The sequence below is a fragment of the Aeromonas sp. QDB11 genome (assembly GCF_027705265.1).
GTDB lineage: Bacteria > Pseudomonadota > Gammaproteobacteria > Enterobacterales > Aeromonadaceae > Aeromonas > Aeromonas allosaccharophila.
Window position 1 is genome coordinate 1 of sequence record NZ_JAPDBM010000028.1, and the last position, 56,054, is coordinate 56,054.

A 56,054-nucleotide genomic window follows, 5' to 3' on the forward strand; every position below is an offset into this window, starting at 1 on the left:
AATATCTGGAAACGGTACTCAATGCGGGTCTCAAAAAACTGGGTGAAATTTAACAAAATGTTCACGCTCTCACCCTGCGTCACCAGGGGACTGCTTGATGGGCGGGGTGACGGGGCTCACATCTCGGGTAATAAAGCGGTATTCAAGCCAGGGGAAATAAACAGCCATGTTTATTGGGTATTTTTGCCAGAGCGACACTTTAATTTAAATTAACTGACACTTAAGCAAAGCGGGGTGGTGGTTTATTAAGCTCGCCCGCGTTTTTAAATATGAGTCAGTTAGCCATCGAACAGGCTGCATGGCACGTTCATTATTTAACTGAAAAAGAATGGACAGATTGAGAATGCGGTTTATCGCAAGCCGTGCGCTTCAGTGTGAGTGCGAGGTTGTGAGTGTTGGGGCTGATATCCGCCGAAAAGGGTGAGGCAAAGGCGCGTGCCATTGACTAAATTGATAGACAGTAAGGAGCAAAACGACTCCAACCTTCAACTATCACATCCCATGGGATACGGATCATGGACAGAGTACAACGCGCAGCCCCCTTTTCGTTGCAAGTGGACCTCAGACAGGTGGTTTATGCCCTGTCAGCCTCACTGGATCTGGTGGGCATTGGCGATGTGGCCCACGGTAAACGCGTCGGGATCATGGCCGCCGAGTGCGGTCGGTTTCTGGGGATGAGTGACGCCGAGCGCTGTCTGCTGTTCGAGCTCGGGGTGTTGCATGATATCGGTGTCTCCTCGACCACTACCCATCACCATCTGGTCAGCGAGTTCGATTGGGAGTCCTCCCAGCACCACTGTGAGGTGGGGTATCAGCTGCTCAAGGATTTCCGTTTGCTGGCCCCGCTGGCGCTCCCTATCCGTTATCACCATACCCACTGGTACCTGTTGCGCGAGATGGCCGATGTGGACTCCAGGGTTGCCCGTCAGGCCAACCTGATCTTTCTGGTGGATCGCTGTGATGCGCTGGCAGCACCTCATTACGCGGACGGCTCGCTGTTGATGCACACCGACGAGATCCGCGCACGGCTGCAGGATTGTCGTGACGAGTTCTTTGCCCCCGAGTTGGTGGAGGCCTTTCTCAAGGCATCCTGCTCGGAGGCATTCTGGTTGCAGCTGGAGGCTCGATCCATCAATGACTACATGCTGGAGATGTTGCAGGTGCGGGAGCCCTGTCTGACCTCGAACGGGGAGCTGAAAGCGCTGGCGCGGATCTTCTCCGGCATCGTCGATGCCAAGAGCCCCTTTACCATGACCCACTCTCTCGGGGTGAGTCGCTTGTCTCGTGCGTTGGCGGAACAGATGGGGGTGGGGGCCATCCACTGCGACATGCTGGAGATCGCCGGGTTATTGCACGATCTGGGCAAGCTCAGGGTCCCGGACGAGATCCTCGACAAGCCTGCCAGCCTGACGAAAGAGGAGCGTGCCGTCATCAAGGCCCACAGCTTCGAGACCTACCAGATCCTGCGCCACATCGAGGGATTTGAAGAGATTGCCTGCTGGGCGGCCTATCACCATGAGGAGCCGGACGGGGAGGGCTATCCGTTCCATCTGCCAGCATCCGCCATGGCGCTGGAGGCGCGTATTTTACGGGTGGCCGATATCTTTCAGGCGATGGTGCAGGACCGACCTTATCGGCGCGGGTTGCCAGCTCGTGATGCGCTGGCCTTTTTGCAACAACTGGCGGATCAGGGACGGGTCGATCCCGCCGTGGTGGCAGTGCTGACTGACCACCTGCCGCAGATGATGATGGCGGCGATCCCGACTCGCGAGGAGGTGCATGCAATATGTTGAGGGAGGCTTGGTCACTGAACCATCTTGCAGTGAGCCAGCTATGCTTGGAACAAGCCGTGCAGAATGCCGTATCGGTATGCAGAAGAGAGCTGGAATGACCATTAGGGGACAGATATGGAATCGCTAAAAGCCAAGGATTATATGCAGAGCAGACCCATCACCTTCACAGCCGACATGATGGTGCAATCTGCGGTCGAAAAATTTCTGAACAGCCATCAGCTGGGGGGCCCGGTGGTGGATGAGAAGGGCCATCTGATCGGCTGGATCTCCGAGCAGGACTGCATCGCCGTGATGCTCAAGGAGGCCTACCACTGCGAGCAGGTGGCACAGGTCAAGGATGTGATGCGCAAAGAGGTGCTGACGGTGAGGCCCGATACCAGCATTTTGACCCTGGCAGAGATGATGATGGGGCAAAAGCCGAAGATCTATCCGGTGGTAGAGGAGGGACGCCTGCTTGGGGTCATCAATCGCCACAACGTGATGCAGGCCATTCACGCCCAGCTCACCACCTGTTTTGTCCACAACACTCACGGTTGATCCTCTTTCCCTCTCTTCCAAGGCAAGCTGCGGCTTGCCTTGATTATTTGGAAAACCGCACACTTTTCATGTTATGCCATCTTACTAGGAACGTTTTTCCAGGTATGAGGATCGGCCAATCACGCTGCATTCCCATGACTTGCACTACGTTAAGGCTTGCACCGTCCCCACTCGCTCTTTAGGATCGCTCCCAGCTTATCGATATGGCCCCTCTGGGCACCTATTTAAGGAATTCGTACCTTGTCTCTCTCTATCGAGGCGCTGCGCCGCCGTCTCTCTGCCTGCATGAATCTCGACGCCCGCCGCCTCTCCAGCCGTCTGCACGGGGTCAAGAAGCTGCCTGAAGGCAAACAGGCCGCCGTGCTGGAGACCATCGCCGCCGATCTGGATGCCGCGCAAGCGCGCTATCAAGCCCGTCTGGCCGGTGTACCCAGGGTCACCTATCCGGATAACCTGCCGGTCAGTCAGAAGCAGGCGGAGATCACCAAGGCGATCAGTGAGCATCAGGTGGTGATCATCGCCGGCGAAACCGGCTCGGGCAAAACCACCCAGATCCCCAAGATCTGTCTGGCGCTCGGGCGCGGGGTGAAGGGCTTTATTGGCCACACCCAGCCACGCCGTCTGGCGGCTCGCACCGTGGCGGCCCGTATTGCCGAGGAGATGGCGTCCGAACTCGGCCACTACGTGGGTTACAAGGTGCGCTTTACCGATCAGGTGAGCGAGCAGACCCACATCAAGCTGATGACTGACGGTATCCTGCTGGCCGAGATCCAGAATGACCGGATGCTCACCCAGTACGACACTATTATCATCGACGAGGCCCACGAACGCAGCCTCAACATCGACTTCATTCTGGGCTATCTCAAGCAACTGCTGCCACGGCGCCCCGATCTCAAGGTGATCATCACCTCGGCTACCATAGACCCGCAGCGTTTCTCCCGTCATTTCAACAAGGCGCCGGTGATCGAGGTCTCCGGCCGCACCTATCCGGTAGAGGTGCGCTATCGCCCGCTGTTTGCTGATAAAAAGAGCGGCGACAAGAGTGAGGCGCTGGAGGAGCGCGACGAGCTGCAGGGGATCTTCGATGCGGTGGAGGAGCTGGCCCGCGAGGGGCTCGGGGACATCCTCATCTTCATGAATGGCGAGCGGGAGATCCGCGATACTGCCGATGCCCTGCGCAAGCTCAACCTGCGCGATACCGAGGTGCTGCCGCTCTACGCCCGCCTCTCCAACGCCGAGCAGAACAAGGTGTTCCAGCAACACGCAGGTCGGCGCATCGTGCTGGCCACCAACGTGGCGGAGACCTCGCTGACGGTACCGGGCATTCGCTACGTCATCGATCCGGGTACCGCCCGTATCAGCCGCTACTCCTGGCGCACCAAGGTGCAGCGCCTGCCTATCGAGCCGGTCTCCCAGGCCAGTGCCAACCAGCGTAAAGGGCGTTGCGGCCGGGTGGCGGACGGTATCTGTATCCGCCTCTACTCCGAGGAGGATTTCAACAACCGCCCGGCCTTTACCGACCCCGAGATCCTGCGCACCAACCTGGCATCGGTCATCCTGCAGATGCTGGCGCTTGGCCTTGGCAATATGGAGGCCTTCCCGTTCGTCGAGCCGCCGGAGTCACGCCATATCAAGGATGGCCTGACCCTGTTGAAAGAGCTGGAGGCGGTCAAAGAGCTGCCCGGCACCCGGGATCAGGAGCCGAAACTGCAGTTGACCGAAACCGGTCGCCAGCTCTCGCGCATCCCCCTTGATCCACGGCTTGCCAAGATGGTGATCACGGCGGCGCAAACCGGCTGCCTGAGCGAGGTGATGGTGATCACTGCGGGGCTCAGTATCCAGGATCCCCGCGAGCGGCCCATGGAGAAAAAGCAGGCCGCCGACGAGCAACACAGACGCTTTGAAGACAAGGATTCCGACTTCCTCGCCTTCGTCAATCTGTGGAACTACTTGAAAGAGCAGCAGGATCTCCTTGGCAGCAACCCGTTCCGCCGCATGTGCCAGAAGGAGTTCCTCTCCTACCTGCGGGTGCGCGAATGGCAGGACATTCATTTCCAGCTGCGCCAGACGGTCAAAGAGCTGGGTTTTAAAGCCAACCATGAACCGGCGGATTTCAAGACGGTACATTGCGCGCTGCTGACCGGCCTCTTGAGCCACATCGGCAACAAGGATCTGGAAAAGCCGGAGTTCCTTGGCGCCCGCAACGGCCGCTTCCACCTGTTCCCTGCGTCGGGTCTGTTCAAGAAGCCGCCCAAGTGGGTGATGGCCGCAGAATTGGTGGAGACCTCGCGCCTCTACGCCCGTATCAACGCCCGGATTGAACCCGAGTGGGTTGAGCCGCTGGCGGGCCATCTCATCAAGCTGCACCATAGCGACCCCCACTGGTCGAAGAAAAATGGCGCCGTGATGGCCAAGGAGAAGGTGACGCTTTATGGCCTGACGCTGGTCAATGAGCGCACCATCAACTTCAGCCGCCTCGATCCGGCGCTATGCCGCGAGCTGTTTATTCGCCGCGCGCTGGTGGAGGGGGATTTCGAGACCCGCCACCGTTTCTTTAGCGATAACCGCAAGCTGTTGGCCGAGGTGGAAGCGCTGGAGCACAAATCCCGTCGTCGCGACATTCTGGTGGATGACGAGGATCTCTTCCGCTTCTACGATGCCCGCTTGCCGGAGGAGGTGATCTCCGCCCGCCACTTTGACAAGTGGTGGAAAGAGGCGCAAAAGCAGGATCCAGAGCTGCTCAACTTCGAAAAAGAGATGCTGATGAAGGGGGATGCCGCCCATATCAGCGAACTCGACTACCCCAACTTCTGGCAGCAGGGGCGACTCAAGCTCAAGCTGAGCTACCAGTTTGAACCGGGGGAGGCGGCGGACGGCGTCACGCTGCATATTCCGCTGCCACTCTTGAATCAGGTGGAGGTGAAGGGGTTCGAATGGCTGATCCCCGGGCTGCGTCATGAGCTGCTGGTGGCCCTCATCAAGTCGATGCCAAAGCCGATGCGCAAGAACTTCGTGCCGGCGCCGAACTACGCCGACGCGCTGCTCGCCACCCTCAACCCGGAACAGGGGCCGCTGTTGGACGAGATGGAGCGCCAACTGCGCCGCATGACCGGCGTGACCGTCCCCCGCGAATCCTGGGACTGGGCTGCGGTGCCCGATCACCTGAAACTCACCTTCCGGGTGGTGGATGACAAGCACAAGAAGGTGGCGGAAGGCAAAGATCTGGAGGCGCTGAAAGAATCCCTGCGTGGCAAGGTGCAGGAGACCCTGTCACAAGTGGCGGACGACGATATCGAGCAGTCCGGCCTCACCCTCTGGAGCTTTGGCGAGCTGCCTCAAGAGTACAGCCAGAAGCGCGGTGGTTTTGAAGTGAAAGCCTATCCGGCGCTGGTGGATGAGAAAGATTCGGTCTCCATCCAGTTGGTAGAGAGCCCGGTGGCTCAGCAACAGCTGATGTGGGCCGGCCAGCGCCGACTGGTGCTGCTCAACGTGCCGTCGCCCATCAAGTATCTGCAGGAGAAGCTGCCCAACAAGGCCAAGCTGGGGCTCTATTTCAACCCGTTTGGCAAGGTGGCGGAGTTGATTGACGACTGCATCGCCTGTGGTTGTGACAAGCTCATTGAGCAGCATGGCGGGCTGGCTTGGGACGAAGCCGGTTTCGAGGCGCTCAAGGAGTATGTCCGCGCCGAGCTCAACGATGCGGTGGTGGAGGTGGCCAAGCAAGTGGAAGCCATACTGACCCTCTCCCATGAAATCAAGAAGCGGCTCAAGGGCAAGATGCAGCTCGACACCGCCTTTGCCATGTCGGATATCCAGCTGCAGCTGAGCAATTTGATCCACAAGGGCTTCGTCACCGAGACCGGTTGGCAGCGGCTGCCTGACTTGCTGCGCTACCTGCGTGCCATCGAGCGGCGTCTGGAGAAGCTGGCCATCGATCCCAACCGGGATCGGGTCTACATGCTCAAGGTGCAGAGTGTGGAGTCAGAGTACAAGGCGCTGCTCGCCAAAATCCCCAAATCCCAGCTGATCCCGGCCGAAGTAGCCAACATCCGCTGGATGATTGAGGAGCTGCGGGTGTCGTTCTTTGCCCAGAATCTGGGGACTCCGTATCCGGTCTCCGATAAACGGGTGCTTAACGCCATCGCTCAGTGCTAAGCTGCTATCTAACTGTTTTAACAGCACGATAGCGCGTGATGAGAAGGGGTTGCCAGTCAGTTGGCTCCCTTCAAACCGCAAGTCAGGGAGGCAAGGATGCTGGGGATCTGGTTGAGTGTGGCGCAGGTGGTGATCAGCGGTTACCAACCCATCGCGGAACAAACCTGGGTGCAGTTGAACCCGGAATATTACCCGCTGGCGCGTACCCCGCCTGCGATGTTTGTGGCCTGGCGTGGCAATCAGTTCCCGCCGCTGGCCCAGAAGCAGAAGCATGGTCGCTGGCAGATCCTCTTTCCCGCCCGGCTGGTGCCTCCTTTCGATCTGTTCGAGGGGGAGGCGCAGCTCTCCAAAACTTATCTGGCAAGGCTGCGGCGCATCGACGAGATGGCTTACGGGGTAGCCCCGGGCCAGGCTGCGGCTGGTGCAATCGTGCAGCAGGGGAGTGGTTTCCCTGGTTATAGCGCGCAATCCATCGCGCCTTTTATTGCCGAGTTCCGTACTCCCCAAGACGCGTTCGGTGGTGTCGATATTCCCACCGACACCGACGAGAGCGAACCTCTGCTGGCTCAGCTAGGCGTGACATTTCGCACCGCGGGGATGACTGGCGCAGATGCGTTGATTGGGGGGGGAATGGCGCTCGCCAGCAGCACGGCCAGCTTATCCGCAGGCAGTGACGCCATGCTCACCCTCTCGGATCCGGCAGCCGGCGGCCCACAAACCGTGTGTCATCAGGTCGCGGCAGGGGAGACCTTGTGGCGCATTGCCAATCAGCTCTCCAGTACCCAGGGGGTCGATACTTACAGTTATTTGCTGGCGCTGGTGGCGGAGAATCAACCGCGGCTTGGCAAGAGCATTCGGGTCAGAACGGGGGAGGGTCTTTACTGCCCGCGCGCCGAGACCCTGGCGCAGTTTGATGCCCTGAGCCCGGCCCAGCGTCAGCAGCAATTTGCCCGACTGGAGCAGGGGCGCTAAATGCAGAGTCGGTACCTTGTATCCGAATTTGGCCCGTGGTAGTATTCGCGCTCGTTTTGCGAGGTGCTGACCGGTCGCAGTTAGCACCATAAATTCATCCAAAAGAGATACACACTATGTCTTTCGTATTCCAAGCTGAAGTCCGTTCTGACCTGGGGAAAGGTGCGAGCCGCCGCCTGCGTCAAGCTGACCAAGTTCCTGCCATCGTTTACGGTGCAGGCAAAGAAGCCCTGTCCATCACTGTTGACCACAAGAAAATGGTTCTGGCTCAAGAGAAGCCGGAATTCTATGAGTCTGTACTGACTCTGGTTATCAACGGTGAAGAAGTTAACGTAAAAGTGAAAGCTATCCAGCGTCACCCGGTACGTTACAAGCTGATCCACCTGGACTTCGTTCGCGTTTAATAGCGAACCGTCAGGTTGAAGAAAAGCCACTCTCAGGAGTGGCTTTTTGCTATCTGGCATCTGGTGAGAGGGCTACCTGATCAGTGACAGCAATCCGGTTATCCCAGCTGACTCAGCGCCTGTTGGCAGCGCTGCTCGGCGGCATCCAGCTCCAGCAGTACCATCCTGATATCTTCCATCTGCTGTTGCAGTGTTTCCCGTTTCTCCTCGACCAGTCCCAGCATGGTCTGCAGCTGGGTGCGGCTGCTCTTGTCGGCATCATAGAGATCGAACAGCTCGCGGATCTCGGCAAGGCTGAACCCGAGCCGCTTGCCGCGCAGGGTGAGCTTGAGGCGAACCCGATCCTGCTTGCTGTAAATGCGGGTCTGTCCCTCTCTGGCGGGATTGAGCAACCCCTGATCCTCGTAGAAACGGATACTGCGCGTTGTAATATCAAATTCCCGGGCCAGCTCACTGATGCTGAAGCGCCGTCCTTCATCCTTGTTGTTCATACAGACTTCTTGGCGAACTAAATCCTGTCTGCACCTTACCTAAACGTAAACTGCACTGCAACTCTTGTTCCATCGCGTCAGAACCCCTATGTTATGGCCATGTAACAAACAGAGGTTGGCAAATGGATATTGCAATTGTGGCGGCAAAACGGACGCCGATGGGGGCATTTCAGGGGGCATTGGCTGAGGTAACGGCGCCTGAGTTGGGTGCCTGCGCCATCGAGGCTGCACTGCTGCAAAGCGGGCTGCGTCCGGAGCAGGTCGATGAAGTGTTTATGGGCAATGTGCTGGCGGCGGGTGTGGGGCAAGCGCCAGCTAGGCAGGCGCTGTTGAAAGCGGGGCTGCCTGATAGTGTGCCCGCTACCACGATCAACAAGGTGTGTGGCTCCGGCATGAAGGCGGTGATGCTGGCGGCGGATACCATTCGTCTGGGGGATAACAGGGTGGTGGTGGCGGGGGGGATGGAAAGCATGAGTCGTGCCCCCTATCTGCTGGATAATGCCCGCAGCGGCTTTCGGATGGGGCATCAAAAGGTGCTGGATCACCTCTTCCTCGATGGTTTGCAAGATGCCTATGATGGCCAGCTGATGGGGATACATGCCCAGCGCAGCGCCGATCAGGCCGGTTTGACCCGCACTGCCATGGATGAGTTTGCCCTTGCGTCGTTGCAGCGTGCCCGCGATGCACAGCAAGCAGGCGCGTTTGCATCCGAGCTGGCAAGTATCTATCGCGGTGATCGCTTGTTGCTGGCCGAGGACGAACAACCGGGCAAGGGCAGACCGGAGAAGATCCCGACCCTTAAGCCTGCATTTGGCAAGGAGGGCACCATTACGGCGGCCAATTCGAGCTCCATCTCGGACGGTGCGGCGGCGCTGATATTGATGGATGGCGCCACGGCGCAAGCCTGGCAGGTACCTGTGCTGGCACGGATAGTCGGTTATCAGAGCCACGCGGCATTGCCCGCCGAATTTACCTCCGCGCCCATTGGCGCCATTTCACGGCTGCTGGCGCGTCTGGCATGGTCGGTGGAGGAGGTGGATCTGTTCGAGATCAACGAGGCCTTTGCCATGGTCACCATGCTCGCCATGAGCGGGATCGGCATCCCTCATCACAAGGTCAATGTGCATGGGGGGGCCTGTGCGCTCGGTCACCCGCTGGGGGCGAGTGGCGCGCGCATTCTGGTGACGCTGATCGCCGCGCTGCGGCAACGGGGTTTGCGGCGGGGAGTGGCTGCGCTCTGTATCGGAGGTGGGGAGGCGACCGCCATCGCGGTCGAGGTGAATGACGCGACGAATTAGTCGGTGGCTTCCATCGCCAGCAGCTGTTCGTTGACCCAGGTGGTGGCGGCCAGATAGAGGTGACTCACCTTATCCTCGTTGAGCCCTAACTTTGCGGTTCTGGCCGTGACTCTTGACCAGTTGGCATTTTCGTAATCTTCACAAAACGCGAGGTAGAAACCGAGATTGCCTTTGCGTTCCAGCAGCGCCAGCCGAATATCTTCAATAAGGGGGATAGTGCCCAGCAGCTTATCCATCGGTTGTTCCATCAGCACATCTAGCAGGGAGAAGAGACCGGTGATAAAGGCCTGTTGTGCCTGTTGGGTCGGGGCGTGAGCATGGGCCAGCAGCTCACAGAATCGGGCGCGGATCATTGACATCTGGTAGAGCTCGGCGCTCTTGCCCTTGCCTGCACTGGTTGCCGCCACCAGCGAGACAAAACGCTTTAGCTGGGTGTTGCCCAGATAAATGGCTGCCTGACGAAATGACGAGATGGGATTGGTATGGCCTTTGAGGTGGTTGACGTAACGCAGCAGCTTGAGGGAGAGGGAGATATCCTGACCGAGTAGCTGCTCAATCTTGTTGATATCAGGCTCTGTCTCGTTGACCACATTGAGCAGTTGCATCACCACGACCTGCGCCGGCTCCATGGTCGCTTGCTTGACCATCTCGGGGCGACTGAAGAAAAAGCCCTGGAACAGCTGGATCCCCAGCTGTTTGACCCGCTCGAACTCTGCCTTGTCCTCCACTTTTTCCGCCAGATAGGTAAGCCCCAGCGTCTGATGCCGCTGGATAAACACCTTGATCTGCAGCAGGGAGGTGGCGCGCAGATCAAACTTGATGATGTGGATAAAGGGGAGGAATCGTTCCCAATCCGGTGACATGGTGAAGTCATCGAGCGCCAGCTGATAACCCAGCGTGTGCAGCTGTTTCACTTTTTCCAGCAGGGCATCATCCGGTGGGGAATCTTCCAGAATCTCAATCACCACTTTTTCGGGCGGCAGGCACTCTGCCAATCCCTCCAGCAGCAGTGAGTGGGGAAAATTGATAAAGCAGGGGCGGCCCCCCAACAGCTGATCGATATTCTGTTGCAGGAACTGTTCGACCACCAGGCGTGATGTCGCCTGCTGGGATGAGATACTCGGGAAGACATTATTCAGACTATCGCGAAAGAGCAGCTCATAGGCATGGGTATTGAGGTCTCTGTCGAGGATCGGCTGTCTTGCTACGTAGGAATACATGCCTTGCTCCAGTATGGGTACTGGGTTGATTTTATGGTGTTGCAGAACACTATGCCAGTATTCACCTTATTGAGTAAGGCAATAATTGGCATAGCGTTTTTCTGCAGGGCTGGAAGTTAGAAGAAATAGCTCAATTGTGCACCAGCCAGCCAGGCATCCCCTTCGGAAGTGCCCTGGAAGGTGGAGGTCGTCAGCGGATTGCCCGGTTGCAGCTCCATTTTTTCGGTGACATCCACCTTTTTGCCATCGATCAGGGTCAGCCCCAGATCCACGGTCAGGTTGGGCGTGAACTGATACCCCATCCCCAGGCTGTACCAGAGTCGATCGGCATCCGGGATGGAGATGGTTCGACGATCGGCGGGCACCGGGCTGGCGTCATAGGCCACTCCGGAGCGCAGTTGCCACTGGGGAGTGACCTGATAGGTCATACCGACGGCATAGCGCCAGCTATCTTCCCAGTGCTCATCCTTGATGTGCATGCTCTGCAAATTGTTGAGATCAGCTTCCAGCTGAACGAATTTGCTCCAGTTGGTCCAGTTCAGGCTGCCGTGGAGAGCCAGTTTGTCAGTCAGTTGATGGAATGCTGCCAATTCTGCCGTCGCGGGTAGTGGCAGATCCAGACTGCCGGTATCTCTGAGCTCGGTAACGGAGCCGTCTGCATTGGATCGGCCCACAATAGCGTCACCCGAGAGCGTCAAATTGACATCGTGACGATAGGAGAGGCCGAGCCGGGTTTGCTCCGACAGTTCCAGCAAGGTGCCGACATTCCAGCCCCATGCCCAGCCATCCCCTTGCAGATGTTTTGCGATCAGGTTGCGAGAGGGGAAGGTGCCGCCGACCTCGCCTTCGCCCTGAATAGCGGAGATCCCGGCACCGATTGACCACATCTCATTGATCCGATAGGCGAGTGAGGTACCCAGATCCATGGTCTTGATATCGGAGACATTGCCAAAGTGTCCGGCGCTGTAGTTATCCGGCATCTTGACGCCAAGACCGTAGTAAGAGGTTGCCGAGAAGCCGAGGCGCCACTGTTCGTTGAGTGGAATGATGAGATAGGCGTTAGGAACCCAGGCCGCGGCTGCAATATCGTGTGCACTGGCATCGGAAGTGACGATGCCGGGTTTGGTCGGCAAGCGGGTGTTGCCTTCAATATTGACATCAGGACTGACATAGATGGCGCCGCCAGAGAGCGCCATCTGATTGAAGCGGGTCATGGCAGCCGCATTGCGGGAGAGCACGCTGGCGTTATCCGCGATGGCGGCCTCACCGGCAAAGGCGCGTCCCAGGCCTGTAGCGGACTGTTCAGCCAGCTGGAACCCGGCGGCATGGGTCTGACCCGCGATCACCAGCAGGGCGATGGCGGACGGTTTGATGATGGGATGCATGACAAAATCCTTGCTGTTACCCGAAGGTTAAATAGGTCATATGAATGGAGGCAGGATTTTATATGGTATGACCAGCAAGGCAACGGACATGGTGGGTCTCAGGACAAAACAAGATTTAATGCTGGGGAGAAGCACTCTAATAGTTTGATTAAAAAAGAAAAATAAACACGTGTGTGCTACATCTGTGCGCTGAAATGGATTTTATGGACAAAAAAAGAGCGCCTGATGGCGCTCTTTCCATTTTATCAATAATCAGAACTTCATGTTGAACTGAGCAGAGGCCAGGAAGGCGTTGCCGTGGGAAGTACCCTGCCAGCGAGTAGTGCTGTCATGTTTTGGCAGACCTTCGTTGACGTCAACTTCTTTGCCGTCCAGATATGCCATACCAAAGTCAACGCTCATATCGGTGTTGATGTGGTAGGTGGCACCTGCGCTATACCAGATACGGTCTGAGTCGGGGATACTCAGGCTACGGTATTCGGCTTCGATCGGGCTATTGTCATAGGCAAAGCCCAGACGAGCTTCCCAGGCCGGATTGATATACCAGGTACCACCGATGGAATAACGGAGGGAATCTTTAAAATTCTCGGGTTTTTGCAAGCATTGGCCAACAATTGCGCCATCTTTACAGCCACTGCTGGTTGCTTTCAGTTCTTCAAACGCACTCCAGTCTGTCCAGTTGACGGAGTAATGAACTGCAAATTGCGGATTAAGACGGTGATAACCCGCAAATTCTGCCTGAGCTGGCAAATCCAGCTTCAGGTTACCATCTACGGTTTTAAATACAGGCTTGCCATTCTGGAGACCTGCTACGCCGGCAGTCGAGCCCTGAAAATCACCATCAAAGCTCATATCCACTTGTGAGCGATAAGTCAGAGCAAAACGGTGGTTTTCGTTGACTTCATAGAGAGTTCCAACGTTCCACCCGAAGCCCCATGTGTCACCTTTGAGATGTGCGACATTTGTATCTTTCGGGAGCCCGCTTAGATTAAAACCGGCAAAACGGTTGAGCTCCGCAGCACCGTAAACAGCGTTAATACCTGCACCAATGCTGAATTGTTCGTTGATACGATAGGCAATATTAGGGTTGATATTGAAGGTGACCAGCTCTGTATTGCCTGCCGCTGAACCCGCATTGAATGCCTCAGAATATTCGGTAGACAGGCCGTAATTTGAAAATAGGCCGATACCCCAAGCCCATTGGTCATTCAGCGGCTGAATAAAATAAGAGGCGGGGACGAAAGCGGCAGGCGCAATACCACTTTCACTGGCTGGGAGAACCCCACCTATTTTGCCCTCAACATCCACATCCGGTTTGATGTAGGTGCCGGAGACAGAGACCGCCATCTTGTCGAAGGTGGTCATGGCTGCAGGGTTACGGGCCAGTACGGAGGCGTTGTCGGCGATAGCCGCTTCACCGGCATAGGCGCGACCCAGACCGGAGGCCGAGTGCTCGTTCAACTGGAATGCCGCGGCATGGACTTGACCGGTGGCCAGCGCGATGGTGGCGGCAATCAGGCTCTTCTTGAAAATAGTTGTCGTCATGGTGTTCTCTCTTGTAGGCAGATTTTTTTGCCGATATTGGCTGCACGTTCAATGCAAACCCCGACAAAATCCGTTTTTATTTCAGCTTCTTCCCAATCAATTCTGGCGTGATTCTATGGATCTGGTAGGAGGTAAGAAATCAGACCAGTGACAGCAGAATACATAAAAGTGATCGATGTGTTAATCATTTGTTTTAACTTGCTGTTTAATTCATCAGTTTCATAGGGTAACGGCGGATTATTGACCTGGATTGCCGATCCAGGTCACAAAAATAATTTTGCCGATTTTTCGATTTTTCGATATTTTGAGGCAAATGAGCGACAACGCGGGGGAAACGGTGGGAAACAGGCAGCCGCTCGTGACGGCTGCCTGTCATTCAGGTCTGATCAGGCTTTGTTAAATGGCCCACTGCAGCTGTGACTGTAGTGCGCTGGCAACGGGTGCAAGTGGCTCTTTCATCTCGCCAATCAGCACCATATTGGCCCCTTTTAGCCGGACTATCTCCCCTTTGAGGGTGCCATCTTCAAAGTTGGCCTGTTGCAGGGTTAGCGGGACATGTTTGGGCACGATAAAGAGGGTGACTGGCCCCATCTCTCCCCTGATCACCATATGCAAAGCTGGCCCCTGATAAAACGAGCAGTGATTGACATAGGTCACCTTCAGTCCATCCATCTCCTTCAGGGTTACTCCGTACATCTCCAGCTTGGCATTGATGCTCTGCAAATTGACCCGTTCGTCGATACCCTGGATAAAGGGCGCTTCGCCATAGACGTGGGCCATGGCCACTTGTGCGAGGGAGAGGGCCGTGGGCGTCGTCTCTGGCAGCGAAATCCAGCGGGTGCTCATCCCCAGCAGGAAGGCGACCGATGCGGCCAGGGCGATCTGGCGCCAGGATGTCGATGTCCGGATCTTGACTGGCACTGTACCAAGGGGTCGGGATGGCGGCATATCATCTTGCGTGTCACTGTCTTGCAGCATGGCTTGCCTGAGCAGGATCCGCTCGGCCAGTCCGGCGGGGACCTCTACCTGCATGGCGCGCTTGAGGCTTCTGTCGAACTGCTTCATCTCGTCGAGGTAGTTCCGATTGGCCTGGCTGACTTCAGCGGCTTTGAGAAAGTCCGGCTGTTGATCGTTGGGCTGGATCATGGCGTTGCGGCGAAATTCGAGTTCATCCATGTCCGTGTCCTCTTGCTTGGTTCTTCTGCTCCATCGCCTCCTTGATCTGGTTGCGGGCGCGAAACAGTCGGGTCATGACGGTGTTCTTGTTGAGGCCGAGCATCTCGGCGATCTCTTCACCACTGAATCCTCCCACGACTTGCAGCAGCAGTGGCTCCTGATACTCCTCGGGCAGACGGGCGATGTGACGGTGCAACCACTCGTGCTCCATCTGCTGTTCGTTGTGCAGCGTGTCGTGCTGGGGCTGAGGGTGATCGTCGAGATCCACCAGCTCCAGCTGTTTGCGTTCGAAGCGGCGGGCGTTCTCCCGTCTGAGGATGGTGATCAGCCACCCCTTGGCCGCCTTGTCATCTTGCAGGGTATCGATCGCCTTCCAGGCACGCAGGAAGGTCTCTTGCACCAGATCTTCCGCCATGTTGGGATCCCGGGCCAGCCAATAGGCATAGCGGTAGAGATCGCCGTGCAGTGCATGAACCAGTGCTTCAAATTTGGTTTGTTTGTCAGCCATGGGATCAGAGACCGGCGAAGTGGCCGGATCATTTCCACCAATATGCTGCCGAGCACGTTTTTTTCTAAAAAACAGCAGTGCCATAGGGCAATCCTTGTCAGGGGGCGTGGCGGCGGGAGCGAGCACTCCCGTGCGCCAGCAGGTAAATCAGGTGCGCAATACCGGCGCTTTCATCAGCCCTGAGGGTACGCGCCAGAGTGCGCCACTCGATGGGCTGGCCAGAAGAGGGCCGGGAAAAACAGGCTCGCTCGAGTTCACCAAGCGCGTTGCCGACCCGATTATGCCCAGCGCCAGGCAACTGGCCTGATTGATAACAGGGGACTTGCCAGCGCAAACTCGCCCACTGGATCAGCGCCTTGCGACTGGCATCCGGCTGATGTTGGCCAAGGGCGCGCTGCAGTCTATAGAAGGCGTGCCAGCGGGGCCCGTGGCGCCATAGTGCACGCAGTGCCAGGGCCAGTACGACCCACCAAAGGCTCTCTCGCAGCGGCATCTGCGGGCGCTGAGCATCAGGTTGCGAACGTGTCGCTGGCTGGAACGTCAGCGTGATGGCGGGCAGGCTGGCCTGCTCAATCCGGCCACTTTGGGTATTAAACCAGGGAAGGTCAATGGGGGGGAGCTGATAGTCGCCGCTCTGCTCCGCGACCAGGGTCTGGCGCCATTGTCGCTCAAACAGCAGCTTGCCTTCGCGGTAACGCTCCTGCTGTTGCTCACCATCGGGATGAGCCTGCACACCCGTGGGCAGTTGATGGGCCAGCAGGGGGGTAAGCTGGATCTGGCCGCTGTCACCATTTTCCATGGTCAGGGTGAGGATCCGGATCAGCGGTTCACCGACTTCTCCCGTGGTGGCCGGTTCAAGCCGCTGGCTCAGGATCAGCCGGGTGGCCACAGGCGTGGCGGGGGCCTTGTCCACCCTCACCTCGAGTGGTGCTGCGCGGGCCGAGAGCCGTTGCGCTTTTCCCCCTTGCTGCGCGACCTGCCCCTGCAAGCGGGGGGAGTCGAGGTGCCAGAGCCCCGGCGCCTTTGCCTGAACGAGCCAACTGCGGGTGAGCCTGCCGGGCAGACCTGCCTGAGCGGGGGGGATCCACTCATCGCTACCGAGGCGACGGATGGTGAAGTGGGCAGAACTGAGCTCGCTCAGCGCCGGGTTTTGCATACTGGTGGGCAGCCACAGGGTCAGCCGGTAGATCACTGGCTGGCCGGGATAGAGCGGGCCCTGATGATCAAGGCTTGCCTGCATCTCGAGGGGCGAGGGGGCTGCGGGCTGTGGCAGCGCGGCTGTTTTCGCCTCTCTCAGTGGCAGGGTGAGCGAGGGGGTGAACTCATTTCCCAGCTTGAGCGGGGCAATCACCACCTCTGTATCAGTGGGTGAATTGCTCTGGTGCAGCGGGATCTGCCAGCGAGTCAGTTGTTGTACCGGGGTCGTGACCCGGCTCATGGTCACTCTGCCCACCGCAAACTGGCGCAGTAGGGGGGTGATCTCCAGCTCGCTACTCTGGCGCTCGCCATCCGCTTCGATGATCAGCAGCCAATCGCTGGGGTCGGCCCCCGGCAGCAACTCTGCCCGAGGGGGCAAGGCCCAGCAAAGTGGACTCGCCAGTGCGAGCAACAGTCCCCATCCTGCCCGCGTCACCAGGGCTCCTCCACCTTGATCAGATCCCGGCGTAGTGCCTCTTTGCGCAGTCGCTGCTCCAGCAACAACACCGGGGGAGAGGGTGGCAGGGGCATTGCGGTCACCTGCTGATCCGCCGCTGGTTCGGGCTGCTTGCTGCTGTTGCTGGTGTCGGGAGCGGCCGCCGCACCGCCTTGTAACAGAGAGAGGTTATAGAGCGCATCTTCATGGCCGGGCTCCAGCGCCAGGGCGGCCAGATAGGCCTCCTTGGCTGCCGCAAACTCACCCAGTTGCAGCAGGGCATTGCCGCGGTTGTAGTGGGCGGTGGCGCTCGCCGCTTGCTGATAGGCTGTGATGGCTTGCCGGTAGGCACCGGCCCGATACCAGGCATTGCCGCGCCAGACCGGATCATTGAAGGTGCGGGCAGCCCGCTGAAAATCCCCCTCTTGATAAGCCTGCATTGCTTGCAGATCCCCTCTCTCTACCGCTTGCAGATCTTGTGGCGCAAGCAGCTGCGCTCCCATCATCAGCACCACCATCAACCGGGCACCGACTCTGGCCAGCAAGGCCAGCGGTAATAAAGGGATCAGCAGCCAGGGGCCAAGATCCAGTGGTGCCGGGGTGAGGGCCGAGGTCGTAGTGGGGAGGGAGGCAAATCGGGGGACGTCGCTGCCAAGCCACTGCAGCTCACCGCCGAGGCGATTGGCCAGGGCGGCAATCGCCTGACTATCAGGGGCGGGTAATTGCGCGGGCATGCGGGTGGCAAACCCCAACTCATTGGCCGGGATGGCTGGCATGGGGGCCGGTTGACCGCTGTTGGCGAGCAGAATATCGAGGCGTGCCGACTGGGTGTCGCGGCAAAGAAGGCGCTGCTGGCAGGGCCATAGCGCGGCGATTTGGGTCATCTGGTTCGTGGTGAGGTCGTCGGTGATCAGCAGCAGACGCGCCTGTTCACCGGGAGCAATCTGCTTCATGGCAAGTTCCACAGCCCTTGCCGGGTTGCTGCCCTGCAGCGGCATGATATCGGGGCGCAAGTCGGGCAGCAGCAGCGAAAGGGCTTGATGATCCCGGGTTGGCGGCATGGCGAGGTAGGCATCGCCCGCGTAGAGGATCAGCGCAATGCGTTCACCCTTGGCGTGGCTCAGCAGCTGCTGTAACTGCCATCTGACCCGGGTCGCCCGATCCGGTTTGAGGTCGATGGCGGTCATCGAGCGTGACAAGTCCAGCAGCCAGATATCGAGCGGTGCCGCAGGCTGCTGTTGCAGCTCACCGCGCAGTGCCGGTCCACTCAGGGCCAAAATGACGGGCAGGGTTGCCAGCCAGAGCCAGGGGCGCTGAGGACGGGATGCTGGCAGCAGATAAGCCTGCATCGCAGGCGCGAGCAGCGGGGGCTGGCGACGACGACGCCACCCTTGCCAGAGCCAGGGGATGAGTGCGATCAGCCACAGGGGGCGAAGCAAGATCAGCTCCATCTGCGCGCGCCTCGTGCCAACCCGCTACGCACCTTGCGAAACTCCAGCCTGCCGCGCCCTGATGGCAGAATCAGCAAACCACAAAGCAGTGCCAACGGCCAGGGGTAGAGCTCGATCACCGGCTGGTAGTGGGCAACCGGCATGGGGGCCGGTTCCAGGGTATTGAGGGCTGCGTTGATGGCATCGAGATCGCTTTGGGTTCGCGCCCGAAAGTAGCGTCCCTGGCCTGTCTGCGCCAGCGCTTGCAGAAGCGGCTCGTCCAGTTCGCTGCTGGGATCGGCCTGACCGCTGCCCGCTTCATCGTAGGGTTGGATAAAGGTATCGGGATCGGCACCGACCCCCAGCGTATAGATCCGTATTCCCTGCGCCGCGGCGAGTTTGGCCTCTTGCAGCGGATCCGCATTGCCTGCGGTATTGCGGCCATCGGTGACCAGCAGCAGGGCCGTGGGGCGACCAGGATCCCCATGCTGATGTGCAAGCTGGATCGCTTCGCCAAGGGCGGTGGTACGGCCAACCAGATCAAAATCGAGCTCGTCGCTCAAGGTCAACAGCGCCGGGATCTCCTGAGTGAGGGGAGAGAGCAGGTAGGCGTGATCGGCAAAGACGATAAGACCAACCCTGTCTCCGGCCCGTTTGGCGATCAGCGCCTTGATCTGCTGGCGCACCGCCGTCAGCCGCGCTTGTTGCTCGCCGTTGTCGAGCATATCAGGGGTGCGCATGCTGTCTGACAGATCCACCGCCAGTAGAAGATCCCGACTCCCTTCATATTGGATAACCGGTTCTCCCCACCACTGGGGGCGGCAGAGGGCGAGGATGAGGGCACCCCAGAGCAATATAGCGCGCCAGAGTGGCAATCCGGCGTGGGGACGCAGCAGCGCAAACCCGGGGTGAGCCAGATAACCGCGGCGTAGGGGCGGCAATCCGAAGCGCACCAGCAAGGGCAGCACCAGCGCCAGCGCAAACCAGGGCCAGGCCAGGATCATGAATGCCTCCGCGTGGCTTTGCGCCCCGAGCGAGGGGAGAGCTGCAAAAAGAGGGTTTGACCCCAGCGGCGATAATATTGCCGCAACTGTTCGCACTGCTCGCGGCTCGGGTTCTGGCTGCCATAGAGCCAACTGCGCCAGTGAGGGGCGAACAGGCTGAAGTCGCTGCCGCCGTGACGATCGACAAAGGCGAGCCACGCCTCTCCCTGCAGCTTGCGCGCTTCGGGCCAGCGTTGCAGCGCTTCATGACGCAGGGCTTCCTGTATGCGTGCAACCAGCAGCGCCGGATCCCCCTCCAGCTGGCGGCACCAGCGGCGGTAACGTATCACCCTGAGGGCAATCAGGACGATCAGTAGCAGCAATAAGCCGGTGATCAATAGCCACAATAGCGCCTGTACCCGAGGATCAAGACTCTGTTCAATCAGATCAGGCCCCGGGTGGATGTCGCGCATCAGGGCGGTCAGCGGCGGGGTAATGGCCTCGGAGGCGGGGCTGGCGCTGTCGAGTTCGGCGGGCATGATCATCCCTGATGACATAACCCCTCCTGCCACTGTTGTTGCAGCGTCTGGCTGTTATCGAGCAGGTATAGGCGCTGTACCAGCGGCAGCAACTGCTGCTTGCTGTGGGCCAGCTGCTGCTCGGCGGCTTGGCGGTAGCGGCGGGAGAAACCGGCATGGCCTCCATCCAGCCAGCCCTGATAGTGTTGCCCGGGCCGATCGATGGCCACCGGCAGTTGGCCGCCTCGGGGAAGGGCTGCCTCGAGGGGATCGCGGATCTGCCAATAGTGAATATCGTGGCGCCGCGAGAGCAGCTGCAGCTGCTGACAGAGCGCCGACTCGCAGGGCCTGTGATCGGTGATGATCGTCAACTTGGCTCCGTGAGGCAGCTTCAGGCCGGACAAGGTAGCGCCCAGCGAATGGGATAGTGCTCGACGTGCCAGTCCTTGCTGATAGTGATGGCAGAGGGATTCGAGCAGGGGCAGCACGCTGCCGCGCTGGCTCTGGTGTTGGGGAATAAGCCCGTGGCAGATCAGGGTATTGTGCTGCTTCATTCCTTGCCAGATCAGGGCTGCCGCCAGCTCGCACCCCAGGCGCGCCTTGAGCTGCAGCGTAGAGCCAAAATACATGGCGGGAGAGAGATCGAGCAGCAGCCAGTGCGCCTGATCGAGCTCCTCGCTATAGAGGCGGGTATAGGGACGACCGAGGCGAGCCGTCACTCGCCAGTCGATGTGGCGTACCTCGTCACCAGCCTGATAGGCGCGCAGCTCCCGAAACGTGAGCCCGGGGGATCGGCCCGGTTTGCCCCGTTCGCTGCTGCTTTTGCCTGCTCTCGGTCTGGCTCTGGCATTGGCCCAGAGCCGGATATTGAGCAGCCGTGGCAGTGACAGGGCAATATCGGGATGCAGACCGGGATCTAGGGGCATGGCACCTGATCCAGCAGTTGGGCGATCAGGATATCGTTATCCAGATTGTCAGCCAGTGCCTGATAGCTGGGAATAAGGCGGTGGCGCAGCACCGGATAGGCCTGCAGCTGGATATCTTCCGGCAGCACATAATCACGTCCCGCGAGCCAGGCACGGGCGCGGGCAGAGCGAGCCAGCCCCAACGTGGCGCGGGGGCTGGCCCCCACGGCAATCAGCGGTTCAAGCGCCGGGCACAGACCGCTGCCCGGGCGGGTGGCACAGACCAGCTCCACCAGATAGTGCTCCAGTCGGCTTTGCATGGTGACCGTCAGCACGTCGCTGCGGGCACGTTGCAAGGTGGTCTGGCTCAGGGTCACCGGCGCCTCGCCAAGCTGCTCGCCGCTGGCGTTGAGCTGCAAGATGGCCAGCTCCATGGTGGGGCTCGGGTAGTCCACCATCAACTTGAGCAGAAAGCGGTCGAGCTGAGCCTCCGGCAGGGGATAGGTGCCCTCCTGCTCGATGGGGTTCTGGGTCGCGGCCACCATAAAGAGCGGCGGCAGCCGCCAGCTCTTTTTGCCCACGGTGATCTGGTGCTCGGCCATGGCTTCCAGCAGCGCCGATTGCACCTTGGCCGGTGCCCGGTTGATCTCGTCTGCCAGCACCAGATGGTTGAACAGGGGGCCTGGCTGGAATACAAAACTGGCATCCTGCGGGTGGAACACCTCGCTGCCAGTCAGATCGGCGGGGAGCAGATCAGGGGTGAACTGGATGCGAGCGAAACGCCCCTCGACAGCGCCAGCAAGCGCCTTGACGGCGCGGGTTTTGGCAAGCCCGGGCGCCCCTTCGATTAACACATGTCCTTCACATAACAGGGCGATCAGGAGCCCTTCGATAAGCTCCTCCTGCCCCAGAATCTGACTGCCAAGATAGTCCCTAAGTGCGCTGAACTCGGCCGCTGCCATGCGATAAACCCGTTGTTTTTATGGAAGTTGATCTTTTTATACTCCAGTTGCTCCCCAAGGGCGAGCAAAGGGGCCTTGCCGTGCTTAATTTAGTTTCAATCAGCTGTATGAAACTTGTGATTGGATTGTTAAGATGTGGCGCAATGAGGTCAGACCTCTGCCTTTTAAACCAAGGAGCCAGGATGAAACAGCCATTGAAACTGACGACTCGCCAGGGCGAACGGATTGCCGTCGTGGCGGGGCTGCGAACCCCCTTTGCCAAGCAGGCCACCGCCTTTCATGGCGTGCCTGCAGTCGATCTCGGCAAACTGGTGGTGAGCGAGTTGCTTGCCCGTACCGATCTCGATCCCATGCTGATCGACCAGCTGGTGTTTGGTCAGGTGGTGCAGATGCCGGAAGCCCCCAACATTGCCCGCGAGATCGTGCTCGGGACCGGCATGAGCGTCACCACCGATGCCTATAGTGTCTCTCGCGCCTGCGCCACCAGTTTTCAGGCGGTGGCCAACGTCACCGAATCGATCATGGCCGGAACCGTGGATATCGCCATCGCCGGCGGTGCCGACTCCTCTTCCGTGCTGCCCATCGGGGTGAGCAAGACGCTGGCGCGCGCCCTGGTGGATCTCAACAAGGCGCGCAATCTGCAGCAGCGCTTCAATATTCTGCGTCAATTGCGGGTCAAGGATCTGCTGCCGGTGCCGCCTGCGGTGGCGGAATACTCCACTGGTCTCTCCATGGGGCAGACCGCCGAGCAGATGGCCAAGAGCCACCAGATCAGCCGTGAGGCGCAAGATGCGCTGGCTCACCGCTCCCACACCCTGGCCGCGCAGGCTTGGGCCGATGGCAAGCTCAATGGCGAGGTGTTTACCGCCCATGTGCCGCCCTACAAGTCACCGCTGGAGCGGGACAACAACATCCGTGAAAGCTCGGATCTCGCGAGCTACGCCAAGCTCAAGCCGGTGTTTGACCGAGTCCATGGCACAGTGACGGCGGCCAACGCCACGCCGCTTACTGATGGCGCCGCCGCCGTGCTGCTGATGCGCGAAGGTCGGGCGAAAGAGCTGGGTCTCGAACCGTTGGGTTACATTCGCAGTTTCGCTTTTTCGGCCATTGATGTCTGGCAAGACATGCTGATGGCGCCCTCCTATGCCACACCGCTGGCGCTGGACAGAGCCGGTATCACGCTCAGCGATCTGACCCTGATCGACATGCACGAAGCCTTTGCCGCCCAGACTCTGGCCAACCTCAAGATGTTTGCCAGCCACGAGTTTGCCCGTGACAAGCTGGGCCGCGATCAGGCCATCGGCGAGGTAGACATGGACAAGTTCAACGTCCTCGGCGGTTCGCTGGCTTACGGCCACCCCTTTGCCGCGACCGGTGCGCGGATGATCACCCAGACCCTGCACGAGTTGCGTCGTCGCGGTGGGGGATTGGGGCTCAACACTGCCTGCGCAGCGGGTGGATTGGGCGTGGCTATGGTGTTGGAGGTTGAATGATGAGCGCTAAGACTTTTTCCCTGGATGTTCGCAAAGATGGCATCGGAATCCTCACCATGGATGTGCCGGGCGAGAGCATGAATACCCTCAAGGCCGCCTTTGTGGAGGAGATCCGCACCGTACTGGCCGAGGTCAAACGCAACAAGGATCTGATCGGTCTGGTGATCACCTCCGGCAAGAAGGACTCCTTCATCGCCGGTGCCGATATCACCATGCTGGCCGCCTGCACCAGTGCCAAGGATGCCGAGACCCTGTCGCGGGAAGGGCAGGAGATCTTTGCCGAGATCGAGGGGCTGACCATTCCGGTGATCGCCGCCATTCACGGTCCCTGCCTCGGTGGCGGGCTGGAGTTGGCGCTGGCCTGTCATGGCCGGGTGGTGACCGAGCACGGCAAAACCGTGCTGGGATTGCCGGAAGTGCAGCTCGGTCTGCTGCCGGGCTCTGGCGGTACCCAGCGTCTGCCGCGCCTCATCGGGGTAGCCAAGGCGCTGGATCTGATGCTGACCGGCAAGCAGGTGCGGGCCAAACAAGCCAAGAAATTGGGGCTGGTGGACGATGTGGTGCCGCCTTCCATCTTGCTGGATGCTGCCATCAAGCTGGCCAAGAAGGGTAAACCGCGTCATCAGTTGAAGCGGGATCTGCAGGGCAAGGTGCTGGAGACCAACAAGCTGGGTCGCAAGGTGCTGTTCGATCAGGCCAGCAAGGGGGTGAAAGCCAAGACCCGCGGCAACTACCCGGCGCCGGAGCGGATCCTCGAGGTGGTACGCATCGGTGTGGAGGAGGGGATAAAGGCCGGTCTGGCTGCCGAATCCCGCCACTTTGGCGAGCTGGTGATGACGGCTGAGTCTGCTGCACTGCGCTCCATCTTCTTTGCCACCACCGAGATGAAGAAAGAGGTTACCTATCAAGGGGCCGAGCCGCGCAAGGTGGCCCATGCCGCCGTGCTGGGCGGTGGGCTGATGGGGGGCGGGATCGCGTTCGTCACCGCCACCAAGGCGGGCGTACCGGTGCGGATCAAGGATGTAGCCAGCAGTGGCATCGGTAATGCCATGCGCTACAGCTACGACATTCTGGCCAAGAAGCTCAAGCGCCGTCACATCCTGCGCAGCGAGCTGGAAAAGCAGATGAGCCTGCTGACCGGTACCCTCGACTACTCCGGTTTCCACCGGGTCGACATGGTAGTGGAGGCTGTGTTTGAAGATCTCAATCTCAAACACCAGATGGTGAAAGACGTGGAGCGTGAGTGCGGTGAGCACACCGTGTTTGCCTCCAACACCTCCTCCCTGCCCATCAACCAGATTGCGGCAGAGGCGGCGCACCCGGAGCGGATCGTGGGGCTGCACTACTTCAGCCCGGTCGACAAGATGCCGCTGGCGGAGATCATCCCCCACGCTGGCACCAGTGCCGAGACGGTCGCCACCACCCTGGCCTTTGCCCGTGCTCAGGGCAAAACGCCCATCGTGGTGAAGGACGAAGCCGGTTTCTACGTCAACCGCATCCTCGCGCCCTACATGAATGAAGCGGCGCGACTGGTGCTGGAAGGGGAGCCGGTGGAGGTGCTGGACAGCGCACTGCTGGACTTTGGCTTCCCGGTTGGCCCCATCACCTTGCTCGATGAGGTGGGGATCGACGTGGGTGCCAAGATCTCTCCCATTCTCGAAAAAGAGCTGGGTGGCGAGCAGTTCCAGGCACCCAAGGCGTTCGACAAGCTGCTGCAAAACGATCGCAAGGGACGCAAGAACGGCAAGGGCTTCTACCTCTATGGCAAGGCAGCACCGCGCAACAAGCTGACCGGTAAAGAGGGCAAGAAGACGGTGGACGAGAGCGTCTATGGCGTGCTCGGCATCAAGCCTTCTGCCAAGCTGGCCCGTCAGGAGATCGCCGAGCGTTGTGTGCTGCTGATGCTCAACGAAGCGGCCATGGCGCTGGATAGCGGTGTGGTGGCGTCGGCTCGTGATGGCGATATCGGGGCCATCTTCGGCATCGGCTTCCCGCCCTTCCTCGGCGGCCCGTTCCGTTATATGGACACGTTGGGGATCGATCATCTGGTTGGCCGTCTGGAGTATTACCAGAAGCGCCACGGCGACCGGTTTGCCCCCTGTGCCCGTCTCAAGGCGATGGCCGCAGAGCAGCAGACCTTCTACTGATAACCGCTGCAGATTGACCGCGCAAGGCAAAGAGGCCCGCACACCATGCGGGCCTCTTTCTATGTGGTGGTTTGTTCGGGTTGTATGGCTTGGGAAGCGCTCATGCTGGCAGGGTTAAATGCCGATAAAAAAACGGCCCACCGAAGTGGGCCGCCGAAATATCGGGTCACGGGTCAGATCCCCGGTTTGCGCTCCGGGCAGCGGCCGATGATATCGGGTGGCAGATCGCCGTTATCCTGCTCCAGCACCACGTCGAATCCCCACAGTTGATGCAGGTGCTTGAGCACCTCGTGGCGAGAGTCGCCAAGGGGGATGCGGTTGTGGGGCACATAGCGCAGGGTGAGGGATCGATCCCCTTTTACCGCTACGTTGTAGACCTGAATGTTGGGCTCCAGATTGCTCAGGTTGTACTGGGCCGACAGGGTATTGCGCACCTGACGATAGCCTTCGTCATTGTGGATGGCGGAGACCTTCAGATAGTTCTTCAGATCGTCGTCATCGATGGCGAATAGCTTCATATCCCGCATCACCTTCGGGCTTAAGAACTGGCTGATAAAGCTCTCATCCTTGAAGTTCTGCATGGCAAAATGCAACGTTTCCACCCAGTTGCTGCCAGCGTAATCGGGGAACCACTGTCTGTCCTCCTCGGTCGGGTTCTCGCAGATGCGGCGCAGGTCGGTAAACATGGCAAACCCCAGCGCATAGGGATTGATCCCTGAGTAGTAGCGACTGTTGTAGGCCGGTTGATAGACCACGTTGGTGTGGCTGTGCAGCACCTCCATCATGAAGCGATCGCTCAGCTTGCCCTCGTCATAGAGGTGATTGAGGATGGTGTAGTGCCAGAAGGTGGCCCACCCCTCGTTCATCACCTGGGTCTGCTTTTGCGGATAGAAATACTGACTGATCTTGCGCACGATGCGCACCACTTCCCGCTGCCAGGGCTCCAGCAGGGGGGCATTCTTCTCGATGAAGTAGAGAATGTTCTCCTGGGGCTCGGCGGGGTAGCGCCTGTCCTCCACCCCCGCGGTTTTATGCTGCTTGGGCAGGGTACGCCACAGCTCGTTGACCTGAGTCTGCAGATAATCTTCCCGCGCCTTCTGACGCCGCTTCTCCTCGGCCATCGAGATCTTCTGGGGCCGCTTGTAACGATCCACCCCGAAGTTCATCAGGGCATGGCAGGAGTCGAGCAGCTGTTCCACCGCCTCGATGCCATGCTTCTCTTCACACTGGGTGATGTAGTTCTTGGCGAACAACAGGTAGTCGATGATGGAAGAGGCATCGGTCCAGGCCTTGAACAGGTAGTTGTTCTTGAAGAAGGAGTTGTGACCGTAGCAGGCGTGGGCCATCACCAGTGCCTGCATCGGCATGGTGTTCTCCTCCATCAGGTAGGCGATGCAGGGATCGGAGTTGATGACGATCTCGTAGGCCAGCCCCATCTGGCCGCGCTTGTAGTTGCGCTCGGTATGGATAAAGCGCTTGCCGAACGACCAGTGCTGATAGCCGATGGGCATGCCGACGCTGGAGTAGGCATCCATCATCTGCTCGGCGGTGATCACCTCGATCTGGTTGGGGTAGGTATCCAGCTTGTAGAAACGGGCGACCCGGGCGATCTCCTGGTGATAGGTCTCCAGCAGATCGAAGTTCCAGTCTGGTCCGTCATCCAGTGGCGCTACACGTTTTTCTGTTTCGATCATGTGACCTCCTCACGCCGCTTGTTTCTTGAACAGCTCGCGGAACACCGGATAGATATCCTCGACCTTGCGAATGTGCTCCATCGCAAAGTGGGGGAACTGGTTGGCTACCGACTCATATTCGTGCCACAGGGTCTGGTGAGCACGGGTGGTGATCTCGATGTAGGAGTAGTAGCGCACCCTTGGCATGATGTCCCGCGCCAGGATCTCCCTGCATTGCGGTGAGTCATCGGCCCAGTTGTCACCATCCGACGCCTGCGCCGCATAGATGTTCCACTGGTTGGCGGGGTAACGCTCGTTGATGATGTCATTCATCATCTTGAGGGCGCTGGAGACAATAGTGCCGCCGGTCTCCTGGGAGTAGAAGAACTCGTGCTCGTCCACCTCCTTGGCCTGGGTGTGGTGGCGGATATAGACCACCTCGACGTTCTTGTAGGTCCGGCTCAGGAACAGATAGAGCAGGATATAGAAACGCTTGGCCATCTCCTTGGTGGCCTGATCCATGGAGCCCGAGACGTCCATCAGGCAGAACATCACCGCCTGGCTGGAGGGGACGGGCCGTTTGACGAAGTTGTTGAACTTGAGATCGAAGGTGTCGATAAACGGCACCGCATCGATCCGTCGTTTCAGCTCCCGGATCTCCTTCTCGAGCAGGGCGATTTCTGCAAAGTGCTCGTTGGGATCGGCGGCCAGCAGGGCCAGCCGATCTTCCAGTTCATGCAATTGGCGTTTCTTGCCTGCTTGCAGCGCCATGCGACGTGCCAGCGAATTTTGCAGGGAACGCACCACGTTGATGTTGGCGGGCACCCCGTTGGAGGTGTAGCCCGCCCGATAGGTTTTCACCTCCATCAGCTGATTGAGCTGGGTTTTCTGCAGCCTGGGCAACTCCAGATCTTCAAACAGCAGATCGAGATACTCATCCTTGGAGATCTGGAACACGAAATCATCGGCCCCTTCCCCCTGATTGGATGCTTGTCCCTCGCCGGACCCCTGTCCACCGCCTCCTCCTTTGGGACGGTCAATCTTGTCGCCGGAGACGAACTGATCATTGCCGGGATGCACTATCTCCCGTTTACCGCCGTGCCCCTGATGAAAATGGGGCTCGCCGATATCCTTGGTCGGGATGCTGATGCTCTCGCCCTTGTCTACGTCCTGAATGCTGCGCTTGGAGACAGCATCCGAGACCGCTTGTTTTATCTGCTTCTTGTAGCGGCGGATGAAGCGCTGCCGATTGACAGCGCTTTTGTTTTTGCCGTTGAGCCTGCGGTCGATAAAATGCGCCATAACTCCCCCTTGAACAGTCAGGGTCAGGATGACTTGCGTACCCTGAGATACCATTCGGAGAGCAGTCGCACCTGTTTGCGGGTGTAGCCTTTCTCCATCATCCGTTCGACAAAGTTATCGTGCTTCTTCTGCTCCTCGGCCGAGGTTTTGCTGTTGAAGGAGATAACCGGCAGCAGCTCTTCCGTGTTGGAGAACATCTTCTTCTCGATCACGGTGCGCAGCTTCTCGTAACTGGTCCAGTTGGGGTTACGGCCTGCATTGTTGGCCCGGGCACGCAGCACGAAGTTGACGATTTCGTTACGGAAATCTTTCGGGTTGCTGATCCCGGCGGGTTTTTCAATTTTCTCCAGCTCGCTGTTGAGGGATGCTCTGTCAAACAGCTGGCCGGTTTCGGGATCACGGTACTCTTGATCCTGGATCCAGAAGTCGGCGTAGGTGACGTAGCGATCGAAGATGTTCTGACCGTACTCGGAGTAGGACTCGAGATAGGCAGTCTGGATCTCCTTGCCGATGAACTCCACATAGCGCGGGGTCAGATAGCCCTTGATGAACTCAAGGTAGCGATCGTGCAGCTCTTGCGGGAACTGCTCGCGCTCGATCTGCTGCTCCAGCACATAGAAGAGATGCACCGGGTTGGCGGCCACTTCCGCATGGTCGAAGTTGAAGACGCGGGAGAGGATCTTGAACGCGAAGCGGGTTGAGAGACCATTCATCCCCTCGTCCACACCGGCGTAGTCGCGATACTCCTGATAGCTCTTCGCCTTGGGATCGGTGTCCTTCAGGCTCTCGCCATCATAGACCCGCATCTTGGAGTAGATGCTGGAGTTTTCCGGCTCTTTCAGCCGTGACAACACAGAAAACTGGCCCAGCAGCTCGAGGGTGCCCGGGGCGCATTTGGCCTCGGTCAATTCGCTGTTGATCAGCAGCTTCTCGTAGATCTTCACCTCTTCCGAGACGCGTAGGCAGTAAGGCACCTTGACGATGTAGACCCGGTCGAGGAAGGCTTCGTTGTTCTTGTTGTTGCGGAACTGCTGCCATTCGGATTCGTTGGAGTGAGCCAGCAGAATGCCGTCAAAGGGGAGGGCTGAGAGCCCTTCGGTACCGTTGTAGTTACCCTCCTGGGTTGCTGTCAGCAGCGGGTGCAGTACCTTGATAGGCGCTTTGAACATCTCCACAAACTCCATCACACCCTGGTTCGCCTTGCACAGCGCACCCGAGTAGGAGTAGGCATCGGCATCATCCTGGGCGAAGTGCTCCAGCATGCGGATATCGACCTTGCCGACCAGTGAGGAGATATCCTGGTTGTTGTCATCACCCGGTTCCGTTTTGGCGATGGCAATTTGATCGAGGATGGAGGGGTTGACCTTCTCCACCTTGAACTTGGTGATGTCGCCGCCGAACTCGTGCAGGCGTTTGGCCACCCAGGGGGACATGATGGGACGCAGGTAACGGCGTGGGATGCCGTACTCTTTTTCCAGGATCTCCCCATCCTCTTCGATATCGAACAGGCAGAAGGGGTGATCGTTGACCGGTGAGCCCTTGATGCGATAGATGGGCACCTTCTGCATCAGGGATTTGAGTTTCTCTGCCAGCGAGGATTTACCGCCGCCAACGGGGCCCAGCAGATAGAGGATCTGTTTCTTCTCCTCCAGCCCTTGGGCGGAGTGTTTGAGGTAGGAGACGATCTGTTCGATGGCCTCTTCCATCCCGTAGAAATCCTTGAAGGCGGGATAGCGTGCCACGACGCGGTTGGAGAAGAGTCGGCTCAGTCTGGGGTTGGCTGAGGTGTCTACCATCTCCGGCTCACCAATGGCGGTCAGCAGACGTTCGGCTGCGGAGGCGTAGCAGGCTTTGTCCTGCTTACACATATCCAGGAACTCCTGGATGGTATATTCCTCTTCTCTCGCTTTTTCATATCGCTGTTGGTAATGCTCGAATATGCCCATAACTTTGCCCTCGTTATAGTCGCTTACCCTGAAAAAAGTGGATGACTGCTTTTGTGTTGTGCGCTTTTAAAGCCTAGTCAACAGACTCCAGTAATCCATCACGGTTGATAGGTTAAATTCTGAAGAAACCTGCCCGATCCTTGTGCGGGGAGGGTCAGTCAACAACACCGCTATGTTACTGACTGTTAAATTATTTTTGCCACGATAGTGAGGTAAATGTCAAAGACATAAAAAATAAATGTTTATGGGAAACAGGGAACTTATTGCGAAAAGATTAAGGGGTTTGACGAAAGGCAATGGGGCTGCGGGTTGGCGGGGTTATGAATGAGAATATCATTACGTGAACGTCAACGTAAATTGCCTTGTTTGGAGTTTAGACTCTAATTTTTACATTGACGCTACATTTTGAGTGCCATAGATTGGCGATGTGTGAGCAGCAAGACGCTTTAGCAAGAGAGTTGACTGTTGCCTCACCAAGCTCTGTTTAAGCACGTTTCCGTTGGCTTGACCCTCGCAACCGCGAGGGTCTTCTTTTTCTGTGTCAGTAAACGCTTGTTTCTGCTGGTGGCTATTGACGCCGTCAGCACTCATCTAGCAAGGGTAGGCTTGTTGCACTGCCGCCAAGACGCGGGCAAACGGGTGCGCGGCCAACTGGCCTGCACCCGCCAGCGATTTGGCTTTGACCCGGCTGGTCAGCGGTGTGGCGATACCACACAAAAAACGGGCCAGAACACGAGCATCCACGGAACCGGTCTTGGCAATCAGCGGATCGCACCAGGCGCGGATCCCCGCCTCGTTTGGCATGGCCAGTTGGGGCAGGGGAGGGAGATGTGCCACCTTGCCACGACAAACCGAACAATGGCCACAATGAACCGGTGCCACCTCATCGGCAAAATAGCGGGCGAGGCGGTGACTCAGGCACTCACTTGAGGTGAAAAAGTCGAGCATGGCTTGCAGTCTTGCCAGCTCGCTCTGCTCTTTTTGCTGGAACAGGGCGTGCAGGGCATTTGCTTCCTGCTCGTTGTCCCACCCCTGACGGGTGATCCGGTAGACCTCGGTCATCTGTTTGCTTTCAAGCTCGATCCAGCCTTGATGTTGCAGGTAGTCGAGCGCCGCAACGGCCCGCTGCCGCTCCCCCTGATAGCTCTGCCAGAGGGCATCAAAGTCCATGGTGCACCAGCTGCGAGCTTGCGGGGCGCAGGCGAACAGCTGCTCCAGAAACTGGCGGCGATCCTGATTGAAGCGACTCACTATCTCGCCTTTATCCAGCACAAACTTGAAGCGGTAGTCGGCGTAGTAGCTGTAGGCCGGGGTGATGATGCCCGCCATCTCCAGATAGACCAGCAGGGTTTTGAGGGGCAGTTGGCGAATGTTGGTGTCGTTAGATAGGCGCAGTAGGGTGAATTCCCACTCGGCCCCGCTCTGCTTGATGATGGCAAGGAGCTGGAGGATGGCACTCAAATCCGGCGTATCGCCGTAGACGAAGTTCTCCAGCACCGGCAGCTGGCTCTGGTTGGCCAGCACGATACAGCGCGATGGCTGGCCATCTCGTCCGGCGCGGCCAATCTCCTGGCTGTAGTTTTCGATGGATTTGGGCAGATCGTAGTGAATGACCCGCCGGATATCCGCTTTGTCGATCCCCATGCCAAAGGCGATGGTGGCGACGATGCAATCCACCTTGCCCGCCATGAAGTCGTGCTGGATCTGACTGCGCAGCGCCGAGTCGAGTCCGGCATGATAGGCGCGGGCGTTGATCCCTTCTCTAATGAGTTGCTCGGCGCAGGCTTCGGCGGTGTGTTGCAAGGTGACGTAGACGATAGTGGGGGCCGCCGGATCGTTTGCCAGCTCCTGCGCGAGCCAGCTATCCCGCGCATCGGGCGCCAGGGGAATGACCGCCAGATCAAGATTGGAGCGGTAGAAACCGGTGACCACGACCCCCTCCGGCGCGATGCCGAATTTGGTCTGCATATCCTGAATCACCGCCGGCGTGGCGGTAGCGGTCAGCAGCAATACCTGCGGGATCTTCAGGTCATGGCGATAGCTCGGCAGCTTGAGGTAGTCGGGGCGAAAGTTGTGGCCCCACTCCGAGATACAGTGCGCCTCATCGACGACCAGCAGCGAGAGCGGTACTTGCTGGATAAAGCGGCGAAAACGCTCGTTCTTGAGTCGTTCCACCGAGATCATCAGGATCTTGAGCTGGCCATCCAGCGCCTGCTGCATCACTCGTCGGCTCTCCTCCGGGCTCTGGCTCGAGTCGAGGGTGGCGGCGCTTATTCCCTTGCTTTTAAGGAAGGCGAGCTGATCGTGCATCAACGCCAGTAGCGGAGAGATCACAAGGGTCAGGTGAGGCAGGGCGAGGGCCGGCAGTTGATAACAGAGCGACTTGCCGGAGCCGGTGGGAAAGATGGCGGCGGCACTCTGACCAGCCAGCACCCGGCTGATCACCGCTTCCTGACCTGGCCTGAGTGCGGAGAAACCAAAATATTGGTTGAGCAGGGATGGGATCATGGCAAGGCTCCGCGGCAAATGGGGGATGATAGCACAGCGACGCCGATCACGGATGACACAGGAATGGTCGTGAGGGTAAGGGCAGAGAGTGTCGATAAAACGTACAAAAATGGGTGGTTGCGCTGTGGTTAAGGTTTTGTTGCGGTTTTTTGTGATGGAAACGGGATATTTTTTGGTGAGTCTCTGGAAAAAAAAGATGGCGAATGGGATATTCCGTCATGCAATCCGGTGACTGGCGGATCGGCCCGACAGAAGGCTGGCCACAGACACCACATTCGGGCGACAGGGGTCTCCCGATGAGTGGTTGCAGACAGGACTCATGATTCATGCACTACGGTGCTTAGGGACTTTTTTGATGACACAACAACACCCCCTCCTTCGGCTGGTCAATAGCACCAGCCTGGTCAGCCAGATCCTGGTTGGTCTGGTATTCGGTATCTTGCTGGCACTGTTTGCGCCCGAGTGGGCGAAAACGGCAGGTCTGCTTGGCAGTCTGTTCGTTGGTGCACTGAAAGCGGTAGCTCCGCTGCTGGTATTCGTACTGGTGATGGCGGCCATCATTGGTCACAAGCAGGGTCAGAAGACCAATATTCGCCCGCTGCTGGCGCTCTACCTGTTTGGTACCTTCTCTGCGGCCGTGGTCGCGGTGATTGCCAGCTTCCTGTTCCCCTCCAACCTCCATCTGGTGGCCAATACTGCCGAGATCACCCCGCCCGGCGGGATCACCGAGGTACTGCAGACCCTGCTGTTCAACGTGGTGACCAACCCGGTCAAGGCGTTGATGGATGCCAACTATATCGGGATCCTTGCGTGGGCCATCGGTCTGGGTATCGCCATGCGCCATGCCAACGAGAGCACCAAGGCGCTGATCACTGACCTGTCTCACGGTGTATCCGCCATCGTGAAAGCGGTGATCCGCTGTGCTCCGCTCGGGATCCTGGGTCTGGTTGCCTCCACTCTGGCAGAGACCGGCTTCGATGCCCTGTTTGGCTATGCTCAACTGCTGGTGGTGCTGATCGGCTGCATGCTGTTTATCGCCTTTGTGGTCAACCCATTGATCGTCTTCTGGAAGATAAAGCGCAACCCCTATCCGCTGGTGCTGACCTGCCTCAAAGAGAGCGGCGTGACCGCCTTCTTTACCCGCAGCTCTGCCGCCAACATTCCGGTCAACATGGCGCTGTGTGAAAAACTGCGCCTGCCCAAAGATACCTACGCGGTCTCCATCCCGCTGGGTGCCACCATCAATATGGCGGGTGCAGCTATCACCATCACTGTGCTCGCCATGGCGGCGGTACATACCCTGGGGATGGAAGTGGACATGGCAACGGCCATTCTGCTCTCCGTAGTCGCCACCATCAGTGCCTGTGGCGCTTCCGGTGTGGCGGGCGGCTCCTTGCTGCTGATCCCGCTGGCCTGTAGCCTGTTTGGCATCAGCAATGACATCGCCATGCAGGTGGTAGCAGTCGGCTTTATCATCGGCGTGCTGCAGGATTCTGCCGAGACGGCGCTGAACAGCTCCACCGACGTACTGTTCACCGCCGCTGCTTGCATGGCCGAAGATGAAACCCTGCTGGAACCTTCCGCGCTGCCCAGCAGCGAGGCGTGAGCCGGTAGCTCGATTTTTCGATTCAGCCCCTCTCTGTGAGGGGCTTTTTATATCAGCGGGCCTAAATGTGTTGAGGAGAGGAGTGCGCAAGAAAACATTCATTTTGATGAAATGTTTGGTTACAAATAGCCGACAGACAGTGCGGGTGCTGCCCCGTTAAAATAGCTGCGGAATAATAAGGTTCAGGCTAAAAAACGAGATTAAATAATGAAAAAAACTACGCTTTCGTGGGCAATTATTGCTGCATTAGGTTTGGTTGGTTGCGGTGGTGGTGGCGGAGATAGTGGTGGTGGTACCACGCCACCGGAGCCGCAACCGAGGGCGCTGCCGGTGGCTGGCGTCTATCTCCCCGTCCTGATGGACGCTCAGGGGCAGTTCATTAACCGTCCGGTCAACGACAGTTATCGTGCGGTCGGTTTTGTCTATCCGGCGTCCACAGAGGGCACGGGTTGGGCGATGAACATTGCTGAGAAAAGAAGTGCCACAGTCAGCACTTATACCTTCCCTCAAGGCTTCTCTTCTCTGAATAAAGGTGAGGGTTACCCACTGACGTTGTCGTTGCTGGTGAACAAAAGCCAACCCAGTACCTTCGACTCGGCGGAGCAAAAGTCCAATACCAATGTCGACGGGTTGGTCAAGGTGGCGTCTGTGCCAGATGCGGCGGGAAGCAGCCAGTCACTCTGGGTACTCGATTATCGACCCGTCAAAGCCAAAATCGATTCTGCACTCACTATTCAGAATTGGGGCGGCCAAGTGGCATTGCAGCCGATGGTCACTGCGCCTATCAACGCGGACTCCTGGTACAACCTTGGGGAGAGTGCACTGTTTCAAGATTTCAAAACCGAGCGCAGCAACAATGGCTTGGGGATCAAGCTGACCATCCTGTTTAAAGAAGGGTGTTCTGTAAGCGGTGAGACAGAGGCCAACACTCAAGGTTTGAACAAGCTGACGCTGACCGGTTGGAATAATCGCTCATGCAGTTTCAATACCTTGACAGGGCCTGCTGATATCAAAGAGGGAAAAATTTATGAGGGGCTCTGGGAAAAAAGGATGCGCGAATTTGCCGATCGCAACGCCAGTGTCACTGCATATCTGACCATGAAACCGGGTAGCAATGGTCAGAAAGACACCCTGGTGCTCGGTATTCCGGAAATTACCGGCATCACGCCGTTCCTGTTGGAAGCGCAGCCACTCTAATCAGTCAGAGAGAGTGTGTGTTTATCAAGAGATGCCAGTCGCTTGCCCGACTGGCATTTTTGTTGGTCGAGTTTCGGAGCGAAGCCCGAAATATGATGATGCTGGAGCAGAATAAGGTCTGTGTCCCAAGTTTTGTGTGAGTGTGGATTACGTAACCCTGTGATGAGAGGTAAGACTATTCAGGACGGGACAAACGCAATAAAAAAAGCCAGCCGACTGTTCGGCTGGCTTTTTGCTATCAGCGGCAGGTAGGGGATTAACCGACCAGCTGATAGAGGATGGCGGAGATGGCGATCATCCCCATCACAGCGACAAATACGTTGCTGATATGACCCTGATATTTCGCCATGGCCGGTACGCGCTTGATGGCGTACATCGGCATGATGAACAGGATGGTAGCGATGATCGGGCCGCCCAAGGATTCAATCATGCCCAGGATGGAGGGGTTGGCAATGGCAGTGCCCCACAGGGTCAGGATGAAGAAGGCGATGATGAACATCTCGACTTTCTTGGCGTTCGGCTCTTTGCCGGACTTGCGCATGTTCTGCACGATCATCCCCTTCAGACCTTCACGGGCACCCAGATAGTGGCCGAAGAAGGAGGATACGATGGCTACGAACGCAACCAACGGACCGAAGTAAGAGATGATGGGGCTGGCATGCTGGTTGGCCAGATAGGAGAGCACGGCGATGTTCTGGGCCTTGGCTTCTGCCAGCTGGGCCGGTGTCAGGCTCATGACGCAGGAGAAGACGAAGAACATCACGAAGCCCAGCAGCACCATGGCGGTACGCTTGAGGATGGCATCGGCCTTCTCGACAGCCTGATCACCGTGGTCGCGGCGCTGGGCCAGAGAGAAGCTGGAGATGGCCGGGCTGTGGTTGAAGGAGAAAACCAGTACCGGGATGGTCAGCCACAGGGTAGTGGCGAAATCCTTGGCAGAGGGCACTTGCTCCAGCGCGGCACCGGTCCAGTCCGGAATGAGGTACAAAGAGATACCGGCCAGAATGGCGATCAGCGGATAAACCAGCAGCTCGGTCACTTTCAGCATCAGCTTTTCACCGGCCAGCATCACCGACATCATGCCCATGATCAGCACGATGGAGAGGATCCAGCGCGGTGGGGCACTCATCTGCAGCTGGTTGACCATAAAGCTTTCGACGGTGTTGGTGATACCCACGCCATAGATCAGCACGATGGGGTAGATGGCGAAGAAGTAGAGCAGGGTGATTAATTTACCGGCACCCACGCCAAAGTGCTCTTCCACCACTTCGGTGATGTCTGCATTTGGCTTTTTGGAGGAGAGGACGAAGCGGGCCAGACCACGGTGTGCCAGATAGGTCATGGGACCTACCAGCAGCGCCATGACGACCAGCGGCCAGAAACCGCCCATACCGGCGTTGATCGGCAGGAACAGGATCCCCGCGCCAACCGCGGTCCCGAACAGACTGATGACCCAGGTAGAGTCGCGTTTTTCCCAACGAGTGGTTTGAGTAGAGCGGATCCCTTGCTCTGTTGACGCCGCAACTTCCTGCGTGCCAGTGACTGTGTTTGACATCTATCTCACCCCGAATGTGTGGTTCTTATTAAGTCGGCGCAAGGATACGGTTTTTCTAATCAAAAATGTTGATCAAATTCATCTTTACGGCACGAAAAACCGCACTTTCTTATGGAAATGTGATCAAAACAAGAAAAATTCAATTATTGTTTATCAATTGGCACGTTATTTTAGTATTAATGATTAAATATCGCCCAGCCAAATGTAGGTAAATTGTTATTTTGCGAGATGCTGGGCTAGCTGGTTGATCATGCTGGCGGTAGCCCCCCAGATAAAGTGCTGTTGCCAGGGGATCCAGTAGATGGTGTGCGCTTTCCCCCCTCTGGAAAGGGTCAGGGGGATGTGGTTGCGCCGATCCAGCAGATGGGTCAGCGGCACTTCGAAGGCGTGATCCACCTCATCCGGACTCAGGATGAGGGGATAGTTGCCATCGAGCAGCCCCAGCACCGGCAGTACCTCGAATCGTGACACCGTATTGAGCGGGTTGAGGGTGCCGATCACCTCGATCAGCCGGGCCGGAATGCCGAGCTCCTCTTCGGTCTCCCGCAGCGCCGTGGCAATGAGGTTTTCGTCGCCGGGATCCTGTCGCCCGCCGGGGAAGCTGATCTGCCCTCCATGATGACGCAGCCGGGGGCTGCGCCGGGTCAATAACACGCTGAGTCCCTCATCGCGCATCACCACCGGGATCAACACCGCAGCCGGACTGAGCCCGCCAATGGCGAGGCGATGGGCCGGGGCGGGTCGCTGCAACTGGAAGCGGGTCAGCAGTTCGTGGCGATCCATGGCGGGGAGCTCTCCTGTGCGTTGACCTGACAGTGGGGAGTGTTACAGCGCCGACAGCGGCGGCAGGATGCGGGCGACCTTGTCATAGGTCTCCTGATATTCGCTGTCGGCGTCGGAGTCGGCGATGATGCCGCCACCGGCCCAGCAGTGCAGACGACCCGCTTCGGCAATCAAAGTGCGAATGCAGATGCTGGTGTCCATCCTGCCATGCTGGCTGAGATAGCCGATGCTGCCGCAATAGGCATTGCGGCGCTGTGGCTCAAGCTCTTCGATGATCTCCATAGCCCGGATTTTGGGGGCGCCAGTGATGGAGCCACCCGGGAAACAGGCCCGCAGCAGATCGACCCCTTGCCAGCGTGCATCAAGCTCACCGTGGATGGTGGAGACCAGATGATGTACCGCCGGAAACGACTCCACCGCAAAGAGATGAGGCACGCTGACCGAGCCCGGCCGGCTGACCCGACCGATGTCGTTGCGCAGCAGATCAACGATCATCAGATTCTCTGATCTGTCCTTGTCGGCCTGCGCCAGCTCCCGCGCGACTTGCCGATCGGTGGCCGGATCGGGGTGGCGAGGGCGAGTGCCTTTGATGGGTTTGGTTTCGATATGACGGCCATCGAGCAGCAGGAACCGCTCGGGGGATAGGCTCAGCAGCGCGCTCTCCGGCAAACGGATAAAGGCTGAGAAGGGTGCCTTGTTGGCGGTTGCCAGCAGGCAATAGGCCTGCCACTCATCCCCCTGATAGGGGGCGCTGAAACGCTGGGTCAGGTTGATCTGGTAGCAATCCCCCGCGGCAAGGTATGCCTGAATGCGGGCAAACTTCTCGCCATACTCGGCTCGGCTCATATTGCTCTGCCACGACCCCTGCAAGGCAAAAGCGGGGGCCGGTTTGGCCTGCTGCTGTTCAAGCCAGGCCAGCCGGTTGGCAAGGCCCGCTTTATCCCCCCAGTGCACCAGCTGCCAGTCGTCGGTCGCCACATTGCGCAGCAGCGCCCAGTCGTAGATACCTACCGCCATGTCTGGCACCGCGATATCGGCGGCGGCCTGCACTGGCAGTCGCTCGAAGCGACGGCCGAGATCATAGCCAAAGAGACCGAGGGCGCCGCCAATAAAGGGTAGGTGAGTGGCACACAAATCCAGCTCCCCCAGCAGCTGTTGCTGGGTATGGGCCAGCAGGGCGAGGGGATCTTCGTGGTGTTTGCTGATATTCGCTCCGACACGCAGAGTGGTCACCTCGCCACGGGTTTCGAAGGTCGCCAGCGGATCGGCAGTGATGATATCAAAGCCGTTATCGGCACCGAGTGGTCCCGCCGATTCCAGCAACATGGCCCACGGCTGATGTTGCAGGTGGGCAAAAAGCTGATGGAGTTCAGCACTATGGTCTAGATGATGGATATGAAGTGTTGGCGTCATTTTATGTTACACAGGCAACAGTTTGGTTCCCGAACCCTAGTCGGTGCTGGTGGGCAAGCGTATCATAGGTGTCGGTGACTTAAGAAAAAACTGCCGTGTCGTTCGTTTTTTGCTGGTTGATAGTTTTTAGCCAGCACGTCAGCACGGCCCATCATATGGAAGCCCTTGCCCTGCTCCGTGGCAGAGACAAGGACCAGTGAGGATGATATGAGCATTATAAAAAAACAGGATTTCATCGATTCTATCGCAGATGCCCTCCAGTACATCTCCTATTACCACCCGTTGGATTTTGTTCAGGCTGCCAAAGCGGCGTATGACCGTGAGGCCAACCCGGCCGCCAAAGATGCGCTGGCCCAGATCCTGATCAACTCCCGCATGTCCGCTGAAGGCCATCGTCCGCTCTGCCAGGACACCGGCATCGTGACCTGTTTCGTCAAGATCGGCATGCAAGTGCAGTGGGACAGCGACATGACAGTGCAGGAGATGGTGGACGAAGGGACCCGTCGTGCCTACACCAATCCTGACAACCCGCTGCGCGCCTCCGTGCTGGCCGATCCGGCCGGCAGTCGCAAAAACACCAAAGACAACGCCCCTGCCGTGGTGCATATCGACATGATCCCCGGCAACAAGGTGGAAGTGAGCATCGCGGCCAAGGGCGGCGGCTCCGAGAACAAATCCAAGATGGTGATGCTCAACCCCTCTGACGATATCGTCGAGTGGGTACTGAAAACCGTGCCGACCATGGGTGCTGGCTGGTGCCCGCCCGGCATGCTGGGCATCGGCATCGGCGGTACCGCCGAGAAAGCGGCGGTACTGGCCAAAGAGGCCCTGATGGAGCATATCGACATTCAGGAGCTGATCGCCCGCGGCCCGCAAACCACCGAAGAGAAGCTGCGGGTCGAGCTCTACGACAAGGTCAACAAGCTGGGGATCGGTGCCCAGGGTCTGGGCGGTCTGACTACCGTGCTGGATGTGAAGGTGAAATCTGCGCCGACTCATGCTGCCTCCAAGCCGGTGGTGATGATCCCCAACTGCGCCGCGACCCGTCACGTTCACTTCGAGCTGGATGGTTCAGGCCCCGCCGAACTGACTCCGCCGAAACTGAGCGACTGGCCGGAGATCACCCGTGAAGCGGGTGGCAACGTGCGCCGCGTCAACGTCGATGGCATCACCAAGGCCGAACTGGCCAGCTGGAAGAGCGGTGATACCGTGCTGCTCTCCGGCAAGATCCTCACCGGTCGTGATGCAGCCCATAAGCGCATCGCCGACATGCTGAAAAATGGCGAAGGGCTGCCGGAAGGGGTCGATTTCACCAACCGCTTTATCTATTACGTTGGCCCGGTCGATGCGGTGCGCGACGAAGTGGTTGGCCCGGCTGGCCCCACCACCTCCACCCGGATGGACAAGTTCACCGACATGATGCTGGGTGAAACTGGCCTTATCGGCATGATCGGCAAGTCCGAGCGTGGTCCAAAAACCGTCGAGAGCATCAAGCAGCACAAGGCCGTCTATCTGATGGCCGTCGGCGGCGCCGCTTATCTGGTGGCCAAGGCCATCAAGAAGGCGCGCGTGGTAGCTTTTGCCGATCTCGGCATGGAAGCGATCTACGAGTTTGAAGTGGAAGATATGCCGGTGACCGTGGCGGTCGACTCCGAAGGCAACAATATCCACGAAACCGGCCCGGCCTACTGGTCTGCCAAGATTGCCGAGCTGGACGGCAAACTCTCCTCCTGAGTGACCGTTTCCGCTGCCGGTTAACGGCATCGGCCATGTAAACAAGGCGCGTCCATCCGGATGCGCCTTGTTGCTTTGGCTGGCCTGTTATGGGCTCAGGTTGACCGTTTGTGGCAAGCAGATATAAAAAAGGATGGCGTGACGCCATCCTTTTTCGTTGTGTTTGTGCTCTGTCTGCAGCGCAATCGAGCTTGGATTAGGCTTTTTTCAGGTAGGCGGCAACCAGTACGATCTGCACGCCGTTGACCTTGCCTTCGATATGGAGCGGGTTGTTGGTCAGACGGATGCCCTTGACCAGGGTACCGCGCTTGGCGGTGAAACCGGCGCCCTTCACGTCCAGATCCTTGATCAGGGTGACGGAGTCGCCCTCTTGCAGCACGGCGCCGTTGGAGTCGACGGTCGGCGTGCTGTCGTCATCTTCGTCAGCCAGTCCGGCTTCGGCCCAGGCCTTGGCTTCGTCTTCCATGTACATCATGTCCAGCAGATCCTGAGCCCACACCTCACCCTTGCCGGAGAGAGCTTTGAGCTGGCGCCATGCCATTACCTGCACCGCAGGCACCTGGCTCCACATGCTGTCGCTCAGGCAACGCCAGTGGTTGACCACCAGGGTATCCGGTTGTTCCAGCTGACCACGGCAGGTATCACAGATAGCAACGCTGTGATCATCATCGCTGGCGGGGGAGTGAGGCACCACTAAGGCGGTCAGCGCCTGCTCGGCGCTGCACAGTTCACACTTGGCGCCCGCGCGCGCTTGCAGAATGGCGTTGATGGTCATGTTGTTGGTCCCATAGCTAGTGTAAAGCGACCCGCGTTGGCGGGGCGCGTGAAAGAGGGGGCGGAATATAGCATAAAACCCCGTACTTTGTCAGGTCTGCCCTGGGTCACTGGTTGGCCGTGTTGTCGCGTGGCACTGATGACAAGGTATTGAGGGTGCAATTTGAAGCGGGATCGCTAGAATGAGCCTCTTTTTTGACTGCAAGGCAGGGGCATTCGTGCTGGCTCAACGTTTTCAACAACTGGATCGACTGCTCACCCGCTACCGGCGCTGGTGGCAATATCAGCCATATCATCATCTGACCATGGCCTTTGCCGATGAGGCGCCCGAACTGGCGGCGCAGCTCGATGGGCTGACTCTGACCCAGCTGGCGGAGCTCGATGCGGATATGGATGCCCTCAGCACGCTGCTTGCCCCCTGGATTGCCGAGGGGGCCCAGCTGCAGCAACTCAGCCAGCTTGCCCCTTTTACCCCGGAGCCCATCAACTGCAGCAAGGAGATGGCGCTGCATATGCCGGGGCGCAAGCAGGCCCAGATCGAGTCGTTTACCGCCTGCCTGCCTGCCCATCAGGGCCCCTATCTGGAGTGGTGTGCCGGCAAGGGCCACCTCGGGCGGCTGGTGTCGCTCCATCGACAGGCTCCGATCCTCAGTCTGGAGCTGCAAGGGCAGCTCTGTGACGAAGGTCGGCTGCTGGCCGAGCGGGATGGCGCCAATATGACCTTTACCTGCGCCGATGCCTTTGCCCCCGAGTCGGCGGCGCTGATTGCCCCCGAACACCACGCCATGGCACTTCATGCCTGCGGAGAGCTGCACACCCATCTGCTGGAGCGGGTGGCCGAGCGCAGTGCCAGCGGAGTGACTATCTCTCCCTGTTGCTACCACCTGATCCGCTCCAGCCACTATCGCCCGCTGTCGGCAGCGGCCAACGCCAGCGAGCTGGTGTTGAGCAAGGCGGATCTCAAGCTGCCGCTGCAGGAGACGGTCACCGGCGGCGCGCGGATCGCCCGCCTGCGGGAGCAGGAAGTGGTGTGGCGGCTCGGGTTTGACTGTCTGCAGCGGCAGGTGCGCGGGGTTGATGAGTATCTGCCGGTGCCCAATATGCAAAAGAGCCTGCTGACCGGCACGTTCGAGGCATTCTGCGGCTGGGCTGCCGAGCGCAAAGGGATAGCGCTGTCAGCCGGACTCGACTATCCCGCCTTTTTGGCACACGGGGAGCGCCGCTTTGGCGATGTCGCCCGGATGGAGTTGGTGCGCCACCTGTTTCGCCGTCCTCTCGAGATCTGGCTGGCGCTGGATCGCGCGCTCTTTTTGCAAGAGCAGGGCTATCGGGTCGAAGTGGGGGAGTTCTGTGCCAAACCCATGACCCCGCGCAATATCCTGATCCGTGCCGTGCGCGCCTGACGTCCGGCTCTCTCGAGCATTCTTCTTGAACATTGATGATGGCTGACAGGCTGAGCGTGTCAGTCATTTTTTTCATCACGAACAATGAATGGATGGCAGGTCACCTGGCCGTCTCATCCTTCCAAAAAGTCGCGACAGATCACGCTTTAAGGTTTTCGTTTGGGTTCTTTTTATTTGTTTCAGCTGCCCTGAATATCACAAGGTGAAATGGCTCACAAATTCCGCCTATTTCTTAATTCTCATCGTGAATTTAGTGGTTAAAACACCTAATCTTGGAGCGCGTTATTCTCAAACAAGGACGGTAAACATGTTCAAACCCAAGCGTTGCGCCTGGCTGATCGCCGCTGCCTGCGCATTGCCAAGCTATGCCGCAATGAGTGCAGCCATGAATATTCAACCCGATCCGCAAAATGCGGGGGGATATGTCATTGCGGCACCGGATCTGGCCGCCATGGAAAAAGCCAAGACGGCCAATCCCATGTATGCAATATGGGCCAAGGCATTGGCCACTCGGTCTAATAAAATAGTCGATGCCATTGAACCGGGTCTGGCAAGCAATCCTGACAACGTAAAACGGGTTGAACGGGTATTTCCCCAATCTGAATGGGAATATTTAACCCAGATGGCGGCGCCGGAATATACCTATGTCCGCTTCTTGCGGGCTATCGGCAAATTCCCTGCGTTCTGTGGCGAATATACCGACGGGCGTGATGCCGATGCCATCTGTAAAAAATCCATCGTGACGGCCTTTGCCCACTTCTCTCAGGAGACTGGCGGCCATATCGCCAAGGAGAACGTCTCCGACAACCCGCTGGGGTTGGAAGAGTGGCAACAGGCGCTGGTGCATGTGCGGGAGATGGGCTGGTCAGAGGGGCAGACCGGTTACACCACCGGCTGCGGTCAGAACGATTGGCAGAACAAGAAGTGGCCCTGCAGCACTGGTCAGGGGTATTTCGGCCGTGGCGCCAAGCAGCTCTCCTACCACTTCAACTACGGCGCCTTCTCCGAGGCGATGTTTGACGGCGATGCCTCGGTGCTGCTCAACAACCCGGGACTGGTAGCTGACTCCTGGCTCAACCTCGCTTCGGCCATCTGGTTCTTCCTCACCCCGCAGGCCCCGAAACCGGCCATGCTGCACGTGATTGATCGCACCTGGGTACCTTCCAAACGGGAGGCCGATGCCGGTATCGGCTATGGCTTTGGCACCACCATCAACGTCATCAACGGCGGTATCGAGTGCGGTGAACAGAACAAGGACAAGGGGCAGCCGGTCAATCGCATCCGCTACTGGGAAGGGCTGGCCAACCACTACCAGATCCCGATCAAGGCGGATGAGAAGAATACCTGCTGGCAGCAGACTCCTTATGGCAGCCTCAATCTCAACGGCGCCACCGACGTGCTCTACACCAACTGGGATGGCAACTGGAAATACTATCCGGATCGCCCGGGTGGATACTCCTTTGAGTGCGAGCTGGTGGGCTTCCAGACCGCATATTCCGCGTTGGTACCGGGTGATTACGAGAAGTGTGTGACCAACTTCTATGGCTCCCACGCCAACTGGCCGAAAGTGCGGATCGTCGCCAAGCTCGATCCCGCCCCGGTCGATCCGGTTGACCCGCCCGTTGATGGTCAGCCTGCCTGGGAGGCCAGAAAGGTCTATACCGCTGGCAACAAAGTGAGTTACAAGGGGGCCGTCTATCAGGCCAAATGGTGGACGCAGGGGGATGATCCCGCCAAAGGTGGCCCCTGGGCGTTGGTGACAACCAAATAAAGAGATAGTCCATTGGCTGGTCGATAAGGAGAGGGGGCTTGGCCCCCTTTTTAGATATTTTGACTGTGGGGGATAATATGCTGCCGCTATTGAAACGAGCTCCATCAATGTGGCGGGGTAGTTGTGGTGTAGCTGTACTGATCAACCAACTTTACTTTTCTTGTTTAAATTGATGCACAACAGTGCATATCAAATTTTATTGATGGGCAATGGTTATGTTTTATTATTGTTGCCTGATTGACTAGGAAAGTTATTGTGTGAGTTTTTGCTAAACATTTTTTTGAATGGTGTACCCATTACGCCATCCTCCTCATGTATATGATTGGGGTGTTTATTATATCCATCTGTCAATCCATGCCATAACATCGTTTTGAACACAATGTCTTTAACAAAAACAGACCGTAACATTATTGGGTGCAAATATGTTGTGTATTTATTTACGGAGGCAAGTGTATAGTTCGGCAGATGTTTTTTGACTGCCAACGAGGTAATCTTGCTCGATTATTAAATAATCGATTTGGTGTATGAGATGGATGGGGATTGTCATCGCATTTTCCGACAGGGAAGCCGTTTGCGGTTTTAACCAGTAAGCAGATAGCAGGAAAGAGGAGTGCACCATGGAACTGGTGGTGATCCGCCATGCTGAGACGCAGGCCAATGCCGAGGGACGTTATCAGGGGGCGTTGGATATCGGGCTCAATGACGATGGCGTGCGCCAGATCTCCCGTTTGGCTGAGGAAGTCTCGGTGGCACTGCCGCCGTTCGATCGGCTGCTGGCCTCACCTCTGCTGCGGACAAGAGAGTGCGCGGGCATCTTGTCTCGCCAGTTGGGATTGCCTGTTGAGCTTGCGCCGGCCTTTCGTGAGCGTAATGTCGGCCTGTTTGAAGGGCTGACACAGGCAGAGGCGAGGGCGCGATATCCCGAACTGTGGGCGCGCAATATCACCCGGCGCTGGGCGCAAGCACCTCCCAGTGGTGAAACCCTGGACGAGGTGATTGCCCGGATCTCGCAGGGATTAACGTCACTGGCTTCGACCACTGAGGGGGTGCGAGTATTGCTGGTGGCGCACGGCGTGGTCGCCAAGGTGATCCGCGCCGTAACGATTGCCGGTTTTGATGACTTCTTCGAGTGGCAACTGCCCAACGGTGGCACACTGCGCTTTAGCCGTCCCCTTGATGGTTGTGATTGAATAGTGCACCAAAAGCAGGACGAAAAAAGCAGCGCTACCGAAGAGGGTTGCGCTGCTTTTTGTGTTTGTTGCGGTTGGTTATCTCTGAAGGCACTGGTTAGCAGTGTCAGTACAGGGCAGGGGCGTGCGCCCTCAGATCGGCTCCGGCTCCTCTTTGCGGCAGCAGTTGCGCCCCTGTTTCTTGGCCATATAGAGGGCGGTGTCGGCTCGTCTAACCATCTTCTCTACAGTGTCATGGCTCCCCTTGCTGGCGCTGATCCCGATGCTGATGGTCAATGAGACCTCAAGTGCTCCGGATAGCGCATGGCGAGCTGATTCCACCGCCAGTCTGATCCGCTCGGCGCTGGCCCAGGCCAGCTCCAGCGAGGTCTCCGGCAGCAGCACGATAAACTCCTCGCCGCCCCAGCGCCCCAGCATGTCTACCTCGCGCAGCTGTTTGCTGATCCGCTTCACCAGACTCAGGATCGCCTGATCCCCCTGTTGATGGCCAAAGGTATCGTTGACTTCCTTGAAGTGGTCGATATCGATCAGCAGCAGGCTCATGGTGTGGCCGAAACGCTGGCAGCGCTGCATCTCGGCGTTGACCAGCTCGTTGAAGCGGCGCCGGTTGGCAATGCCGGTGAGGGGATCCGTGGTGGCGGCGACCTTCAACTCCTCCACCAGTCGGGCTCGCTCCGAGATATCCCGCAAGATGGCGGTCATCTCGGTGGTCGGGCCCAGATTGATCTTGGCGATGGTCACCTCCAGCGGAAATTCGCTGCCATCGCGGCGCAGACCCATCACCGAGGCGCGGGCATGCATCGGGCGCGAATTGATGGGGGAGCTGCTGAAGGCTTTGAAATAGGTTTCGTGATTTGCGCGAAAACGCTGTGGCAGCAGGGTTTCCAGCCGCTTGCCGAGATAGCTTTCATCGATGCCGAACATCTCGCAGGCGGCAGTATTGATAAGCTCGATGCGTGACTCGCTGCTGACACTGATGATGCCGTCATAGGCGGAGTTGACCACTGCCTCGAAGCGGCGGCGACTGGTGGTGAGCGCCTCTTCCAGCTGCATCCTGGCGGTGATGTCGATGGCGGTCACGATGATCCGGTTGATCCGTGCCTGCTCGGGGATGATGGGGGAGAGAATAAAGCGCCACCAACTGGTACGCGACAGGCTGTCGATGGGCAGCTCGCTCTCGAGCCCGGTCTGCATGCGCACACACTCGTGCATTGGCGGCTCAATGGTATTGGTGATGTAGCGGGGAAACATCTCGCTCAGCTGTTTGCCAATGCTGCCAAGGACATCCAGCTCGAACGCCTTGGCAAAGGTATCGTTGGCAGAGACCAGCACAAAGTGATCATCCTTGTCGAGGCTGAACACCGCCACGGCGGCGCCGATGGCGTCGAGAGATGACTTTATGTCGGCATGGGAACCCTGTGTAAACATGCGACCTCCACGGCGAATAACATATTGATATTCAGTATAGTGTGGTCGTTTGGCTAACTACTCTTCGATATCCAGCAACACCAGAATGGCGCTGTCGCCGCCCCATTCGCGGGGAGCCTGATGGAAGGCGCGAACATTGGGGTGCTGGGCCAGCCAGCTGGGAATGCGCTGCTTGAGAATATGTTTGCCGATGCCGTGCATCACCGAGGCGACGTGAATGTTCTCTTTTTGGCAGAGGGTGAGCAGGGCGGCCAGCTCCTGTTTTGCCTGCTGCTGGTTCATGCCGTGCAGATCGAGATAGATCTCCGGCGGATAAATGCCCCGTTTGAGCTTTTTCAGCTCAAATTTTGACACATCTTCCCGCACGTAACGGGTCGGCCCATCATCGTCGAGATGGGGCTGATACTCATCGCTGAAATAGTGGTCAACCCCAAGCTTTTCGCGGGTTTCGCGCAATTCGCGTTTCTGCTTGACCGGGCGTAACTCGGCCCTTATGGTATCTTGCTTGATTTTCCGGGTACCTTTTATCGCATCGCGGAACAGCAGGGTTTCCTCGTCTGTCGGTGAGGGCGTTTTTTTCATCAGATGCTCATGTATTAGGTATGCGTCTTGCCCGCAACGTAAACGGGGCTCGGGCCGGATATTACTCGACTTGGAGGTGGATTTGGACAAGATATTTATCGATGAGGTGGTTGCCGAGATGCACACCATCCAGGACATGTTGCGTTGGGCCATGAGTCGTTTCAACGACGCCGGGATTTTTTACGGTCATGGAACCGACAACGCCTGGGATGAAGCTGTGCAGCTGGTACTGCCCGCGTTACATCTGCCACCGGATGTAGACCCGGCCATGCGCCACTCCCGTCTCACCAGCAGCGAGCGTCACCGTATCGCCGAGCTGATTATCCGTCGCGTACAGGAGCGGGTACCGGCCGCCTACCTGACCAACAAGGCCTGGTATGCCGGTTGGGAGTTCTACGTAGACGAGCGGGTGCTCATTCCCCGTTCCCCCATTGCGGAGATGGTGGCTGACCGTTTCGCGCCGTTCCTCAAACATGAACCGACCCGGATCATGGACTTGTGCACCGGCTCAGGCTGCATCGCCATCATCATGGCCCACGAGTTCCCGGAAGCGGAAGTGGATGCCATCGACATCAGCGTCGATGCGCTGAACGTGGCCGAGCGCAACATCAACGATCACGGGCTGGAGCAGCAGGTCATTCCGATCCGCTCCGATCTGTTCCGCGATCTACCGGCGGGCGACAAGTACGATCTCATCGTTTCCAACCCGCCCTATGTGGACTCCGAAGACATGTCGGATCTGCCGGACGAATTCCGTCACGAACCCGAGCTGGCGCTGGCGTCCGGCTCCGACGGTCTCAAGCTGACCAAGCGTCTGCTGGCCCATGCGGCCGATTTCCTCAAGGATAATGGCGTGCTGGTGGTCGAAGTGGGCAACAGCATGATCCATCTGGAAGCCCAGTTCCCCGAGATCCCCTTTACCTGGGTTGAATTCGAAAACGGCGGACACGGTGTCTTTGTGATGACCCGTGACGAGCTGGTGCAGTATCAGGATCATTTCGCCATCTACAAGAACTAAGCAGGAGCGCGCATGGCAGGGAACAGTTTTGGTCAACTCTTTCGGGTCACCACCTTTGGCGAGAGCCACGGCCTGGCGCTGGGCGCCGTGGTCGATGGTTGCCCGCCGGGGCTGGAGATAAGCGAAGCGGATCTGCAGGGAGACTTGGATCGGCGCAAGCCGGGCACTTCCCGCTACACCACGCCGCGCCGTGAGCCGGACGAGGTGAAGATCCTCTCCGGGGTGTTCGAGGGCAAGACCACCGGCACCTCCATCGGGCTGCTTATCGAAAATACCGATCAGCGCTCCAAGGATTACTCCGACATCAAGGATCTGTTCCGGCCGGGTCACGCTGACTACACCTATCACCAGAAGTATGGTCAGCGGGACTATCGCGGCGGCGGTCGCTCCTCGGCGCGTGAAACTGCGATGCGGGTGGCGGCGGGAGCGATTGCCAAAAAATACCTGAAACTGGCTCACGGCATCGAGATCATCGGTTTCCTCTCTCAGCTTGGCCCTATCAAGGCTGAGGCATTCGACGTGGCGCAGATTGAGCAGAACCCCTTTTTCTTTCCCGATGCGGGCAAGCTGGAAGAGCTGGATCAATACATGCGCGATCTGAAAAAAGAGGGTAACAGTATCGGTGCCAAGGTGCAGGTCATTGCGCGCCATGTGCCAGTGGGCCTCGGTGAGCCGGTGTTTGACCGCCTCGACGCCGACATTGCCCACGCCATGATGGGTATCAATGCGGTGAAAGGGGTGGAGATCGGTGACGGTTTCGCGGTGGTGGAGCAAAAAGGCTCCGAGCATCGCGACGAGATGACCCCGGCAGGCTTTGCCAGCAACCATGCGGGCGGCATTCTGGGCGGTATCTCTTCCGGTCAGGATATCGTGGTCAGCATGGCACTCAAGCCCACTTCCAGCATCACTGTGCCGGGCAAGACCATCAATACCGAAGGCGAAGCCATCGAGATGATCACCAAGGGTCGCCACGATCCTTGCGTCGGTATCCGCGCCGTGCCTATCGCCGAAGCCATGCTGGCGCTGGTGTTGATGGATCACCTGCTGCGCCATCGCGCCCAGAATCAGGGGGTGTTGACCCATACCCCGCAGTTGCGCTGATCGGCGCTGCTGCCCATCGACTGATCGCTCCTGCTCGGGGATCCGGTTCGGTAACCAATACAAAGGCGACCTCATGGTCGCCTTTGCTATTTCCGGGGGACGGTTTCTCCCGTCAATGTTCGCTGATGGTGCGGGTCAGCAGATCTGCGGCACCCGGATCGGCATTGAGGCGACAGTTGGGGGGCGAGAACTTGCCATGGGTTTTGGGCAAGGCGTGGATCGCCTCGTTGATCTTGAGGAGCTGCGCGTCGTTCACGCTGTTTTTGGCAAACATCAGGCTGACCGGCTGGTGGTGCAGCAACAGCTGGCAGCTGATAAACCCTTCGGCCCCCAGTTGGGCCAGCCGGTAGCGGGCATATTGCCACTCCATGATGATGCCATCGAGGCGGCGGGCCAGCAGCAGATCGATCATTCGCTCATCGGCGTTGTACTCGGTCGCCCCCTTGAGGGCGGGGCACTCCTCCATCTGCTGGATGGGGCGGGTGCCGCGTAGCTTGCCAAGCTTGAGCCCCTTGCTGTGGCAAAGTTCGGGCAGGGTATCAAGCTTTGCCCAGCGATCCTGATGGCCGGGGATGGGGTCATTGCTCAGCAGCACATAAGCGCTCTGGCGGTAGGGAGCCGAGAAGCGGGCGTACTGTTGGCGCTCAGGTAGCGGCAGGGCGGCCATCGCCACATCCAGCTGATCGTGCTCTACCAGATGGAGCGCCCGTGCCCAGGGGATCTCGCGAAACTTGGGGATGAAGCCAGCCCGGGTGAGGATCTGGCGGGTCAGGCTGACATCCAGCCCGTCGAGCTCGCCCCGGTTGTCGATCTGACTGAAAGGAGGCCAGTGGCTCCAGGCCACGGTCAGGGTCTGGTCGGCCTGCAATGCAGGGGAGAGCAGCATAAGCAGCTGGCCGATCCGAATGGACCATCTGCTGCGGATAGCATATCGCGTGGTCATAGCCAAACCTCGTTATCCCGTTCTTCTATCACGTGTCTTGTCTCCCGCATGTTTGGGACGGAGCTGCGGAGACAGATATTATGTTGGCAGTTAATAGTGTGGTGCCTGCGCCAGCGGTCAACGGGATTATTCGGGGGGCAGCAGGCGGCTTTTCTGTTCGTGCTGGGAGGAACATCACATTTTTCTCGTTTATCCCGGGCAACTCCGTTAGACTGCGCCTCTATTCTTTCCCCTTTGCTCTGCTCCCCGGGGAAATCGTTGTTTTCTCAATAGGCCCAGATCTTGTGAGATGGCATCGGCTCAGCAGAGGAGCCCCACCACAAATCCCCGGCGCCACTATCCCTAGCAGGTAACTATGAGTTTTACTTCCCTCGGTCTGGCCGAACCCTTGTTGCGTGCCGTTGCCGAACAAGGCTACGACACCCCGTCTCCCATTCAGCAGCAAGCGATCCCCGCCGTTCTGGCTGGCCGCGATCTGATGGCGGCGGCCCAAACAGGGACCGGCAAGACCGCAGGCTTTACCCTGCCGATGCTGCAACGTCTGATGGAGAGCAAGCGCAAGGTTTCTCCGAACCGCATTCGTGCGCTGGTGCTGACCCCGACTCGCGAGCTGGCCGCCCAGGTGGGCGAGAGCGTGCGTAACTACGGCAAACACCTGCCGATGCGCAGCCACGTCGTGTTCGGCGGCGTCAGCATCAATCCGCAGATGATGGCGATTCGCCGTGGTCTGGACGTGCTGGTGGCCTGCCCAGGCCGCCTGATGGATCTCTACAACCAGAACGCCGTCAAGTTTGACGAAGTGGAGATCCTGGTACTGGACGAAGCGGACCGCATGCTCGACATGGGCTTTATCCGCGACATCCGCAAGATCCTGGCCCTGATGCCGAAGAAGCGCCAGAACCTGCTGTTCTCCGCTACTTTCGCCGACGAGATCCGCGAACTGGCCACCGGTCTGCTGGATAACCCGGCGGTGATCGAAGTCGCCCCACGCAACAGCACCGCCGAGCGTATCGAGCAGCTGGTTCACCCGTGCGACAAGGCCAACAAGATCGGTCTGCTGAGCCATCTGGTCACCAGCAACAACTGGCAGCAGGTACTGGTGTTCACCCGTACCAAGCACATGGCTAACCGCGTTGCCGAGACCCTCGACAAGAACGGCGTCAGCGCTGCCGCCATCCACGGCAACAAGAGCCAGGGGGCCCGTACCCGCGCACTGGCCGGTTTCAAGGATGGTAGCGTCAAGGTGCTGGTTGCGACCGATATCGCCGCCCGTGGTCTGGACATCGACAAGTTGCCGCAAGTGGTCAACTTCGAGCTGCCCAACGTGGCGGAAGATTACGTGCACCGTATCGGCCGTACCGGTCGTGCCGGTGCTGCCGGTCACGCCATCTCGCTGGTTGCTGCCGATGAAGGGAAGCTTATCAAGGCGATCGAGCGTCTGACCAAGCAGAACATTCCGTGCGAGCAGGTGGCCGGTTTTGAAGCCTCCCGCGAGACCCTGGACAACATCGCTCGTGGTATCGGCGCGCCGCTGCGCAAAGAGCCTCGTGATCCGAGCGAGCAGCGCCGCACCCCGCCGCGTCCGCAAGGTCAAGGCCAGCGTCAGGGCGCCGGTCGTTCTGCCTCTAATGGCAATGCAGGTGGCGCGCGTACCGGTAACGGTGGCAAGCCCAAGCCGCAAGGTGGTCAGCGTCCGGCTGATGGTGCTGGCAAACCGGCTCAGGCCCGTCGCCCCCGTCGCGCTACCCACAACCAGTAAGCGGCTCGGGAGCTTGGCTCCCCCGCTGTACGGTTGACTGAAAAAGCCCTGCCAATCTGGCAGGGCTTTTCTATTTCCGGTAGACAGGGTTTTGGTGGATCAGCGTAGCCTGCCGGCAAAGCGTCAGGGTAGCAGCGCCGTGATCAGGAGATGGGCCGCGCTCATCAGGATCACCGCGAAGGTCAGCCCCATTCCTGCGACTCGATAACGGAAGTTCTCCGGCGTGCGACTCATGCCAAAGGCGTGACAGACGCGACCAAGCAACAGGGCACTTCCCAGCAGATGGACAAGCCAGGGGGTCTGGCTGCTGGCTTCGACAAAATAGATGAGCAGCAGGGCGAGGGGGACATACTCGGCAAAATTGGCATGTACCCGCATGGCTCGCAGCATGGCGGGATCATCGCCATGTCCCAGCGCCACTTTGCGGCTATGGCGAGTACGAATGGTACGAATGCTCAGCAACACAAACAGCAGAGCGAGCAGGGCCGCGTAAACAGGCAGTATGGTCATGGTATCTGGCTCCCGGTGTGATGATGTCGAGTCGCCAGTGACTTGATTGATATTGTATGGCGTCTCAATGGTTTGCCTCTGAGGGTAGCAGCAAACTGCCTTAGCACGACCGTCATCCACTCACTCGCCATCGGCAAAGCGCAGGCGCAAAACAACAGCCCTGCCGAGGTGGCAGGGCTGTTTTTTGATCATATTGATGGTGGGCAGAGCAGGGCCCCGCCATTACCCCTCGTAAGGGAGGGAGGAGTGGTGCAGCACGATGCGCACCTTGCCATCATCCCCCTTCTTGAAACCCCAGGTCTTGTCTACAGTGGTCTCCTTGTTATCGCGATCTACCAGATGCACCTTGCCCATGGTCAGCGCCATGTCGCCGTTGATATAGACGGCTGCATTGTCATAGCGATAGCTCTGCCAGTTTTTCAGGGCAAAGCCGCTATCGGCCGGATAGGCGCTGTTGTTGCCGACAAAGTAGGCCCGCGCCCCCTCGCGGTTGGTGCGAAAGGCCTGCTCGCCACCGGCAAGGGTGGGTTTAAACAGCACTGGCCCCTGCTGGTAGCCATAGGCGCTGTCGAGCACCGACTCGGCGGTCGCCTTGGCGCGCTCAATCCCACCGGCACGATAGTCATCGCTGATCTTGATAAGCGCCGCGCCCTAACCATCCTGCGCGGCCTTGATCTCCGCCTCGGTAATATTGTTGTTGGCGATTTCGGCTGCGTTGAGGGCGCCGCTGGCGGCAAGCAAGACGAGGGCAAGGGTGCTCTTCTTGAGGTGCAACATCATTGTTTTCAAACTCCTGATAGCGATAAACGAGCGGGCAGTGTAGCGAAGGGGCATGAACGGTTTTTGAACTGATTATTCAGGGTTGGGTAGTAAAAAGGTCGGTATATAGTTGAAGGTTTGGGGAATGGTTCGGTGGAGTGTGCTGTTTGTTTGTTCGATCGATGGGGGAAGGCGCGTTATAGGAATGAGATCATCCCTTTTCCATTCATCCCGCAGGTGTTTACGGCAAGGAAGGTGAATAGTGATGGTCGTATCATCTGGCTAAAAAATGCGCTGCGATATTATGAAATGAAGAAATACCATATTGCTAATCGAGCATTCGCTTTTGATGACATGATATTTTCATTGATTTCTATTAATGTGCATAACTACATAGAAACCAAGATTAAGGTTTCTCATGGTTTTAAGTAATGGAGTTTAGCATGTGTAAGAGTATTTAGCAGTTCAGGCATATAATGAGCATTATGTTGGCTGTGTATTTACAATGTAGTATCATATCTCCGAGAATTTAATTGTTTGCACCTTAACTCAGCCAACTATTTCAGAGGACGATATGGCTAAAAGTGTCCCAACAGATCTGCAAATTTTACAGAAAGTCTATGACATTTATTACGATGATTTTTGTGCTTATGATAAAGATAAAACAATTCGTGATGCAAAGATTTTTGTTCCTATTGATTGCAAGCTAATTGCTGAAAAGCTAGGAACGAATGGAGATATTGTTTTTGGGAGACTGTACTATCATTTGGCAAACAAGTATAAATATACTGACCACGATAATGGCCGAGCTCCTGTTGTAAGATTGTTTGAATTTCAAATTGGTAAGGATTGTAAGTGCGTTCACTTTCCCTTCATGGCATCAGTATTGGCAGACCTGAAAACTCAAGATCGCAGATTTAAATTAACATTGACTGCATCGATCGCAGCGTTATGTATTTCGATTGCTTCATTATTACTATCTGGGTTCGATAGATTATATGAAAACCATACGAAAGAAAAAATTGAAATAAAGTCTAATGTGACAGATAAAGCACCAGTTGGTTGAGGTGCTATGGCCTTGATTATCTTTTGTTGGGGAAGAGAATATAGGGCTACACTTATACCTTATGAATTTTTCTAAATTTGAAAGGAGGGCAACGCTGTTCATTGACTTAATATAAAATAAGTTGACATGTTGAAGTGGAATTTAGTGTTGCCTTTCTGACGGTATTAAATAAAGATAAAAATTAGTCGGTTATTCTAACAATTTAACCAACAAAAAGCCCCACCAATCTGATTGGCGGGGCTTTTGCTATTAAGAGAATTGAATCTCGGCAAGGATTAGAGCGCTGGCAGCATTCCCAGGCTGACGCTGACCTGTACGCCGACGATCAGCACCCCCATGGCGGCGGCCAGTCCCAGCGCCACTACGCCACCCGGGGCGCGGTAGTGGTGGGCAGGCGCCTGCCCCCGGTGTCAGAATAGTTGTCGCCTAATCTGAATAATCTAAATGTGAAGACCGGGGGCGGATAAAGAGTGTCGAA

At 57.9% G+C, this 56,054-nt stretch carries 43 protein-coding genes and 2 pseudogenes; 19 read left to right on the forward strand and 26 right to left on the reverse strand.

Annotation, left to right across the window (positions count from 1 at the left end; translation table 11 throughout):
• From OKC40_RS11190 to rplY, 6 genes are all read left to right on the forward strand, one after another.
• The coding region (locus OKC40_RS11190) for a hypothetical protein (protein ID WP_270795259.1) at nucleotides 1-213 on the forward strand (213 nt) is incomplete at its 5' end.
• 302 nt (nucleotides 214-515) lie between these two features.
• Entirely contained in the window at nucleotides 516-1,793 is a 1,278-nt protein-coding gene (locus OKC40_RS11195; protein WP_270693437.1) for an HD domain-containing phosphohydrolase, read from the forward strand.
• Nucleotides 1,794-1,907: 114 nt separating this feature from the next.
• Nucleotides 1,908-2,330, forward strand: coding sequence for a CBS domain-containing protein (locus tag OKC40_RS11200; RefSeq protein ID WP_042060467.1), 423 nt, complete (start codon nucleotides 1,908-1,910; stop codon nucleotides 2,328-2,330).
• A 240-nt stretch (nucleotides 2,331-2,570) separates the two neighbouring features.
• Nucleotides 2,571-6,485 (forward strand): ATP-dependent RNA helicase HrpA, encoded by a 3,915-nt coding sequence (hrpA, locus tag OKC40_RS11205; protein WP_270795260.1) that lies wholly within the window; start codon nucleotides 2,571-2,573, stop codon nucleotides 6,483-6,485.
• Nucleotides 6,486-6,581: 96 nt separating this feature from the next.
• A complete protein-coding gene (locus OKC40_RS11210; protein WP_270795261.1) occupies nucleotides 6,582-7,457 on the forward strand; it encodes a hypothetical protein in 876 nt (291 codons plus the stop codon).
• Nucleotides 7,458-7,573: 116 nt separating this feature from the next.
• Complete coding sequence (gene rplY / locus OKC40_RS11215) at nucleotides 7,574-7,861, forward strand: 50S ribosomal protein L25 (protein ID WP_033136429.1); 288 nt, start codon at nucleotides 7,574-7,576, stop codon at nucleotides 7,859-7,861.
• A gap of 98 nt (nucleotides 7,862-7,959) precedes the next feature.
• Here the strand turns inward: rplY and OKC40_RS11220 are convergent, their stop codons facing one another.
• Nucleotides 7,960-8,352, reverse strand: a complete 393-nt coding sequence (locus tag OKC40_RS11220) for a MerR family transcriptional regulator (protein WP_005360322.1) — start codon at nucleotides 8,350-8,352, stop codon at nucleotides 7,960-7,962.
• A 122-nt stretch (nucleotides 8,353-8,474) separates the two neighbouring features.
• On the opposite strand from OKC40_RS11220, the gene OKC40_RS11225 reads away from it, so the two are divergent.
• A complete protein-coding gene (locus OKC40_RS11225; protein ID WP_182937531.1) occupies nucleotides 8,475-9,650 on the forward strand; it encodes a thiolase family protein in 1,176 nt (391 codons plus the stop codon).
• On the opposite strand, the gene OKC40_RS11230 is transcribed toward OKC40_RS11225, so the two are convergent.
• The 11 genes from OKC40_RS11230 to OKC40_RS11280 all read right to left on the reverse strand — a co-directional run bounded on the left by OKC40_RS11230 (nucleotide 9,647) and on the right by OKC40_RS11280 (nucleotide 21,915).
• Nucleotides 9,647-10,870 carry an EAL and HDOD domain-containing protein gene (locus OKC40_RS11230; RefSeq protein WP_042060457.1) on the reverse strand — a complete coding sequence of 408 codons (1,224 nt, stop codon included), beginning with the start codon at nucleotides 10,868-10,870 and terminating at the stop codon, nucleotides 9,647-9,649. The genes OKC40_RS11225 and OKC40_RS11230 overlap by 4 nt on opposite strands.
• 116 nt (nucleotides 10,871-10,986) lie before the next feature.
• Complete coding sequence (locus OKC40_RS11235) at nucleotides 10,987-12,255, reverse strand: OmpP1/FadL family transporter (RefSeq protein ID WP_182934132.1); 1,269 nt, start codon at nucleotides 12,253-12,255, stop codon at nucleotides 10,987-10,989.
• 252 nt (nucleotides 12,256-12,507) lie between these two features.
• Nucleotides 12,508-13,800 carry an outer membrane protein transport protein gene (locus OKC40_RS11240; RefSeq protein ID WP_075113546.1) on the reverse strand — a complete coding sequence of 431 codons (1,293 nt, stop codon included), beginning with the start codon at nucleotides 13,798-13,800 and terminating at the stop codon, nucleotides 12,508-12,510.
• A gap of 396 nt (nucleotides 13,801-14,196) precedes the next feature.
• Nucleotides 14,197-14,976, reverse strand: a complete 780-nt coding sequence (locus OKC40_RS11245; protein WP_182937529.1) for a DUF3379 domain-containing protein — start codon at nucleotides 14,974-14,976, stop codon at nucleotides 14,197-14,199.
• Entirely contained in the window at nucleotides 14,969-15,568 is a 600-nt protein-coding gene (locus tag OKC40_RS11250; RefSeq protein ID WP_182937527.1) for a sigma-70 family RNA polymerase sigma factor, read from the reverse strand. Before OKC40_RS11250 ends, OKC40_RS11245 begins: the two co-directional genes overlap by 8 nt.
• A gap of 13 nt (nucleotides 15,569-15,581) precedes the next feature.
• Nucleotides 15,582-17,093 (reverse strand): BatD family protein, encoded by a 1,512-nt coding sequence (locus tag OKC40_RS11255; RefSeq protein WP_182939752.1) that lies wholly within the window; start codon nucleotides 17,091-17,093, stop codon nucleotides 15,582-15,584.
• A gap of 20 nt (nucleotides 17,094-17,113) precedes the next feature.
• The gene (locus OKC40_RS11260; RefSeq protein WP_234602226.1) at nucleotides 17,114-18,568 is read right to left on the reverse strand and encodes a VWA domain-containing protein; all 1,455 of its coding nucleotides are present in this window, start codon (nucleotides 18,566-18,568) and stop codon (nucleotides 17,114-17,116) included.
• Complete coding sequence (locus tag OKC40_RS11265; RefSeq protein WP_270693444.1) at nucleotides 18,559-19,551, reverse strand: VWA domain-containing protein; 993 nt, start codon at nucleotides 19,549-19,551, stop codon at nucleotides 18,559-18,561. Before OKC40_RS11265 ends, OKC40_RS11260 begins: the two co-directional genes overlap by 10 nt.
• Nucleotides 19,548-20,087, reverse strand: coding sequence for a DUF4381 domain-containing protein (locus OKC40_RS11270; protein ID WP_234602230.1), 540 nt, complete (start codon nucleotides 20,085-20,087; stop codon nucleotides 19,548-19,550). Before OKC40_RS11270 ends, OKC40_RS11265 begins: the two co-directional genes overlap by 4 nt.
• Entirely contained in the window at nucleotides 20,072-20,974 is a 903-nt protein-coding gene (locus tag OKC40_RS11275) for a DUF58 domain-containing protein (RefSeq protein WP_234602232.1), read from the reverse strand. Before OKC40_RS11275 ends, OKC40_RS11270 begins: the two co-directional genes overlap by 16 nt.
• The gene (locus OKC40_RS11280) at nucleotides 20,965-21,915 is read right to left on the reverse strand and encodes an AAA family ATPase (protein WP_234602233.1); all 951 of its coding nucleotides are present in this window, start codon (nucleotides 21,913-21,915) and stop codon (nucleotides 20,965-20,967) included. Before OKC40_RS11280 ends, OKC40_RS11275 begins: the two co-directional genes overlap by 10 nt.
• Nucleotides 21,916-22,097: 182 nt before the next feature.
• Between OKC40_RS11280 and fadI the strand changes: the two genes are divergently transcribed.
• Entirely contained in the window at nucleotides 22,098-23,408 is a 1,311-nt protein-coding gene (gene fadI / locus OKC40_RS11285; RefSeq protein ID WP_139408547.1) for an acetyl-CoA C-acyltransferase FadI, read from the forward strand.
• On the forward strand, nucleotides 23,408-25,555 hold the full coding sequence (gene fadJ, locus OKC40_RS11290; protein ID WP_270693467.1) for a fatty acid oxidation complex subunit alpha FadJ: 2,148 nt from the start codon (nucleotides 23,408-23,410) through the stop codon (nucleotides 25,553-25,555). The genes fadI and fadJ overlap by 1 nt, the downstream gene beginning before the upstream one ends.
• A gap of 173 nt (nucleotides 25,556-25,728) precedes the next feature.
• Here the strand turns inward: fadJ and OKC40_RS11295 are convergent, their stop codons facing one another.
• The 4 genes from OKC40_RS11295 to OKC40_RS11310 all read right to left on the reverse strand — a co-directional run bounded on the left by OKC40_RS11295 (nucleotide 25,729) and on the right by OKC40_RS11310 (nucleotide 32,984).
• Entirely contained in the window at nucleotides 25,729-27,249 is a 1,521-nt protein-coding gene (locus OKC40_RS11295) for a SpoVR family protein (RefSeq protein WP_270795266.1), read from the reverse strand.
• Nucleotides 27,250-27,258: 9 nt separating this feature from the next.
• A complete protein-coding gene (locus OKC40_RS11300) occupies nucleotides 27,259-28,530 on the reverse strand; it encodes a YeaH/YhbH family protein (RefSeq protein WP_270795267.1) in 1,272 nt (423 codons plus the stop codon).
• Nucleotides 28,531-28,553: 23 nt separating this feature from the next.
• Nucleotides 28,554-30,476, reverse strand: a complete 1,923-nt coding sequence (locus OKC40_RS11305; protein WP_005333223.1) for a PrkA family serine protein kinase — start codon at nucleotides 30,474-30,476, stop codon at nucleotides 28,554-28,556.
• A gap of 591 nt (nucleotides 30,477-31,067) precedes the next feature.
• Nucleotides 31,068-32,984 (reverse strand): RecQ family ATP-dependent DNA helicase, encoded by a 1,917-nt coding sequence (locus OKC40_RS11310; RefSeq protein WP_270693453.1) that lies wholly within the window; start codon nucleotides 32,982-32,984, stop codon nucleotides 31,068-31,070.
• A 355-nt stretch (nucleotides 32,985-33,339) separates the two neighbouring features.
• Here OKC40_RS11310 and sstT point away from each other — a divergent pair, with 355 nt between their 5' ends.
• Nucleotides 33,340-34,590 carry a serine/threonine transporter SstT gene (sstT, locus tag OKC40_RS11315; RefSeq protein ID WP_005351744.1) on the forward strand — a complete coding sequence of 417 codons (1,251 nt, stop codon included), beginning with the start codon at nucleotides 33,340-33,342 and terminating at the stop codon, nucleotides 34,588-34,590.
• A gap of 207 nt (nucleotides 34,591-34,797) precedes the next feature.
• Nucleotides 34,798-35,787, forward strand: a complete 990-nt coding sequence (locus OKC40_RS11320) for a hypothetical protein (protein WP_270795268.1) — start codon at nucleotides 34,798-34,800, stop codon at nucleotides 35,785-35,787.
• 256 nt (nucleotides 35,788-36,043) lie between these two features.
• On the opposite strand, the gene OKC40_RS11325 is transcribed toward OKC40_RS11320, so the two are convergent.
• From OKC40_RS11325 to pabB, 3 genes are all read right to left on the reverse strand, one after another.
• Entirely contained in the window at nucleotides 36,044-37,342 is a 1,299-nt protein-coding gene (locus OKC40_RS11325) for a serine/threonine transporter (protein ID WP_270795269.1), read from the reverse strand.
• Nucleotides 37,343-37,558: 216 nt separating this feature from the next.
• Nucleotides 37,559-38,125, reverse strand: coding sequence for a CoA pyrophosphatase (locus OKC40_RS11330; RefSeq protein ID WP_005351753.1), 567 nt, complete (start codon nucleotides 38,123-38,125; stop codon nucleotides 37,559-37,561).
• Nucleotides 38,126-38,167: 42 nt separating this feature from the next.
• On the reverse strand, nucleotides 38,168-39,451 hold the full coding sequence (pabB, locus tag OKC40_RS11335; RefSeq protein ID WP_270795285.1) for an aminodeoxychorismate synthase component I: 1,284 nt from the start codon (nucleotides 39,449-39,451) through the stop codon (nucleotides 38,168-38,170).
• Nucleotides 39,452-39,745: 294 nt separating this feature from the next.
• Here pabB and OKC40_RS11340 point away from each other — a divergent pair, with 294 nt between their 5' ends.
• Nucleotides 39,746-41,272, forward strand: coding sequence for a fumarate hydratase (locus OKC40_RS11340; RefSeq protein ID WP_005351759.1), 1,527 nt, complete (start codon nucleotides 39,746-39,748; stop codon nucleotides 41,270-41,272).
• 196 nt (nucleotides 41,273-41,468) lie between these two features.
• Here the strand turns inward: OKC40_RS11340 and OKC40_RS11345 are convergent, their stop codons facing one another.
• A complete protein-coding gene (locus tag OKC40_RS11345) occupies nucleotides 41,469-42,047 on the reverse strand; it encodes a PhnA domain-containing protein (protein ID WP_270693462.1) in 579 nt (192 codons plus the stop codon).
• A 181-nt stretch (nucleotides 42,048-42,228) separates the two neighbouring features.
• On the opposite strand from OKC40_RS11345, the gene OKC40_RS11350 reads away from it, so the two are divergent.
• The 3 genes from OKC40_RS11350 (at nucleotide 42,229) to OKC40_RS11360 (ending at nucleotide 46,410) form a co-directional block, all read left to right on the forward strand.
• Nucleotides 42,229-43,449 carry a methyltransferase gene (locus tag OKC40_RS11350; protein WP_270693463.1) on the forward strand — a complete coding sequence of 407 codons (1,221 nt, stop codon included), beginning with the start codon at nucleotides 42,229-42,231 and terminating at the stop codon, nucleotides 43,447-43,449.
• Nucleotides 43,450-43,756: 307 nt separating this feature from the next.
• On the forward strand, nucleotides 43,757-45,220 hold the full coding sequence (locus OKC40_RS11355) for a chitinase (RefSeq protein ID WP_270693465.1): 1,464 nt from the start codon (nucleotides 43,757-43,759) through the stop codon (nucleotides 45,218-45,220).
• A gap of 617 nt (nucleotides 45,221-45,837) precedes the next feature.
• The gene (locus OKC40_RS11360; RefSeq protein ID WP_270795271.1) at nucleotides 45,838-46,410 is read left to right on the forward strand and encodes a histidine phosphatase family protein; all 573 of its coding nucleotides are present in this window, start codon (nucleotides 45,838-45,840) and stop codon (nucleotides 46,408-46,410) included.
• 132 nt (nucleotides 46,411-46,542) lie between these two features.
• Here the strand turns inward: OKC40_RS11360 and OKC40_RS11365 are convergent, their stop codons facing one another.
• Both OKC40_RS11365 and smrB read right to left on the reverse strand, forming a co-directional pair.
• A complete protein-coding gene (locus OKC40_RS11365; RefSeq protein WP_270795272.1) occupies nucleotides 46,543-47,838 on the reverse strand; it encodes a sensor domain-containing diguanylate cyclase in 1,296 nt (431 codons plus the stop codon).
• A 57-nt stretch (nucleotides 47,839-47,895) separates the two neighbouring features.
• Nucleotides 47,896-48,420, reverse strand: a complete 525-nt coding sequence (gene smrB / locus OKC40_RS11370) for an endonuclease SmrB (RefSeq protein WP_005333198.1) — start codon at nucleotides 48,418-48,420, stop codon at nucleotides 47,896-47,898.
• 82 nt (nucleotides 48,421-48,502) lie between these two features.
• Between smrB and prmB the strand changes: the two genes are divergently transcribed.
• Together prmB and aroC are read left to right on the forward strand one after the other, a co-directional pair.
• Complete coding sequence (gene prmB, locus OKC40_RS11375; protein ID WP_042657459.1) at nucleotides 48,503-49,438, forward strand: 50S ribosomal protein L3 N(5)-glutamine methyltransferase; 936 nt, start codon at nucleotides 48,503-48,505, stop codon at nucleotides 49,436-49,438.
• Nucleotides 49,439-49,450: 12 nt separating this feature from the next.
• A complete protein-coding gene (aroC, locus tag OKC40_RS11380) occupies nucleotides 49,451-50,539 on the forward strand; it encodes a chorismate synthase (RefSeq protein WP_270795275.1) in 1,089 nt (362 codons plus the stop codon).
• A 112-nt stretch (nucleotides 50,540-50,651) separates the two neighbouring features.
• Here aroC and OKC40_RS11385 read toward each other — a convergent pair whose 3' ends face one another.
• Nucleotides 50,652-51,482, reverse strand: coding sequence for a substrate-binding periplasmic protein (locus tag OKC40_RS11385; protein ID WP_270795276.1), 831 nt, complete (start codon nucleotides 51,480-51,482; stop codon nucleotides 50,652-50,654).
• A gap of 355 nt (nucleotides 51,483-51,837) precedes the next feature.
• Here OKC40_RS11385 and OKC40_RS11390 point away from each other — a divergent pair, with 355 nt between their 5' ends.
• Entirely contained in the window at nucleotides 51,838-53,241 is a 1,404-nt protein-coding gene (locus tag OKC40_RS11390) for a DEAD/DEAH box helicase (protein ID WP_270795277.1), read from the forward strand.
• A gap of 123 nt (nucleotides 53,242-53,364) precedes the next feature.
• Here OKC40_RS11390 and OKC40_RS11395 read toward each other — a convergent pair whose 3' ends face one another.
• A complete protein-coding gene (locus OKC40_RS11395; RefSeq protein WP_234601388.1) occupies nucleotides 53,365-53,751 on the reverse strand; it encodes an MAPEG family protein in 387 nt (128 codons plus the stop codon).
• A 222-nt stretch (nucleotides 53,752-53,973) separates the two neighbouring features.
• Nucleotides 53,974-54,531: pseudogene (locus OKC40_RS22950) on the reverse strand (hypothetical protein).
• Nucleotides 54,532-55,084: 553 nt separating this feature from the next.
• On the opposite strand from OKC40_RS22950, the gene OKC40_RS11410 reads away from it, so the two are divergent.
• Entirely contained in the window at nucleotides 55,085-55,576 is a 492-nt protein-coding gene (locus OKC40_RS11410; RefSeq protein ID WP_270795282.1) for a hypothetical protein, read from the forward strand.
• Nucleotides 55,577-55,851: 275 nt separating this feature from the next.
• Here the strand turns inward: OKC40_RS11410 and OKC40_RS11415 are convergent.
• Nucleotides 55,852-55,983: pseudogene (locus OKC40_RS11415) on the reverse strand (tyrosine transporter TyrP); the annotation flags it as partial.
• Nucleotides 55,984-56,054 lie beyond the last annotated feature (71 nt).

What these genes read in the sequence shown, in the direction of transcription:
- OKC40_RS11350 (WP_270693463.1), top strand. Translation starts at nt 42,229, where the DNA reads ATGAGCCTCTTTTTTGACTGCAAGGCAGGGGCATTCGTGCTGGCTCAA.
- OKC40_RS11300 (WP_270795267.1), bottom strand. Translation starts at nt 28,530, where the DNA reads ATGGCGCATTTTATCGACCGCAGGCTCAACGGCAAAAACAAAAGCGCT.
- OKC40_RS11390 (WP_270795277.1), top strand. Translation starts at nt 51,838, where the DNA reads ATGAGTTTTACTTCCCTCGGTCTGGCCGAACCCTTGTTGCGTGCCGTT.
- OKC40_RS11365 (WP_270795272.1), bottom strand. Translation starts at nt 47,838, where the DNA reads ATGTTTACACAGGGTTCCCATGCCGACATAAAGTCATCTCTCGACGCC.
- OKC40_RS11275 (WP_234602232.1), bottom strand. Translation starts at nt 20,974, where the DNA reads ATGCCCCTAGATCCCGGTCTGCATCCCGATATTGCCCTGTCACTGCCA.
- smrB (WP_005333198.1), bottom strand. Translation starts at nt 48,420, where the DNA reads ATGAAAAAAACGCCCTCACCGACAGACGAGGAAACCCTGCTGTTCCGC.
- OKC40_RS11210 (WP_270795261.1), top strand. Translation starts at nt 6,582, where the DNA reads ATGCTGGGGATCTGGTTGAGTGTGGCGCAGGTGGTGATCAGCGGTTAC.
- OKC40_RS11220 (WP_005360322.1), bottom strand. Translation starts at nt 8,352, where the DNA reads ATGAACAACAAGGATGAAGGACGGCGCTTCAGCATCAGTGAGCTGGCC.
- OKC40_RS11280 (WP_234602233.1), bottom strand. Translation starts at nt 21,915, where the DNA reads ATGGCAGCGGCCGAGTTCAGCGCACTTAGGGACTATCTTGGCAGTCAG.
- OKC40_RS11345 (WP_270693462.1), bottom strand. Translation starts at nt 42,047, where the DNA reads ATGACCATCAACGCCATTCTGCAAGCGCGCGCGGGCGCCAAGTGTGAA.
- OKC40_RS11265 (WP_270693444.1), bottom strand. Translation starts at nt 19,551, where the DNA reads ATGATCCTGGCCTGGCCCTGGTTTGCGCTGGCGCTGGTGCTGCCCTTG.
- fadJ (WP_270693467.1), top strand. Translation starts at nt 23,408, where the DNA reads ATGAGCGCTAAGACTTTTTCCCTGGATGTTCGCAAAGATGGCATCGGA.
- OKC40_RS11360 (WP_270795271.1), top strand. Translation starts at nt 45,838, where the DNA reads ATGGAACTGGTGGTGATCCGCCATGCTGAGACGCAGGCCAATGCCGAG.
- rplY (WP_033136429.1), top strand. Translation starts at nt 7,574, where the DNA reads ATGTCTTTCGTATTCCAAGCTGAAGTCCGTTCTGACCTGGGGAAAGGT.
- OKC40_RS11225 (WP_182937531.1), top strand. Translation starts at nt 8,475, where the DNA reads ATGGATATTGCAATTGTGGCGGCAAAACGGACGCCGATGGGGGCATTT.
- OKC40_RS11295 (WP_270795266.1), bottom strand. Translation starts at nt 27,249, where the DNA reads ATGATCGAAACAGAAAAACGTGTAGCGCCACTGGATGACGGACCAGAC.
- OKC40_RS11325 (WP_270795269.1), bottom strand. Translation starts at nt 37,342, where the DNA reads ATGTCAAACACAGTCACTGGCACGCAGGAAGTTGCGGCGTCAACAGAG.
- OKC40_RS11270 (WP_234602230.1), bottom strand. Translation starts at nt 20,087, where the DNA reads ATGTCATCAGGGATGATCATGCCCGCCGAACTCGACAGCGCCAGCCCC.
- OKC40_RS11305 (WP_005333223.1), bottom strand. Translation starts at nt 30,476, where the DNA reads ATGGGCATATTCGAGCATTACCAACAGCGATATGAAAAAGCGAGAGAA.
- aroC (WP_270795275.1), top strand. Translation starts at nt 49,451, where the DNA reads ATGGCAGGGAACAGTTTTGGTCAACTCTTTCGGGTCACCACCTTTGGC.
- OKC40_RS11340 (WP_005351759.1), top strand. Translation starts at nt 39,746, where the DNA reads ATGAGCATTATAAAAAAACAGGATTTCATCGATTCTATCGCAGATGCC.
- sstT (WP_005351744.1), top strand. Translation starts at nt 33,340, where the DNA reads ATGACACAACAACACCCCCTCCTTCGGCTGGTCAATAGCACCAGCCTG.
- OKC40_RS11240 (WP_075113546.1), bottom strand. Translation starts at nt 13,800, where the DNA reads ATGACGACAACTATTTTCAAGAAGAGCCTGATTGCCGCCACCATCGCG.
- OKC40_RS11385 (WP_270795276.1), bottom strand. Translation starts at nt 51,482, where the DNA reads ATGACCACGCGATATGCTATCCGCAGCAGATGGTCCATTCGGATCGGC.
- OKC40_RS11250 (WP_182937527.1), bottom strand. Translation starts at nt 15,568, where the DNA reads ATGGCACTGCTGTTTTTTAGAAAAAAACGTGCTCGGCAGCATATTGGT.
- fadI (WP_139408547.1), top strand. Translation starts at nt 22,098, where the DNA reads ATGAAACAGCCATTGAAACTGACGACTCGCCAGGGCGAACGGATTGCC.
- OKC40_RS11235 (WP_182934132.1), bottom strand. Translation starts at nt 12,255, where the DNA reads ATGCATCCCATCATCAAACCGTCCGCCATCGCCCTGCTGGTGATCGCG.
- pabB (WP_270795285.1), bottom strand. Translation starts at nt 39,451, where the DNA reads ATGTTGCTGGAATCGGCGGGACCACTCGGTGCCGATAACGGCTTTGAT.
- OKC40_RS11195 (WP_270693437.1), top strand. Translation starts at nt 516, where the DNA reads ATGGACAGAGTACAACGCGCAGCCCCCTTTTCGTTGCAAGTGGACCTC.
- OKC40_RS11200 (WP_042060467.1), top strand. Translation starts at nt 1,908, where the DNA reads ATGGAATCGCTAAAAGCCAAGGATTATATGCAGAGCAGACCCATCACC.
- OKC40_RS11330 (WP_005351753.1), bottom strand. Translation starts at nt 38,125, where the DNA reads ATGGATCGCCACGAACTGCTGACCCGCTTCCAGTTGCAGCGACCCGCC.
- OKC40_RS11410 (WP_270795282.1), top strand. Translation starts at nt 55,085, where the DNA reads ATGGCTAAAAGTGTCCCAACAGATCTGCAAATTTTACAGAAAGTCTAT.
- OKC40_RS11245 (WP_182937529.1), bottom strand. Translation starts at nt 14,976, where the DNA reads ATGGATGAACTCGAATTTCGCCGCAACGCCATGATCCAGCCCAACGAT.
- OKC40_RS11355 (WP_270693465.1), top strand. Translation starts at nt 43,757, where the DNA reads ATGTTCAAACCCAAGCGTTGCGCCTGGCTGATCGCCGCTGCCTGCGCA.
- OKC40_RS11310 (WP_270693453.1), bottom strand. Translation starts at nt 32,984, where the DNA reads ATGATCCCATCCCTGCTCAACCAATATTTTGGTTTCTCCGCACTCAGG.
- OKC40_RS11320 (WP_270795268.1), top strand. Translation starts at nt 34,798, where the DNA reads ATGAAAAAAACTACGCTTTCGTGGGCAATTATTGCTGCATTAGGTTTG.
- OKC40_RS11395 (WP_234601388.1), bottom strand. Translation starts at nt 53,751, where the DNA reads ATGACCATACTGCCTGTTTACGCGGCCCTGCTCGCTCTGCTGTTTGTG.
- OKC40_RS11260 (WP_234602226.1), bottom strand. Translation starts at nt 18,568, where the DNA reads ATGGAGCTGATCTTGCTTCGCCCCCTGTGGCTGATCGCACTCATCCCC.
- OKC40_RS11230 (WP_042060457.1), bottom strand. Translation starts at nt 10,870, where the DNA reads ATGTATTCCTACGTAGCAAGACAGCCGATCCTCGACAGAGACCTCAAT.